Raw genomic sequence first — 52939 nt, 5'->3', positions numbered from 1 at the left:
AGGTAGGGTCGGCTCAGGGGATGGGGTAGTTGGCAATCCCCTGAACTCCATGAATACCTTGCAGTCTAAGGTTGCAAGGGGCTAGAAGGGAGAATCCCCCGGTTTCTAACCGGGGGAGTGTCAAGGCACTCCACTCCAGCCGTTTGCTGGATCAGATCATCCAGGCTGTAGAAGCCCTTGGCTTTGCTGCGAGACATCAACCGACCTGCACCATGGGAACAGGAACAGTAGCTTTCTGGATTCCCTCTTGCTTGCGGGAACCGCTTGGCCCAAGCCCTCCAAGCTGCATTCCTTGGAGGAGAGTGTCACAATCATAAGAAGTCTTGCGGTTGCTGACCCCCATGGATTTGTCCCCCTCTGCATCGGGATCCCCAATTGAACCGGAGCTGTTTTACGTGCTGGGATCCGATGGATGTCTGGGACAACTGGGCGCTGCATGGCAGTCTTGCTTGGGATATGAGCTGTCTGAATTGAGGGGCCGGCCCTGTCTTCATTTTCTGCATCCCGACGACCAACTGAACTGGCAATCTTGGCTAGAGAAAAACCGCCAGGGAGAAACGCTGCTCTCCCTAACCCTTCGCTTTCGGCACCGACAGGGATCCTATCAACCGCTCGACTGGAAGGGATCTTGGGATCCCCAAGCAGAAGTCTGGATCGGCTCTGCCCGCCCCATTTCCACCTCCCCTTCTCCTGGTGACATCGGGATCCCGCCGGAACCAGCCTCCTCCACTCAGCAGCGGTATCTGGCCACCCTAGTGGAGGTGCAACAGCGACTACTCCATCTCAAAAGCACCAGCCGCCAGCAGATCTACAACATGGTGCTCGAACCCTTGGCCACAGCCTGTGGAGCCAGCCGTGTTTACGTCTTTGAAAATCACCGGGATCCGGAGAATCCCGATAAGTTGCGGGTTAGCCAAAAAGCCGAATGGTGCCAAGCGGGGATCCCACCCCAAATCGACAATCCCCTGCTGCAAAACCTGCCCTACGATGCTTTTGCACCCCATTGGCTACCCAGGCTGGCCGCTGGCGAGCCGATCTCTGGATTGGTCAGTGAACTGGGAGAAGCAGAACGCCACCACCTCGAACCGCAAGGGATCCTCTCCATCTTGCTTTTGCCCTTGTTTGTAGAAGACCAATTTTTTGGCCTGATTGGCTTTGATCATTGTGAACAGCCCTATCGGTGGTCAGAGGCTGAGATTCATCTGTTGCGAGCCGCCGCCACCTCTTTAACCTTGACGCTAGAACGGCAGCAGGCAGAGTCTCGACTTTCCCACAGTCAGCGGCAATGGGAGGCAGAACGACAGGAAACCACCACTGCTTTGCAAGAAAGTCAGAACCTGTTTCGGGTCATGTTTCGGCAGGCGGCCATTGGTATTGGAGTTGCCGATACTCAAGGTCGTCTGATTGCTCATAACGAAGCGTATGTCTCCATGTTGGGCTATACCTCGGAGGAGCTGAATCAACTCACCTTCATGGACTTCACCCATCTGGACGATCTCGAAAAAGATATCACCCTCAATCAAGAGTTGTTGGAGGGCAAACGGGATTCCTTTCGCATTGAAAAACGCTATGTCCGCAAAGGCGGGGATCCCCTCTGGGTGGATATCACGGTGTCTTTGGTGCGAGATGCAACCGGCAAGCCTCAGTTCACCTTCTCAATGGTGCAAGACATTCATGAGCGCAAACGGGCGGAACAAGAGCTGCAACTGCTGCAAAGCCTGACCCAAGCGATCAGCGAGGCGGTTGATTTTCCCTCTGCTCTACAGGTGATGTTGCGCCAGGTGTGCGTACTGACGGGTTGGGATTTGGGGGAGGCTTGGATCCCGCAGGGAGAGTACTTGGTGCGGGGGGCCGCTTGGTACAACCGAGTCGAAACCTTGCTGTTGTTTCATCGGGGCAGTGCCGCCTATCGTTTCCGCTTGGGAGAAGGACTACCCGGCCAAATGTGGTTGGATCGTCGCTCGGTTTGGCATGAAGATGTCACCCAGCTCTCTGGTACACAATTTCGACGTGGGCAACTGGCACAGCAGGCGGGGCTGAGGGCCTGTTTTGGCGTACCGATTCTGGCGGACGAAGCAGTGGTGGCGGTGTTGGTGTTTTATTTGGTGCGGGCCCGACCCCAAGAGCAACGCCTGGTCAATTTGGTCAAGGCTGCCGCCGCTCAGCTGGGATCCATCATGCAGCGCAAACAGGCAGAAGAAGCCCTGCGGCAAGCGGAAGAAAACTATCGCAGCATCTACGAAAACGCCCTGGAAGGGATCTTTCAAACCACCCCTGCCGGCAACTACCTCAGTGCCAACCCAGCTCTGGCCCGCATCTACGGCTACGACAGCCCGGAAGAATTAATCCGGGAGCTCACCGACATTGAACATCGCTTGTATGTGGATCCCCAGCGGCGGCAAACCTTTGTGCAGCAGCTAGAAACGGTCGGCAGCATCGGTCGCTTCGAATCCCAGGTTTACCGCAAAGATGGCAGCATCATCTGGATCTCCGAGAATGCCCGCGCCGTCCGGGATCCCCAGGGGCAGATTCTTTACTATGAAGGCTTTGTCGAAGACATCACCGAGCGCAAGAAAGTCGAACAAGCCCTGCGAGAAAGTGAAATTCGCTATCGGTCGTTGTTTGAAAATACCCCCATCGGCGTCTACCGTACCACCCCGGAGGGCCAAACCATCCTGGCCAACCCTGCCATCATTCGCATGATGAACTGCAGCTCCTACGAGGAGATGATGGCCTGGAACCTAGAGGAAGAAAGTCACTATCCAGCCGACTTTTCCCGAGCCGACTTCAAGCGCCAATTGGAAAGTGCTGGGGAGATTCGCGGTTTGGAAATCGAATATTTTCGCCGCGATGGCAGCCGCATTACCGTGCGAGAAAATGCCCGTGTGGTTCGAGATGAAGCCGGGCAAGTTCTCTATTATGAAGGCACATTTGAAGACATCACCGAACGCAAAAAGGCCGAACAGGAATTGCAACGATCCCTTTCGCTGCTGCAAGCCACTCTGGATTCCACCGCCGATGGTATCCTCGCCTTCGATTTGAAAGGACAGGTGCTCAGCTACAATCAGCGCTTTTTAGATCTCTGGGGCCTGACTTATGCCGAACTGATGCGACTCTCCCCCAGTCAACGCCTGCGCCGTATGGCCCGTCGCGCCCGTCAGCCGTTGCGGTTTTTGCGCCGTATCCGCTCCCATCTGCGCCTGCAACAGGAGGGATATGACCTGGTGGAGCTTAAAGATGGGCGGGTGTTTGAGTGTTATAGCAAGCCGCGCCAGTTGGGGGAAACGGCTGCCAACCCTACCCAGATTTCCGGGTGTGTGTGGAGCCACCGCGACATCACCGAACGGAAGAAAGTCGAACGGTTGAAAAACGAATTTGTCTCGACCGTCAGCCATGAATTGCGCACCCCCCTCACCTCGATTCGCGGTGCCTTGGGGTTGATCAGCGGTGGAGTCAGTGGGCAGCTCCCCCCCCAAGTTCAGTCTTTGGTGGACATTGCTTACAAAAACAGCGAACGGCTGGTGATGCTGATCAACGACATTCTCGATATCGAGAAGATCGAGTCCGGCAAAATGCATTTCGATATTCACCCCGTCGATCTGATGGCTCTGTTGCAGCAGGCGATTGAGGCCAACCGTGCCTATGCCGCCCAATTTGCAGTGGACTTGCGGCTAGAACCGGAAGTGCTCTCTACCACCGGGATCCCGCTGACGGCGATACAGGTGAATGTGGATCCAAATCGGTTGATGCAGGTGATGAACAATTTGCTCTCCAATGCGGCCAAGTTTTCTCCGCCCGGTCAAACCGTGCGGGTTTGGGCCGAACACGTTCAGGAAGGGATCCGGGTTTATGTGCGGGATCGGGGGCCAGGGATCCCGGAGGAGTTTCGCTCTCGGATCTTCCAAAAGTTTGCCCAGGCCGATTCTTCTGATACGCGACAGAAAGGGGGCACGGGCTTGGGCTTGAGCATCAGCAAAGCAATCGTGGAGCGGTTTGGTGGCACGATTGGTTTCCAGTCCAATCCAATTCAAGAGACAGGAGAACCCGGTCAGCAGGGCACCACTTTCTACTTCACCCTGCCCCAGTGGCAACCGTTTCTTGCCCCTGTAACCGAAGAACCTGCTGATGGGGCCGCCATTTTGATTTGCGAAGATGACCCGGATATTGCCATGTTGTTGGAGTTGATTTTGCAGCAGGGGGGGTTCCAAACCGATATTGCGCCTACTGCTGCCGCGGCCAAATCTCGCTTGCAAGAGCGACACTATGCCGCCATGACCTTGGATCTTTCCCTGCCGGATCAAGATGGCCTGTCTCTGGTGGAAGATCTGCGGCAAATGCAGGGGTTGGGCAACCTACCGATTGTGGTGGTGTCGGCGACAGCAGAGCAACGGCGGCAGGCGGAGTGGCTCAGATGCTCCTCCGAGGTCAACAAGGACTCCGCCCCGCTGGCGGATTCGCCCTGTAACAAGTTGCCGCCGGCCCGAAAGGCTGCCCACAGAGCCACGTCTGAGGCTCTTTCGGTGATGGCAGAGTACCCCGCCAAGCTGATCGCCTGGTTAAACAAACCAATTGACCAAGAGCAGCTGGTGGCGGCGGTACAGCAGGCAGCAGGCCAACATGAACGACCACGTCCCCAAATTTTGCATGTGGAGGATGATCCCGATATCTTGCAAGTGGTCGCGCAAATTTTGCAGAATACTGCTGAATTGGCTCATGCCCATTCCCTAGAGGAAGCTCGCCAGCTTTTGCAGACCCGACAGTTTCAATTGGTGATTTTGGATTTGTACTTGCCGGATGGCTCAGGGTTGGAACTGTTGCCGTTGTTGCGCTCGGTCAGCACGACTCCTGTCGTGGTCTTTTCTGCTCAAGATATTGGCCCCGACAACCTGGAGGACGGGATCCAGGCTACGCTGGTGAAAGCCCGTACCTCCAATCAAGAGTTCCTCAGTACCATCCGAGCTTTAGTGGGCAGAGAGACATCACGGCGCCCTACATACCCAATCGGGCACTCCCCCAACGGTGGAGGCTGATTCCGGTGGTACCCCCTGCTTCTGAACCGACCTCTTCCCTCTCTGGGGGACTGGCGGATCCGGATCCCGAACCGACCCCGCTAGAAGCGCAAATCCAAGCGTTTCGCCAACGCTACTGGGGACAGGTGGCTCAGCTCAGTGGGGCAGAGTTGGTAGCAGCCCTAGAGGAACTTTCGTCTTTGTGGACAGCCTTTCCAGGGATCCCTGGTGATTCTGGGGTGTGGCAGGATGCACAAGGCGTCCTGGAGTGGCTGGAACAGCGCATCGCTCTGCAAAATCCACTGCTGTTTTTCCCGTTAGAATTGCAGGCTTTGCCCACCGACCGATTGGCCGCGTATCGCTCCGAGCCAGCAGGGTTGCCGTTTCGCGTGTTTCTAGCCCGGCTGCTCTGGGAACGGGGCCACCAACACCCTGAGCCTTTGGAGCGCCTACTGCACCAACAACACCTGACGGGACGTTTTGCTTGGCGGCAGTTGTGGCAAACCATCCTCCATGTGCCGGAACGCCATAGCCTCAAGGCCGATGCGGAGCATAGCTATACCCTTGCGGAATTGCAGCGCCTGCAAACCCATCCCAGTGCCGAGATCCGATTGGCGGCCTACCAACGCTTGCACCAGCATTTGGAAGCCCATGCTGAGCTCTGTGGTTTTATTCTCAGCACCCTGGTTCGAGATCACCTCTGGGAAGCCCAATGGCGAAGTTATGATTCTCCCGTTGAGCTGTATCTGGCTCGTCACTGCCTTGCCCAGACGGTCTTCGACCACTTGATAGAAGGGATCCGCGATCGGGTGGATCTGTTCCAGCGCTACTATCGCCTGAAAAGCCGGGAGATGGGTCGTTCCATCCGCATTTGCGATCTACAAGCCCCTTGGGAAGTCTCTGGAGATATGGCCGACCTAACCTTGAGGGCAACGGAAGCCTCTGCTCTGGTGTTGGCCGCTTTGCAAGAGTTTTGCCCCGAGTGTGCCACTCAATCCAAGCCTTGGCTTTCTGGAGAAGCTGCTGCGGATGAGCCTGCGATACCGGCAGAACCAGAATCTGTAGCCCCCCAAGTTCTGATCCAGCCCTTGTTAGAAAGCATTGCCAAGGTGAGTCAGGAGTTACGGGCTGCGGATCCCGTGGTTTGGCCGGAACTGGAGGATATTCAGGCTGAGGCTACGCCAGCCCTTTTGAGTCAAGTTCACCGTGAGTTTTTACAGTTGCTGGTGCTGGATTATCTGCTGCACTCGGGCCGGGGTGGGTGGGCGGGATCCCGTGAGGAGCTGCAGCGGGGGAATGGGGTAAAATCCGCTTTGGCTCGTGCGCTATTGATCCATAGCTTGGAAGCTCAGTTACAGGCGGTGTTTTGTCAGAGCCTGATCACCCAACTGGAGTTGCTCCTCTATCGACAGGGGATCCCGGAATTGGAGAATGGCGAAACCTATTCAGACTGGGTGAATGAGGAGTGGCTGAAGCTCTACCAGGAGCTGTGTGGGGATGCCGTGGAGTTGTTGCCAGAACATCAGTTTGACTGGGTCGGGATCCGGGAGTTGTTTCAACGCCCCTTTAGCACCTATCAAGCCAGCCTCTCCAGCTTGATGGCTTTGGCGTGGTACCGACGCTATCATCTTTCTCCGCGCGAGTTCTTACCTCGTTACTTGAGTTGGTTGGCCAGTCCACCAGGATCCCTGACCTTGGAAGAAACGGCCCTGATGCTGCAGGTGGATATCGCGGACCCCGACCTATTTTTGCAGGCACTGGAGGAGATGGAAAGCTGGATCGAAACCTTGGAAGAGCTGCTGGAAGATGGGCCAGCCTATGGCGCTCCGCGCCAGCACGGTCGTTGAGTGTAGGGACAGCCTAGAGGGAGCAGGATGGGGCAGAGGAATCGGCTCACAGCCCAGAACAAGGCACGTCCATTTCTCAAATGGGCTGGGGGCAAAGGACAGTTGCTGAGCCAGTACGAGCCTTTTTTCCCACAAGAATGGGGCACCTACCACGAGCCCTTTTTGGGGGGTGGAGCCGTGTTTTTTCATCTTGCCCAGCGGCAAAAAAACCAGGGATCAACAGGATCTGCAACGGATCCTGGCTCCCCACCAGCGTTTCGGGCTGCTCTGTCCGATATCAACCCCGAGCTGGTGAATGTCTATCGCTGCGTGCGGGATCAGGTGGAGGACTTGATTGCTCAACTGACCCTCCACCAGGCCCAACATAGTGCTGATTACTACTACACTCTACGGGCGGCCCATTCTCAGGATCCCTTATGGCGGGCGGCGCGCCTGTTGTATCTGAACAAAACCTGCTTCAACGGGCTTTACCGGGAAAACTCCCGTGGGCATTTCAATGTGCCCCTAGGGCGATACCGCAACCCTCGCATTTGTGATGCCGATAATTTACGCGCAGCTTCTCAGGTACTACAGGGGATTGAGCTGTCGGTGCAACCGTTTTGGCAGATTCTGGAACGGGTCAAGCCTGGGGATTTCGTCTATCTGGATCCGCCTTATCATCCCCTTTCCAGCAGCAGCCGTTTCACTGCCTACAGCCGCTTTCCCTTTGGCGAGGCGGAGCAAAGGTATCTGCGAGAAGTATTTGGAGCGTTGGTCCAACAACAGGTGCAGGTGATGCTCTCCAATTCCGATTGTCCCTTTGTGCGGGAGCTGTACCGGGGTTTTCCCATCTATACCATCTCTGCCAGCCGTGCCATCAATTCCCAAGGCCACAAACGTGGACGCATTCCAGAGGTGCTGGTCTTGGGCAGTCCAAGATGCTCCCTGTCGTCTGGTTCCCAGCAGAGGGTTGCGGGCTTAACATGCAGCAGGGGTTAGCCGGGATCCCGGTTTCGCCAAAAAGCGTTTAGGGTAAATAAGGGATCCCCAAGGGATCCTTACCCGATCACAGGACTACAGCGCATGGATCCACGCGAGATTGAAAAGTTGATCGAGGCAGCTCTCCCGGGTGCCAAGGTGCATGTGGAAGATACCGTCGGCGATGGCAACCATTTTCAGGCGGTCGTGGTGGCAGAACAGTTCCAGGGACTGACCATGATCAAGCAACACCGTTTGGTCAATGACGCTCTAAAAGCCCATCTCCAGGATGGCCGTCTGCACGCGCTGGCTCTGCGCACCTTCACTCCAGCCCAGTGGGAGCAACTTCACGAACTGGATTCTGGTCCGCAAGTGGGCTCCGCCAGTTAATTCGATACAATGGCACTGACTTCGATCTCCACCCAAAATTCTGGGCTGGCCAAGGCGCTCACCTGCACCATCGTTGAGGCGGGGCGAATTTCCCCGAACACTTCCCCATGAGCGCGTCCCACCCCTTCGAAATAAGCCATATTCGTTACATAAATGCGGGTACGCACCACATCCGTTAGCTCAGCCCCCACCTGTTTAAGGGCACGCTCGATCTTGCTCAAAATAAAGCGGGTTTGCCCATAAGGATCCCCGCATCCCACCACTTGTCCCTGTTCATCTGCGGCCACAGTGCCTGCCACTTCCACTATGGATCCCACCCGGATCGCCCGCGAATAGCCGACATATTTCTCCCAAGGGGTACCGGTAGAGACGAGGGTGCGGTCGGTCATGGGATCCCATCCAGAACAAAACACAAGGATTTACCCCTCTCAAAACCCTGCGGCCAACCCTTGTTTGCCGGGTCTTGGCCACAGTGATTCGGGTCGAAGTCCTCCAGAAGCCATTTTCGCGCCGATTCAGCCTTGGGGTGATGGAGATCTGGGGATCCCGACCAGGATTTTTGTTTATCTCCAACGCCCCAACACTCTGGTGCTGTTTGAGGAATCCGGGAAGATGCCCCAAAATGGGAGAGGTTATCCCAGTTGTTGAATTTTTATTGCGCACCCCACCATGAGCGAAACGACCCCTCAAGATTTATCCTTGCCGGAAGTGCCGGCTGAAATGGCCTCAGGGTCTGCTGCGGCTCCCAGTTTAGAAGATCCGGGTGCTGCTTCAGAAGAAACTGCCCCAGAGCCTAAACCTAACAAGTCTGACAAGGGATCCAAACGCGCCCGTCAACTGTTGGGCATGAAAGGGGCGGAGGTGGAATCGCGCTCCATCTGGCAACTGCACCTACAACTGATGAAACCCGTCACCTGGATCCCGTTGGTGTGGGGGTTGATCCCAGGGGCGGCCTCTTCCGGCCATTTCACCTGGACTTGGGAGAATGTTGGTTTGATTCTGGTGGGCATGATTCTGGCTGGCCCCCTGATGGCAGGTTATACCCAAACGGTCAATGAGTACTATGACCGCGAAATCGATGCCATTAACGAGCCCTACCGACCGATCCCCTCTGGGGCGATCTCCTTGGGACGGGTGATTGCGCAGATCTGGGTGCTGCTGATCTTGGGGGTAGGGTTGGCCTATGGGTTGGATTGGTATACGGGCCATGAATTCCCGGTGATCACCTGTATTGCCTTGGGGGGAGCCCTGGTGGCCTATATTTATTCAGCTCCGCCCCTGAAGCTGAAGCGCAATGGCTGGCTGGGGAACTATGCTTTGGGCGCCAGCTATATCGCCCTACCTTGGTGGACAGGCCATGCCTTGTTTGGCCAGTTGAACTGGACGGTGTGTATCCTCACCTTGATCTACAGCTTGGCCGGACTGGGTATTGCCGTGGTCAATGATTTCAAGAGCATCGAAGGGGATAAACAATTTGGTTTGGCCTCTTTGCCGGTGATGTTTGGGGCGATGGGAGCTGCCTGGATCTCGGTGCTGATGATTGATTTATTCCAGCTCAGCATGGCCTCTTTCTTGGTGGGGGCGGGTATGCAACTGTATGCGGCGATTTTGGTGCTGCTGATCATTCCCCAGATCACCTTTCAAGATATGTATTTCCTACGGGATCCCCTCAAAAACGACGTGAAATATCAGGCCAGTGCTCAGCCCTTTCTGGTGTTGGGGATGTTGGTGGTGGGGTTGGCTTTGGGACGCTCAGGTCTTTGGTAGTCTGGCAGGCTGAAGTGCCCATTTTGGCAACAGCAGTGACGGCTTCCGCCCTGGTTTCTGCCGCTGGCTCAGGTCAAGATCAGAATCAAATAGATAGATCAAAGAGCAAATCAGGGGATCCCTGCTGATCGCTTGATTCCTTTGATGATATGGCTGCTCTGGGCAGAAGGAGATCTCTCATGAACACCCCCTCCCTGATGAAAATGGGTTGTGCTGCCGTCGCATTGTTGATGGGCCTTGTGACTATGCCTACGGCAGAAGCGCAACGGATCATCATCGACGGGCGCGGCATTCAAGTGGAACCCAGTACGGGCGGCTCGGTCATTCTCAATCCCACCCATCCAGGCTCGGGCTTTTCTTCGGGGGCTCGCTTCCGCATTGACGAGTCGGGCAATATTGTTTCTGCGCCTGGCTACCGTTGTAGTGCCGCTACGGCTGCCACCGATGCGCCGATCATCTGCCGCTCCCAGTTCAACCGCAACGATGTGGTGGTCTATCGGCGGGATCGCCAGTCCAATACCTTTTATGTGAATACTGACAATACGGTGATTCAACCCTCTGGCAGCGGTATTCGGATTGTGCCCAACTCTGGAACAGTGACCCCCTCCGGCAGTGGCATTCGCATCATTCGAGATTGACGAGTGGATTTTAACCAGGGATCCTGATCTCTGCTCCATCTATCCCAATTGCGTGCGCAGAAGATGTTCGGCATCAGCTGGTTTCAGGGGTTTGGCGAAGAAATAACCTTGACCATACTCGCAGTTCAACAGCTTAATCAGGTGCAGTTGCTGTAGGGTTTCGATCCCCTCGGCAATCACATCCATACCAAGACTGTGGGCGAAGGTGATGATCATGCGGATCGTCTCGGCATTCTCGCCATTGGGTCCTATGCGGGAGATGAAAGAGCGGTCAATTTTTAGGGTGTCGATGGGGTAATCGTGCAGGCGGCTGAGGGAAGAGTAGCCGGTACCAAAGTCGTCGATGCTGATTAACACCCCCAGTTTGCGCAGTTGTACCAGTTGTTCGACGGCTTCTCCATCCGACTCGGTGATCAAGCTCTCAGTGATTTCTAGTTTTAGGTAGCTGGGATCCAAATCGGTGTTGGACAGGAGCCGCGCGATAAACTCTACCAAACCGGGCTGAGAAAATTGTTTGCCGGAGAGGTTGACACTCAGGGTCACGGCGGCCTTTTTGCCCATCTGCGCCAACCAGCGCACATTTTGCCAGTAGGCTTCCTGAAGAATCCAGCGATCCAGTTGCACAATCAGGCCCGTTTCCTCAGCAATGGGAATGAACTCAGCAGGAGAAACCAGTCCCCGTTCGGGGTGTTCCCAACGCAGTAGGGCTTCGAACCCGACCACACGGCCTGTGCTCAGTTGCACAATCGGCTGATAGTACACCCGGAATTGCTCCTGCCGGAGGGCCTGACGAATTTCCGTTTCCATTTGCAGCCGTTGCAGAGCCCGTTGCCGCATCACCTCATCGTAAACAGCGTACTGGGCCTTACCGCGAGACTTTGCCCAAGACAGCGCCGTGTCAGCATTGCGGATCAGTTCTTCAGGAGAGGTGGCTTGCCCACTATGGCCCCACTCATGGAACTCTTGGCTGATGGCGATGCCAATGCTGGTGCTCAGATGGACGGGTACCGGCTGCCCCTTGACGTCGAAGGGGTTGGCAAAGGCGGCCAACACCCGTTGCGCCACATGCAAGGCATCTTCAACCCCTTGCACATATTCCAGCAAAATGGTGAATTCATCGCCCCCAAAGCGGGCTAGGGTTTCACTGCTATCCAGGCAGCCAGACAGACGTTGGCTGATCTCCACCAGCAGGTGATCCCCAACACTGTGCCCAAGGCTATCGTTGATCACCTTAAACCCATCCAAATCCAGGAAGAGCACCGCCAACAGAGCCTGTTGCTCCTCCATGCGCTGTATGGCCTGCTTGAGCTTGGCAATAAAGGAGGGTTGGTTGGGCAATTGTGTGAGGGGATCCAGGGAAGCAGCCCTGCGCAACTGGGCTTCCAGGCGTTTGCGTTCGCTGATCTCCTGCACAATCAAACACAGCAAAGAGCGCTTGCTCAAGACCAAAGTGCTGGTGCTCACGGAGACATCCACCGTAGTGCCATCCTGCCGCCAATACTGCTGCTCAGTTACCCCTTCGGGCGTTTGCAGCAGATGCCCCTGAATTTCAGTATGACGGGCATCATCCAGAGATTCTAGATTGGTCACCACCAGATCCTTCAAGGTTAGGCTGGCAGCTTCTGCCAAAGAATAGCCCAGCAGGCTTTCAAAAGCTGGGTTCACTTCCAAAATGTGCTGGGTTGCCGGATCCACCAACATGACCGTGGGCAAGGCTTTGGCCAAAATACTCCGATAGCGCTCCTCTTGTTTGCTGATTCGCTGCAAATCTGCCTGACTCAGCCACCCACCCGCCACCAACAGCACCCCCACCCCTCCCCAAGCCCAGGGCAGATAAGGAAGAGGCTGTGGAGAGTTGAGTTGCACCACCCATTCATGGATTGGGGCGGGATCCACCTGATCTTCTGCAGTAGGATCCCTCTGCAACAGGACAAAGCTGGCTAGGGTTTGCGCATCCAACCGTTCAACGGCAATCGGGATCCCGGCAACACTCTCGATGTCCTGTGTAGGGCTCAGTTGGCGTAGGCGGGCTATCCTATCTGGGTGCTGGGGATCCAAATCTCTGAGGGGGTAAATCTGCACGGCGGTGGTCAGGTCTGCGGGTTCTGGCTCGGTTGACAAGGGATCCCGCAAGGCCAGGAGATGGTCAATGATTCTTGTGGGCAAATCCCGGCTGGATGGGGAGGGCTGTGCTGCCTCAGGACGGGGAGAGAGTCGGGGGGCAGGTTCCGGTAAGGAGTCCACCGCTACCTGCCAAAGGATCTGTTGCAAAGCCTGCCGAGCCTGCGCTGTTTCCAACTGGTCAAGGTAGCGCTGGCTCAAGACGGCAAGGATCCCATAGCCCAACAGCCCCAAACCCCACCCCACCCATACTCCCCTGAACCCTGCCAGGGATCCTGCTTTCATGGCTTGGGCTAACTTCACAGAACCCGTGGTGGCACGGAGCACGCTCAACCTCACTATTATCTTCTGATGTGTATCTGATGTGACGGTCAACGAACTGGCCCATGTTAAACAGACTACATGAAGTCCGTAATGCCATCGTAGTGGAACCGCCTGTGGAAACCGTAGCCTTTTTTGCTGAAAATCGGTACTTTACGGGGATTATTCGGGGTTAAGGTGAGATTCTTGCCGTTTTTCTTCCAATTGCGCCAAGATCTGCTGATGGCGCTGCCGAGTAATGGGATAGAACCACACCAGCAGGATCCCGCCGACCAAAGACACGGCTGGCAAGGGGCCAATGGCAAAGCGAATCGCCAACAGGGCTGACTCCGGTTGAATCGGGGGAGCCTCTCCAGCTACAGATGAGATAAATCCGGCTAGATCCAAGGCTTGCCCAATGAGAAATAGCCCCAAGGCCAGACCCACCTTTTGCAACAGCACCATGAAGGCATAAAAGATTCCCTCCCGCCGTTCTCCGGTTTCCAACTCATCCAGATCGATCACATCCGGGAGCATCGACCAAGGCCCCAAATAAACCGTAGCCGATACCCCTACCCCGGCAATGAGGGCTAACCCAATCATGATCCCCTGTTGTCCAGGCTGCAAGAAAAACAAACCCGCTTGTGAGATCAACCAAAACCCCGCCCCAATCAGATACATGGTGCGTTTGCCCAAATGAGCGCTCAGTTGCGTCCACATAAACAGGGTCAACACCGCGATCCCTTGTACCGCTAGGACTGTCAATGAAATCCAAACCTCCGGTAAGCCCATCCAAAACACGATGAAGTAGGGAATGATGGTGGCGATGAACTGAAAGGTAAGCCAAGAACAGAGATAAATCCCAATCACAAATAGATAGGGACGATTGCGAAAAGCCACCCGCACTTGTTGCGCCAAGGGCAAGGGATCCCGTTCCGATTGATATCGTTCCTGTACCCCCCAGAAGCAGAACAGTAATGGTAGGGAGGAGATCAGTGCAAAGCAGGCTCCTGCCAACAAGTAGCCCGCGCTGCGATCCGGTAGCAGGTTATAAAGTAAAGGAAAGAGTACCACCGCCACAATGCTGCCGCCAACGGAGAAAGCAAAACGGAATTGATTGAGCTGTGTGCGCTCGTCATAGTCTTGGGTCAGCTCCGGGGTGAGGGAGGCGTAGGGGATATTGGCGGCAGAGTAAAAGGTGTTGAACAGCAACGACACCAGCAGATAGTAGGCAAACAGGGGACCAATCTGGCCCGGAAACGGGATCCACCACTGGGCTAAGAAGGTAAGACCAAACGGGATCGCCGCAAACAGCAACCACGGTCGTCGGCGTCCCCAACGGGTGCGGGTACGGTCGCTGAGAATACCGATCACCGGGTCGTTAATGGCATCCCAAAAGCGGGTGATGGCGTAGATGCTGCCGGCTAAGCCTGCCGCCATGCCAACGGTATTGGTGAGAAAAGGCAACAGGAAAAAGATCAAAATATTGGCGGTCATGCCTGTGCCCAGATCCCCCACTCCATAGGCGAGCTTTGTCCACAGGCTGAGTCGTTGTTTGGTCATCTGTTTTCTCTCCGAGAGACCCCACACAGGACGACCTGCGGTCTACAGCACAGCGGTGTAGGGAGGGATAGAGGGCTTGGCGATGGGGTATGCGCTATGCTGACGGCAGGCTTGCACCAACAATACCCCTTGAGCCAAGCAGTCTGGATGAGCTACTTTAGCTGCATGAGCCAGACTATACCTATATATCTTTATCTTTTATCTTTATCTTTGGTAGCCCCTGTAGAGTCACAGCCAGAAATTGACCGCACTTTGCAGGCGTTTGCCGAGACTTGCAACCAGATTCTTGAAGTGGCACGCCGTGAACAAGTGTGGAATGTCACTAAATTGCATCACACCTTACCCTATCACGCTGTTCGTGCTTCTACAGGCTTGAAAGCCAATCACGTCTGCCAAGCCTTGCGGCGGGTGCTCGGGAACGCGGAAGCGGTTAAGCAGATTCACAAATTCAGACCAACCAGCTTGAGGTTGGATGCGCGTACCTTCAGCTATCGCCAGTCCAAACGTGCTCCGCACGATTGCTCAGGAGGCTTTCGGGTCGGGAAAGGCGCTATGGGGCGTCCGGAGGATGAACAAACCGGGCTGAACCACCCTCTCAGCAAGACACTGGTTTGTGATGCTGCACCAGAAGTTCTGACGGGCATCCGCCACTCCCTCAACAAAAAACGTCGCAGCAAACCTGAACGCCGCCGCACCAACCGTTGGGCTTTTTACCAGTTGAGGCGGTTTGTGCAGGTGTGGCGGCGGTGTTTGTGCCCCCTCAATTTACAAGTCAGATCTGCAACCGCTGCCTGCATATCCATCCTGAACCCGACCAGTCCTACCGAAGCGGCAAACGTTTTCGGTGTGAACATTGTCAGTGGGAAGGGGATGCAGACCATAATGCCGCTCTTGTGATTGCTGCGCTTGGGGCAACTGTAAACTTGCCCGAAATTCCGAAACTTAGCTGTTCTGTGACGGTTGGGAATTGAGATAAAGCTCTCCGCTCAGCGTAGCGGCGGAGAGGAGTTTACTGGTAGACCTTCTGCAACACCGTTTCCACCTGTACCACGTGGCGATTGAGGCCCAGTTTTTCTGCCGGGATCCCTAGGGCTAAGCCCACCAGCTGTGGCAGGTGCAGAATCGGGATCCCCAGCTTGCGCCCGATCACGGCTTCCACCTCCGGTTGGCGAGAATCCAAATTCAGGTGACACAGGGGACAGGGGGTCACCAAACAATCCGCCCCCGCTTCTAGGGCTTCCAACAAATGCCGACCGGCCATTGTAAAAGACTGTTCTGGGGCATAGCTGGAGATCGGCCAACCACAACATTGTGTTCGCCCCCGGTACCAAACGGGGGTTGCCCCCAAACCCTCAAATAGGGTTTCCATGGAACGGGGATCCCGAGCTGAATCAAAGCGGGCAATATCGTGAGTCCGCAGCAGATAACAACCGTAGAAGGCCGCACAGCGCAGCCCTCGCAGAGGGCGTTTGACCTGCTGTTGCAGCCGTTCCAGACCATAATCAGAAACCAACATCCAAAGCAGATGCCGCACATCACCACTGCCCTGATAGCGGCTTTCGCAACCTCCTTTCTGGCAGAGGGTTTCAATGTGATGGAAATACTCCGGGTTGTTGGTTTTCGCCGCTTTGAGTTTCTCATTCACCCGACCCAAAACCCCCTGACAGGTGCTGCAATGGGTCAACATCGGTAACCCCAGCGCCTCCGCTAGGGCCAAATTGCGGGCATTGACCGCATCTTCCAACTGTTCTGATTCCTCCTTAAAGGTGCCGGATCCACAGCAGGAAGCCGACTCCAGTTCCACCAGCTCAATCCCCAAATGGCGGGTGATCTGCTCGGTGGAGTCGTATAGCTCACGGCAGGCTCCCTGAGCAACGCAACCGGGATAGTAGGCATAGCGCAGCAACGGCTGAGAAGAAGCAACAGCGTTCATAGGGCGTTCGTGGCAAGAGAGCCAGGAGAAAATAAGCAGTACGGGCAATTCTAGCCAGTCTTGTCCTGTTGCCGTTGCCTGCTTTCTTGTGATCTTGCGCCCCATGGATCCGACCACCCCGCTTGCCGATACGATTGCCGCCATTGCGACTGCGGTGGTTCCCGAACAGGGCAGTGTTGGGATTGTGCGCCTTTCGGGATCCCAGGCCCTCTCCATTGCCCAGACCATTTTTACCCCCGCCCGCCCGCATCGCCTCTGGAAAAGCCACCAGATGATCTACGGCTGGATCCGCGACGAAACCGGCCAAACCCTGGACGAAGCTCTGGCGGTGTGGATGCAAGCCCCCCGTTCCTATACCCGTGAGGACGTGGTGGAATTGCACTGCCATGGGGGGATTATGGTGGTTCAGGCAACGCTGCAGCAGTGTTTGCGGCGGGGAGCCCGTCTGGCCCAGCCGGGGGAATTTAGCCTGCGGGCCTTTTTGAATGGCCGAATTGATCTCACCCAAGCAGAAAGTGTGGCGGATCTGGTGGCTGCCCGATCTCCGCAGGCCGCCCAAATGGCGCTGGCGGGCCTCCAAGGGAAATTGGCGGAATCCATTCGCACCCTGCGGCACCAGTTGCTGAGTTTATTGGCGGAGATCGAGGCCCGCATCGACTTTGAAGAGGATCTGCCCCCCTTGGATCTTCCAGCTTGGCAAGCCCAGTTGCAACAATGCCAAACCCAGATCCAAACCCTCCTGGCTACGGCGGCACGGGGAGAGTTGCTGCGCACCGGCCTAAAGGTTGCCATTGTCGGGCGCCCCAATGTGGGCAAATCCAGCCTGCTCAATGCCTGGTCGGGCCAGGATCGGGCCATTGTTACCGACCTACCAGGTACCACCCGCGATGTGGTGGAGTCCAATTTGGTGGTGCGGGGGATCCCAGTCCAACTGCTGGATACAGCTGGCATCCGCAACACCGAAGATCCGGTGGAACGCTTAGGGGTAGAACGCTCCACGCGCCTAGCCCAAACAGCCGATGTACTGGTGCTGGTGATCGATGCTCAGGCAGGCTGGACAAAAGCCGATGCCGCCATTTACGAGTCCATCCGCCACCGTCCCCTAATTCTGGTAGTCAACAAAACCGATTTGGCCCCCCTGCAAGGGATCCAGATCCCCCCGCAGATTCAATATCGGATCCCAGCAGTGGCCGCCCAAGGAGAAGGGATCCCGGCCCTAGAAGCGGCTGTGGAGCAGATCGCCTGCCAAGGCCGTCCCCAACCTAACTTGGCCGTGAGTCTGAACCAACGCCAAGCTGCGGCTCTGATCCAAGCGCAAGCTAGCCTGGAACGGGTGCAAGAATCCCTTCAAGAGCAGCTCCCTTTCGACTTTTGGACGATCGACCTGCGGGCCGCTCTCCATGCCCTTGGACAAATTACCGGTGAAGAAGTCTCAGAGTCAGTCCTGGATCAGATTTTCAGCCGCTTCTGCATCGGCAAGTAGTCACTCAAGCCCTAACTCATACCCGTTCCGAGTTTGTGTTAATATGTCTTTAGTTGACAACCGTAGGGATCCCTCCCATGGGGGCGTTCCTCAGGCCGTTGTCTAATGTTCGATAATGGAAACCGATACCCAGGAGCTTGGTTATGTTAACCACCGAGAAGACCCGTCTGTACTCCACTCGCATTGATCTGCCCCAAGACGCTCGTGTCGAGCTGGTGGGGCTGCTCAACCAGGCGCTGGCGGACACACTGGATCTGAAAACCCAGGTGAAGCAAGCCCACTGGAACGTCAAAGGGATGCATTTCATTGCTCTGCACGAGATGTTCGATACCTTTGCGGGCACCCTGGAAACCTACGTGGATATGCTAGCAGAACGGGTAACCGCCCTTGGGGGGGTTGCGCGGGGCACGGCTCGCATCGTTGCCCAAACCTCCGCCTTACCAGAATATGACCTGGCCGCTGAAGCAGGACGGGATCACCTGCAAGCCTTGGCCGACCGCTACGGTCAGTACGCGGCAGCCACCCGCAGCAACATCGAGCGCTCCACAGAGCTAGGGGATGCGGATACTGCTGATCTGTTCACGGAAATCTCCCGCCAGATTGACAAAGATCTCTGGTTCATCGAGGCTCACCTACAGGCGTAATTCTGGGTAGGCACCATGGGCATCAATGCTCCGCTCCTTTACCTTTCTGCATTGGCTGGCATTCTCGGGGTAGCAGGCTTCTTCGTCCTGCGGGAAGTGTTGCGGGTACGGGCCCAAGAAAAAGTGCTCAACCAACTGCAACCTCGCCTGACCAAAGGAAAGGGATCCCCGCAGGAGCACTACGAGCTAGGCAGTGTCTATCTGCAAAAGCGCCTTTACGATCAAGCCATTGCTCAGATGAAAAAGGCCCTTGAGGTGGCGGGAGAAGACATTCCCCTCGTCTGTAATGCCCTGGGTTTTGCCTATTTCAGCCAGGAGCAATACGATCTAGCCATCCGCTACTACAAAGATGCGGTGACTGCAGATCCCGACTATGTGACTGGCTGGAATAATTTGGCCCATGCCTACGAGAAGAAAAATCTCTATGGACCCAGCCTAGAAGCCTACGAAACTGTCCTGAAATTGGACCCGAAGAATGCCGTCGCCAAACGTCGCTCGGACTCACTGCGCAAACGCCTGCAACCCAGCACCTGAGGGATTGATCCGAGTAGCCAGATTCTAGCTTCGGTAGAAATACCCTTGACCCAGGGATCCAAGGCCGTTTCTGGTTAGAATAAGTCCTCATCAAAGTCAGCACAATGGGTGCTTTTCCCCTCAAAAGAGGGCAGAAATCTTGAGCGCAAATAGAGGATCCGGCATCGTGTTGCCTGGGCTGGTATCATATGTTGAATCAAAATGAGAGGCCATTTCATGGACACGCAATCGGTGGCGCCTGTGGTTTTGGTAATCCTGGATGGCTGGGGTTACCGGGATGCCCTCGATGGCAATGCGGTGCTGAGTGCCCATACCCCTGTCATGGATAGCCTCTGGGCTGCCTATCCCCACACCCTTCTGGAAGCCTCAGGGCGAGCGGTGGGCTTGCCGGCTGGGCAAATGGGCAACTCGGAAGTTGGACATCTCACCTTGGGCGCTGGACGGGTAGTGCCTCAAGAACTGGTGCGCATTAGCGATGCAGTGGAAACGGGATCCCTGTTTCAGGAGCCGTTACTGGTGGATCTCTGCCGCACTCTCAAGGAACGGCGTGGTCGTCTGCACCTGCTGGGGTTGTGTTCCAAGGGGGGAGTCCACTCCCATATTGACCACCTCTACGGTCTGCTCAAACTGGCGGCACAAGCTCAGGTTCCCACTTATATCCACGCAATTACCGATGGCCGCGACACCTTGCCACGGGAGGGTGCAACCGTTTTAGCTGCTCTGCAAAAGGAGTTGGATCTGTTGGGCAACGGTGTGATTGCCACCCTGAGTGGGCGCTACTATGCCATGGATCGGGATCGCCGCTGGGATCGGATCCAGAAAGCCTACGAAGTGATGACCCAAGATGGCCCCGGTCAGGGACGCAGCGCCGCTGAGGTGATGGAGGAGTTCTATAGCCAAGATCTGACAGATGAGTTCATTCCCCCCACCCGCCTCGCTCCTGGTGCTATTCAAGACGGGGATGGGGTCATCTTCTTTAATTTCCGCCCCGACCGCGCCCGCCAGCTCACCCACGCCTTTGTCAGCCCGGATTTTTCTGGTTTTGAGCGCCCGCTGCTACCCAACTTGACTTTTATCACCATGACCCAGTACGAAGCGGACTTGCCGGTGGAGGTACTGTTCAAGCCCCAGAATCTGGATCATCTGCTGGGTCAAGTGGTGAGTGAGGCCAACTTAAAGCAGCTGCGCATTGCGGAAACCGAGAAGTATGCCCACGTCACTTATTTCTTCAATGGGGGTATCGAGCAGCCTTTCCCCGGCGAGGATCGCATCTTGGTACAAAGCCCAATGGTCACGACCTACGACCAAGCACCGGAAATGTCGGCCATAGAAGTCACCGAGAAAGTCGTCGAAGCTATTGCCCGCCGTGAGTACAGCCTGGTGATCCTCAACTATGCCAACCCAGATATGGTCGGTCATACCGGCAACTACGAAGCGACCGTGCGCGCTCTAGAAACAGTAGATCAGTGTATTGGCAAGCTATTGGCAGCCGTGGTGGATGTGGGCGGCACAACCTTGATCTTGGCAGATCACGGCAATGCTGAGGTGATGTGGGATGAGGATCACAACCCCTGGACAGCCCATACCACCAACCCTGTTCCCTGCATTTTGGTGGAAGGGGAAGGCCGAAAAATCCCTGGCTACGGTGGACAGGTGAAGTTGCGCTCCGACGGCACTTTGGCGGATGTGGCTCCTACCCTCCTCCAAATTCTCGGCTTACCCCAGCCTCAGGAGATGACGGGTCGTTCTCTATTGCATTCGGCAGAGTTCTCGGTGCAGCGGCGTCCGGCTCCCGTGGTTCGTTAGTTCGTTGGGTTATCCCGCTGGATTGGGATACTCCGCTACAGGGATCCCTTCCTGTTCAAGCCACGCTTTTAGCTCTGACCATTGACTGTAGGTGGCCAAGATCTGGGATTGGCTGGGATGGTAGGGGGCAGTCAACCGCTCCAGTTGTCGAAACTGAGCCGCCGGAGCAATCACCGCCTCGTCCGCATTGGCAGGGGTAGAGCGCATTAAGGAACTGCTAAAGCCTTTGTAAATTAACACCAAGTCAGCTTCTCCAGACACATCCACCTGCACCCGCAACACTTCCTGAGGGTGCGCTTGACTGTAGCGTTCTAGAGCCAATGGCCAAGGCAAAGCCGTCATGCCTCCTCTCCTCTAGGGATGGGGTTCAGAGGACCACCGGGTCGCAACCGCCAGACAAAATAAACGCTGTAGAGCAGGTAAGCCACCAAGCCAAAGGCCCCCACACGACCCAGCAGCTCCACCGGCACCTGGGGGTGAAAAATCTCTCGAAATCCCAGCGGCGGCGCAAACCAAGCCCGACAAGCCTCCGATAGGGATCCCTGAAAAGCACAGGGCACAAACGCTCCCGAAAAGAGGATCCCAATCCCCATATACCCGGTTAAACTCCAACGCCAGAGCAGAAACACTCGCGCCGCCCAAGTTCTAGACTGTTGCAGAGCCACACTCCAATCCGACCAAAACCAAACGCAGATCAAGATCAACAGACGCGCCATTGCCCCTGTCAAAAAGCTCACCGGCAGGCTAGCAATCATCAAATACACCGTCACTGCCAGCAAGCTGGAAACCCGCCAGTAGACGATCAGCAGTTGAATCAGGGGGCGCAGCCCCACCAAGAAAGCCCAAACCAAAAGGATCAAAGGCAGCAGAACCGTCCAAGCCACCGCGAGGCCATAATCCAGCCAGATTACGTCTGCTAGCCAACTTTCTGGGCTCATGTGCCTTCCCTAGGAGTTCTGTCCCTCAGTATAAAAGTGGCGGGATCACGAAATATTACAATTTCTCCGCTTAGCACAGACAAAACTTTGCACTGGGCGACCCTCAGAAAGTTTTCCAATTTCTGCCGTTGCCGATCCGCGAAAGTGGTAGATTCTTAGAGGAACATCCGGGTGTATCAGGGGGCGAGTTGCTCTTCTGGGCAGAGAACGGACGTTTCACCCGGCCTCAGCTCAGCTTAATGTCATTAAGTATTGTTACTTAATCATGTTATGTTGAGTTACGGTCGAGTCCCGAGAGGTATGACCTCATACTCATGACACGTTCTCCCAGACTCCTCTCCCATAGTTTTAGCCGTTGGAAGGCGACTCAGTGGAAGCCTACGCCACTGCCTCCCCTGCCTGAGGTGTCTGCCCGTTCTAGGGATTCTACGGAATCCGACTCAAAGGTTGCGGTTCAGGATCTGCCAGAACCGACCCCGAGCGTGCCGAAGGCGATGGATTCCGGCAAGGGGAGCTACGCACAGCTGCAATTGTGGTTGGTGGGGGTGACGTTGGCGGTCAGCCTAGCCATTGCCATCTGTGTGGCCTTTGTCTACTCCGTTGCGGTGGCTGCCAACTACCTGCTCGGTGCGCTGGTGGGTTTGGTTTACCTGCGGATGCTGAGCCGAGGGGTGGCGGAGTTAGGCAAAAGCCGCAACCGCTTGGGAGTGACTCGTCTGGCTTTGTTTGTTGGGCTGATCGTCTTAGCCACTCAGGTGGAATCTTTGCAAGTTCTGCCCATTTTTCTCGGCTTTATGACCTACAAAGTCACCCTGCTCATCCATATTGTCCAGACCTTGACACGTTCATCCTCTTCTGCGTGATATCCATGAACCTGTCCTTCTTCTCTCACCCTTTCCTGGCAGAACTGGAGGTTGGCCATCACCTCTACTGGCATCTCGGCAAATTCACCGTACACGGGCAGGTCCTGATCGCCAGTTGGATCGCCATCGCCCTCATCTTGACGGTGGTGGTGCTCGGCACTCGCCAGTTGCAACGGGAGCCCGGTGGTTTGCAAAACTTCGTCGAGTATGCCCTGGAATTTGTCCAGGGGATTGCCCGCGCCCAGATCGGGGAGAAAAACTACCGCCCCTGGGTTCCCTACGTGGGCACCTTGTTCCTGTTCATCTTTGTCTCCAACTGGATGGGTAATCTCTTCCCCTGGAAGCTGATCCCGTTGCCGGAAGGGGAATTGGCCTCCCCCACCAATGACATCAATACCACTGCCGGCTTGGCTTTGCTCACTAGTGTTATGTACTTTGTGGCGGGCATTAGCAAGCGGGGTCTGTCCTACTTCAGGAAGTACATCGAGCCCACCCCGATTCTGTTGCCCATCAACGTCCTGGAAGACTTCACCAAGCCCCTCTCCCTCAGCTTCCGACTGTTTGGCAACATTTTGGCGGAAGAACTGGTGATTGCAGTGTTGGTTTTACTGGTGCCTTTGTTTATCCCGGTGCCAGTCATGATTTTGTTCCTGTTCACGGGGGCGATTCAAGCTTTGATCTTCTCTACCCTCTCAGCTGCCTATATCGGGGAGGCCTTAGAAGGTCATGGGGGCGGGGAACACCACGACTGATCCACAATTGGGTCATCGCTAGGGATCCCTTCTCTGGTAAGGTTTGTTGGGGCTGACAGGTTTGATCTGAAGGCCACTGACAAGGAAGTGATTTGAGGCTGATGTATCGTTTCAGGCCAGATCACCTCACCGTTCGAAAAACGCTGTCTCTCATTTTGTCAATCACTAAGGAGCGTCTGAATTATGGATCCGTTAACCTCTGCTGCTTCCGTTCTGGCTGCTGCTCTGGCCATTGGTCTGGGATCCCTGGGCCCTGGGATCGGTCAGGGGAACGCCGCTGCTGCTGCCATGGAAGGGGTAGCTCGTCAGCCGGAAGCCGAAGACAAAATTCGCGGTAACTTGTTGGTCAGCCTTGCTTTCATGGAAGCCTTGACCATTTACGGCTTGGTGGTGGCTTTGGTGCTCTTGTTTGCCAACCCTTTTGCCTAAGAAGGTTCACGGGGGTAGATTGCCTAGCTCAGGCTATTGCAGGTCTATTGAGGGATCTGCCCCCTGACCTAACCTGATATCAGATCGAAGATTGTTCCTGTTGGGGCTGCAACACCGATGCTCTCTCAAACCCTGTTGGCTGCTGAAGTTGCTGAAAAAGGTGGGCTATTCGATTTCGATGCCACTCTGCCTCTGATCGCCATTCAGTTTTTGCTGTTGGTGGCAGTACTTAACGCTCTGTTTTACGAGCCAGTCACCCGCACCATGGACGGTCGTAGCGACTACATCCGTACCACCCAGGCGGAAGCGCAAGACCGCTTGGATAAGGTGGTGGCCCTGACTCGCCAATATGAGACTGAGATCAGTCAAGCCCGCCTCAAGGCCCAGCAACTGATTGCCGAAGCTGAAGCGGCGGCAGCACGGATCCGGTCTGAAAAATTGGCTGTCGTTCAGGCAGAACTTCAGGAGAAGCTAGAAGCTGCACGGGTACGAGTGGAGGAAGAGAAACAGGCAGCCCTGAGCCAACTGCAACAACAGGTGGATGCCATTGCTGCCCAGATTACCCAGAAGCTATTGGGTAGCACCCGCTGATCTGGTTTGGAAAGTGCGTTCAATGCCTTTGGAGTCGAGCATGACACCCGTGTGGAGCCTGATGCCCAGTTGGATCCTTGCTGTCGCTGAACCAGTGGCCGAGGCCATGGAACTTCTTGAAGACTCGGAAGAGGGGGATCTGTTTGCCAAGGTTCTGGATAGTAACTTGGTCAACATCGCCATTATCCTCATCCTGCTCTTCATCCTCGGTCGCAAGGTGGTGGGTGAAGCTCTGGCCAAACGGCGGGAGGCCATCTTAGAAGAATTGCAACAGGCGGAGCACCGTAAGCAGGAAGCGATTGAGAAGCTCGCGGATCAGCAGCAAAAGCTGGCCCAAGCACAGCAGGAAGCTGAGCGAATCCTTCGCCAGGCGGAAGCCAACGCCGAAGCCCGTCGTCAAGAGTTGCTAGAGCAGGCGGATCGAGAAATTGAACGGTTGCGGGCCACCGCTGAAAAAGATGTGTCTACTGAGCAGGAGCGCGTTTTACAGGAGTTGCGCCGCCAAATCGTGCGCCAGGCCCTGAGCAAGGTCGAGCAAGAGTTGCCGCAACACCTCACCGATCAAGTGCAGCAGCGCCTGATTGACCAAGGGATCCAGATGATTGCCCGCTAGAGGAGAAAGGGGAAGCTATGACCAGCAGTGCAATTGCCGAACAGGTGGTGGATCCCTACGCTGAGGCCCTCATCTCTCTGGGATCTGGCCAGGGGATATTGGACACCTTTGCTGCCGATATTCGCTTCATCGCCGCTGTCCTTCAGTCCACCCCAGAGCTGACCCAATTTCTCTCCAACCCGGTGATTAAAGTCGAAGTCAAGAAAAGCCTGTTGCAGCAGGTATTTGCAGATCAGATTCATCCGCTATTGCTGAATGCCTTGAAGTTATTGACCGACCGTCGCCGCATCATGTTTCTGGGGGCAGTCTGTCAGCGCTTCTTGGATTTGCAACGGAAGTTGCAGAACATTGCCTTGGCCCAAGTGACGACGGCTGTGCCTCTGACGGAAGCCCAGCAACAGTCCATCTGTGAGCGGGTGCAGGACTTCACCCAAGCCAGCAGTGTGGAGTTGCAAACCACTCTGGATCCAACCCTACTGGGTGGAGTGATCATCAAGGTTGGATCCCAGGTGATCGACCTGAGCTTGCGGGGCCAGTTGCGCCGTCTTACCCTACAGCTGACCTAAGTTTGCCGTTGTTTTTTGGATCCTGATCGAATCACGTTTAGAGGACTGTTATGGCTACCATTCGCCCTGACGAAATCAGCACCATCATCAAGCAGCAGATTGAGCAATACAACCAGGAGATGCAAGTCTCCAATGTCGGTACTGTCCTGCAGGTCGGTGATGGCATCGCCCGCATCTACGGCCTGGATAAGGTAATGGCGAGTGAACTGCTGGAGTTTGAGGATGGCACCACCGGCATCGCCTTGAACCTCGAAGAAGACAACATCGGCGCGGTGTTGATCGGGTCAGGGCGCAATATCCAGGAGGGATCCACCGTCAAATCCACGGGGAAAATTGCCAGCATTCCTGTCGGCGAAGCCCTCTTGGGTCGGGTGGTGGATCCCTTGTGTAACCCCATCGATGGCAAAGGGCCGATCAACACGAGTGATTTTCGGTTAATTGAATCTCCTGCCCCTGGCATCATCGATCGCCGCTCCGTATACGAGCCCCTTCAAACCGGCATCACCGCCATCGACGCCCTTATCCCCATTGGTCGGGGGCAGCGGGAACTGATCATCGGTGACCGCCAAACCGGCAAAACCACCGTGGCTGTGGACACGATCCTGAACCAGAAAGGGCAGGATGTGATCTGCGTCTACGTCGCCATCGGCCAAAAGCAAAGCACAGTGGCCCAGGTGGTCGGCACCTTAGCGGAGCGAGGTGCTCTCGAGTACAGCATTGTGGTGGCTGCCGGTGCAGATAGCCCAGCTCCGCTGCAGTGGTTAGCTCCTTACTGTGGTGCAACCATTGCCGAACACTTCATGTACCAGGGCAAGCATACCTTGGTGGTTTACGATGACCTTTCCAAACAAGCGGTGGCCTACCGGCAAATGTCTCTGTTGTTGCGCCGTCCCCCTGGTCGGGAAGCTTATCCAGGCGATGTGTTTTACTTACACTCCCGGCTATTGGAGCGGGCCGCCAAGCTGAGCACGGAATTGGGTGAGGGATCCATGACCGCCCTACCGATTGTGGAAACCCAAGCCAACGATGTGTCCGCCTATATTCCCACCAACGTCATCTCCATTACCGATGGGCAGATCTTCCTAGAGTCCGACCTGTTCAACGCCGGGATCCGCCCCGCCATCAACGTGGGGATTTCCGTCAGCCGTGTCGGCTCTGCCGCCCAAACCAAGGCAATGAAAAAGGTGGCTGGCTCGATTAAGGTGGAATTGGCTCAATTCCGGGATTTGGAAGCCTTTGCCCAGTTTGCCTCTGACCTGGACGAAGCCACCCAAAAACAGCTGGCCCGGGGCCAACGCCTGCAGGAGGTGCTGAAGCAGCCGCAATACTCTCCCCTCTCACTGGATCAACAGGTGGCGGTGATTTACTCCGGTACCCGGGGCTACTTGGATGACATTCCGGTGGAGAAAGTGGCTGCTTTTAAGCAGGGTCTCCTCACCTATCTGGGCAGTACCCATCCCAAATTCGGTGAAATCGTCCGTTCCACTAAGCAACTGACGGAAGAGGCAGAAGAGATTCTAAAAACTGCCATCACGGAGTTCAAGCAAAGCTTCACGGCGAAAGTGAGCTAGGATTCAGCCCAGAGGGCTTGAGATTCACTTGCGTAAGGGTGGGGATCCCCTAAAGTTACTTTCTGCAGCGGATCCCCCCAAGACTCACCACAGCACAGGGGACAGGTCATGGCAAACCTAAAGGGTATCCGCGATCGGATTAAGTCAGTCAAAAACACCCGCAAGATCACCGAAGCCATGCGGTTGGTGGCGGCAGCTCGGGTACGACGTGCCCAGGATCAGGTGAATGCCACCCGTCCTTTTGCGGATCGCTTGGCCCAGGTGTTCTATCGGCTGCAAACCCGTCTGCGGCTAGAAGATGTCAATCTACCCCTGCTGCAACAGCGCCCGATCCAAACGGTAGGTCTGTTGGTGGTGTCTGGGGATCGGGGCTTATGTGGGGCCTACAACTCCAACGTTATCAAACGCACCGAGGAACGCGTCCGCGAAATCCAGGAAGCGGGTGGCCAAGTGGAGCTTTACCTGATTGGGCGTAAGGCGGTGCAATACTTTCAGCGACGCTCTGCCCCCATTGCCAAGACCTATATGAATTTGTCTCAGATCCCTTCTGCGGCTGAGGCAGCTCAAATTGGGGATCAACTGCTCTCGGCCTTCCTTTCGGAAAAGGTGGATAAAGTGGAGCTGATCTACACCCGCTTTGTTTCTCTGATTAGTTCCCGCCCTGTGGTGCAGTCCCTTCTGCCTTTGGATCCTTCCCGTTTATCCACCCAGGATGATGAGATCTTCAACCTGCTGGTTCGAGGTGGCGAGTTTACTGTGGAACGTACCAAGGTGGTGGCCCCTGTTTCTGCCCCTCCCCAAGACATGATCTTTGAGCAGGATCCGGTACAGATTTTGGATGCCCTGTTGCCCCTTTATTTGAACAACCAATTACTGCGGGCCTTGCAAGAATCAGCCGCCAGTGAGTTGGCTGCCCGGATGACTGCCATGAACAATGCCAGTGACAATGCCAGCGAGTTAATCCGTACCCTGGGGCTGTCCTACAATAAAGCCCGTCAAGCAGCCATTACTCAAGAGATTTTAGAAGTCGTGGCGGGAGCGCAAGCCCTGTAGGGTTTCGGTAGGTATCAGGGAGATATCGTCAATTCAAAACCGGAAGAACAGCCATCAGGGCTCAGCGAAAATTACAGCCCTTTCGCTAGTCACCCAGCACGGGGTTAATCCCCTTCGCGATAGCGTTGTGGAGCACTCTATCCCTCTTGAAATGGGTTAGCAACACAGCCGCTGTTGTAGTAAACCCGCGAAAGGGCTGTAATATCCCCTAGGGGCGTAAACGGGAGTCTCGCGGGAGAACCTCTACCTGGCTAACGAAGCCAAAATGGTAAAATTGTCACAGATCAATATTATTGGCTATTGGCCCAGGCTTGCCCCATGCTCCAGACTCTACAGAAGATCCTCGGCGATCCCAACGATCGGAAGGTGCGGCAGTACCGCCCTGCCCTCAAGTTGATCAACTCGCTAGAGATCGAGATCGCCTCTCTTTCGGATGCGCAGCTCAAGGCCAAAACCAGCGAATTTCGGCAGCGCCTGGACAGGGGAGAATCTCTGGACGAACTCTTGCCGGAAGCCTTTGCCGTAGTGCGGGAGGCGGCAAAACGAGTTCTAAACCTGCGTCACTACGATGTGCAATTGATCGGTGGCATGGTGCTGCATGAAGGCCAAATCGCCGAAATGAAAACGGGGGAAGGGAAAACCCTCGTTGCCACCCTGCCTGCCTACCTCAATGGTCTCACCGGCAAAGGGGTTCACATCGTTACAGTGAACGATTACCTGGCCCGTCGGGACTCGGAGTGGATGGGACAGGTTCACCGCTTTTTGGGCTTGACGGTGGGCCTCATCCAGCAGGGCATGTCTCCAGAGGAAAAACGCCGCAACTACAACTGTGACGTGACCTACTGTACCAACAGCGAGCTGGGCTTTGATTACCTGCGGGACAACATGGCCAATGACATCAAGGAAGTGATGCAGCGACCTTTTAACTACTGCATCATCGACGAAGTGGACTCCATCCTGATCGATGAAGCCCGTACCCCTCTGATTATCTCCGGTCAGGTAGCACGTCCCTCCGAGAAATATATGCGGGCCGCCCAGGTGGCGCGGGAGTTGATCAACGAAGAACACTATGAGGTGGATGAAAAAGCCCGTAACGTTATCCTCACAGACGAAGGGTTTGAAGCCGCAGAGCGGTTGTTGGGGGTCTCCGACCTGTTTGATCCTAAGGATCCCTGGGCTCACTTTGTCTTCAATGCTGTAAAGGCCAAAGAACTCTTCATTAAGGATGTCAACTACATCATCCGCGGCCAAGAAGTGGTGATTGTGGATGAGTTCACCGGACGGGTGATGCCCGGTCGGCGCTGGTCGGATGGGTTGCACCAGGCGGTTGAGGCCAAAGAGGGGCTGCCGATTCAAAACGAGAGCCAAACCCTGGCCACCATCACCTACCAAAATCTCTTTTTGCTCTATCCGAAGCTTTCGGGCATGACGGGAACAGCCCGCACGGAAGAAGCCGAATTTGGCAAAACCTACAACCTGGAAGTGACGGCCATTCCCACCAACCGCCCGATTCGCCGCAAAGATGCCCCCGATTTGGTCTATAAAACCGAAAATGCCAAGTGGCAAGCGGTGGCGGAAGAAATTGCCCAAATGCACGAGCGGGGCCGTCCAGTCCTGGTGGGAACAACCAGCGTGGAAAAATCGGAGCGACTCTCGGCCATCCTCAAGGAGATGGGGATCCCCCACAACCTCCTCAATGCCAAACCGGAAAACGTGGAGCGGGAATCGGAGATCATTGCCCAGGCCGGACGCAAAGGTGCTGTTACCATCGCCACCAACATGGCCGGCCGCGGTACCGACATCATTTTGGGGGGAAATGCCGAGTACATGGCCCGCTTGAAGATCCGGGAGCGGCTGATGCCCAAGCTGGCGCAACTGGATATGGACAACCCAATGGGATCCGTACAAGTTGGCGGACGGGGGGGTGGCCAAGGGTTTGGCGGGGCAGCCCCAAAACCGAAAAAATCCTGGGCGGTGGTCTCTGCCAGTCTCTATCCCTGTGAGCTTTCTCAGCCGGTCAGCCAGGCTCTGGAGGAAGCGGTGGCGGCAGCGGTGGCCAAGTATGGTTTGAACCGGTTGCCAGAGTTGGCAGTTGAAGATCTGATTGCAGTGGCTTCCGAGAAAGCACCCGTGCAGGATCCACTGATCTTACAACTGCGGGATGTGTACAACAGCATCAAAGCCGAGTACGAAAAGGTCACCGACGCCGAACACGAAGAGGTGGTGAAGCTGGGGGGGCTGCACGTCATCGGCACGGAGCGGCACGAATCTCGGCGCATCGACAACCAACTGCGGGGCCGGGCTGGCCGACAAGGGGATCCGGGCTCCTCCCGCTTTTTCCTCAGCCTGGAAGACAACCTGCTCAAGATCTTCGGCGGGGATCGCGTCTCCCGCATGATGGACATGTTCCGGGTGGAAGAAGATATGCCAATTGAGCATCCCCTGCTCACCAGCAGCCTGGAAAATGCCCAGAAAAAAGTGGAAGTCTATTACTTCGACATGCGCAAGCAGGTGTTTGAGTATGACGAGGTGATGAACAACCAGCGGCGGGCCATTTACTCCGAGCGGCGGCGGGTTTTGGAAGGGGAGGACATTAAAACCAAAATCCTCGATTACGTGCGCAAAACCGTTGGCGAGATCGTGCGCGCCCACGTCAATCCGGAATTGCCCCCAGAAGAATGGGAAATCGACAAGCTGACCGCCAAAATGCAGGAGTTTGTGCCGCTCCTGAAGGACAACCTCAAGGCTCAGGATCTGCGGGATCTTTCCTACGAGCAAATCTTGGACTATCTGACCAAGCAGGCGGAACTGGCTTACGAAGCCAAGGAGGCCTTCCTGGATACCTTTGAACCGGGCTTGATGCGTCGGGCGGAGCGATTTTTCCTGTTGCAACAGGTGGATACCCTTTGGCGGGAGCACCTACAACAAATGGAAGCGCTGCGAGAATCAGTGGGGCTGCGCGGCTATGGCCAGAAGGATCCCTTAATCGAGTACAAAAATGAGGGCTACGAGCTGTTCCTGGAGATGATGGACAATATCCGCCGCAACACGGTCTATAACTTGTTCGTCTTTACCCCGCAAATTGTGCAGCCCTCTCAAGTGGTTCAGGCGGCTCCAGCTCAGACGGTGGCTGCGGGTGCAGCGGGTACAACAGAGGCCAGTGGGGGCGTAGTGGAAGCGGACTTCAGCGAGGAATAGTTTTGCCAGAAACAGGAGCAGGGATCCCCGAATCGCCCATAGCCAGTCACCGGGGCTAAGTTGGCCAGATGCGAGCCATCCTCCTCTCTCACACCCATTGGGATCGAGCCTGGTACCTTCCGTTCCAGAGCTACCGGTTGCACTGGGTGCGCTTAATCGACCATGTGCTGGATATTCTGGAGAGTCAACCGGATTACCACTGCTTCACCCTGGATGGACAAACGGTGGTCCTGGAGGATTACCGGCAAATTCGCCCCCAACGCTGGCCAGAAATTGAGAACTGGATCCGGTTAGGGCGGCTACAGGTAGGACCTTTTTTTGTCTTGCCAGATGAATTTCTGGTGAGTGGCGAAGCGCTACTCCGTAATCTACAGCGGGGGATCCGGTCGGTGCGGGCCTGGGGTGGGATCCCGAGCGAAGGCTATATGCCCGATTCTTTTGGCCATATTGCCCAGATGCCGCAGATTTTGCAGGGGTTTGGCCTGCGTTCTTTTTTGTTTATGCGAGGGATGTCAGCAGCGCTGTTTGAACGCACAGGCACGGAGTTTTATTGGCAAGCCCCGGATGGCAGCCGAGTTTTGGCCGTCAATCTCCGGGGCGGCTACGACAACCTCTCGGCATGGGGGCATCCGCATCGGTTTGGTCAGTTTCGGGGCAGATTACCGGATCCCCAGTTGGCGGTACAACAGTTGCAGGAGTGTCTGGAACAACTGGCTCCCCACAGCCGTTCGGGGGTGATCCCGCTGTGCAATGGTGGCGATCACATGCCTCCTCAACCGCAAGTGCCAGACCTTCTGGAAAAGGCTCAACGGGCATTCCCAGATATTTCCCTCAGCCACGGCAGCTACCCCAACTTGGTACAGGCCATTCTGGATGCTCAACCGGATCTGGAAACCTACACGGGCGAGTTACTCGGTAACGCCCATCACCCGATTCTCAGCCAGGTGTGGTCGGCCCGGGTTTATCTAAAACAGCACAATCAACGGGTGCAATCGCTGCTGGAGCGCTATGCTGAACCGCTGGTGGCCGCTTTGGGTCCGGAAGGGATCCCGTGGGTGGCCCATCTGGAGGAAGCCTGGCGACAGTTGCTGTTGTGTCACCCGCACGATGACATCTGCGGCTGTAGCATCGACCCCGTACATCAGGATAATCTGTTCCATTTTCGTCAAGCGGAAACCCTTGCTCGCGGTGTGATTGCCGAAACCCTCACCGAGCTGGCCTTGAAGTCCGGGGTTCGGCCCGATCCCGACGTGGAATGGCTGGCTGTGTTCAATCCCCATCCTTACCCCGTCACTCAGCGGGTGTTCTGTTCGTTGCTTTGGCGCCGGGATCCCCCCGCGCAGGGGTGGGTGCTTTGGCATCAAGACTGGGGGGAGATGCCGGTACAGGTTCAACTGGAAGCCCCCGCTGAGTTTCAGGCCCGCCATTTGGATTTTCGCCAGGGATCCCGTCTGCAACTCCGCTTTGAAGTAGAAATGCCCGCCACGGGGCTGCGTTTTTTACAATTGCGCGCGGCTGGCTCTGCCTCCCCGAGAGCCAACGCTGAAACATCATCAACCGGGATCCCAGATCCGATCCAAATCGAGAACACCATTTACCGGATTACTGCCAACGCCAGCGGCCAACTGACTCTGCTGCATAAGCCCTCGGGGCAGGTGATTCCAGAGTTTCTTTGTTTTGAAGATCAACAGGATGAAGGGGATCTGTACAGTAGCAGCTTGACAGGATCCCCACAGATCTTGTCTGAAGCAGCCATCACCCAGCTGGATCCCCACCATCTACAAGTTGCCACGTTGATCCAACCGCCCTGGGATCTCTCTTCTCCTTTGCCGCTGATCACGGACATCAGTTTGCACCAGGAGTGGGTGGAGTTCACCACACGCTTGAATAATACCTTAAAGAATCATCGCCTGCGGGTGTTGTTGCCCTGCCCTACGGGGATCCCAGCCACCTATGTCACCGGGCATTTCCAAGTTCAAGCCCGTCCAAGAGTGGATCTCTCAGCCCAGGATCCCGACTGTTTTCAAGGCTATCCGGGGGAAGGGCTTTACCCAACCCAGTTCAGCCAAGACATGATTTACACCGTCCACAGGGATCCCGGTCAACGTTATGGTGTGCTCATTGCCCATCGCGGCCTACACGAATACGAGCTGGTGGACAGCGGACAAACAGCCCGTTGTGCCCTGACTTTGCTCCGGGCGGTAGGGATACTGTCGCGGGCCGGTGGCGCCATTCGGCGGGTACAGGCGGGGCCAAGTTTGCCCACCCCAGAAGGACAATGCCACGGGGAACACCGCTTTGAGTATGCCTGGCGTTGGCTGGAGGGATCCCCAGAGCCAGAACAGGCTGCCACCCTCGCCGAAGCCTGGGTGAACCCTTTGTGGGCAGAGCAGGTGTGGTTGGGAGACTACGATCAACCCCACCCCCAGAAGATGCCGGCCCAGTTGATTGAAGTGGATAACCCCATCATCGCCCTGTCGGCCCTGAAGCGAGACGAAGCTGGTCGCCTAATCCTGAGGCTGTACAACCGCAGCGGGATCCGGCAACAGGTGCAACTTCAAATTCACCGTCCAATCCGAGCGGTGCATCGTTGTGATTTGAATGAGGATCCGCTCCCGGCGGGGGAATTGCCTTGTATAGCCACTTGTCCAACCCAGGGATCCCTGACCACCCTAGAGCTCCAGTTTGAGCCAGCTCAAATCCTTTGTCTAGCCTTAACAGAGAGCACTGCCAAAAGTGCTCAAAGTTCTCAATGAGTTCGCATTCCTAAGCATTCCTCAGGGGGGTGGCAGGATGTCAGGATAGGAAAAGTGCTAATCTGGGCGCTCTTGCCGGTGAACTGATTGAGGTGAAGACAGCATGAAAAATGGAGGTTTTTGGCTGGCCGGGATCCTGGGGGTGATTTTGGATCAGGTCACCAAACGCTGGGCGGTGGAACGGCTGCTGCCGGGGCCTGAGATTCGCCTGTGGCCGGGGGTCTTTCATCTCACCTACGTGGAAAATACCGGAGCCGCCTGGAGCTTGTTTGAAGATTCGGGAGAGTTCCTCAAGTGGATCTCTTTGGGGGTTTCGCTGGCGTTGATGGTGCTGGCGATTCGAGGCGGGATCATGAGCCGCTGGGAACAGGCGGGCTATGGCTTGGTGTTGGCAGGGGCGGTGGGGAATGGCATTGACCGCTTCACAACGGGCTATGTGGTGGATTTTTTCAATTTTGTCTGGATTCGCTTCCCGGTCTTCAATGTGGCGGATGTGGCGATTAACATTGGGGTTGCTTGCCTGCTGATTGGCTTGTTACGGGGTGACTCGAAAAAAACGGAACCGCCCTCCGCTTTACCCAAGCCGGGAAAAAAATCGGAGGAAGGGATCCCGCCCCACAGCCACTGAGCTATTCCCGCAAGCAGCCCCGCGCTGCACCCGTTAGGTGTTTGCGTCGCGTACCGTAGGTATAGCGTCGGGAGTATGTCACATGTGACAAGATGAGACATGAGGGCTCCAACATCAGCTCCAGATCAATCCCTACACCCCAGCCTCAGCCAGTTGGTGGCTCAGTTTTTGCAGGAGCGAGAGCGAGATTTGGCCCAAGCCAGCCGCCGTACCTATCGTATTGCGCTGGAACAATTTGCCAAAACCTGCCCCGTCCCTCTGGCGCAGATTCAGCCTGTGCATGTCCAGACGTTTCTGAATGGGTTGAAGGGTCGCCCGTTTCAAAGCCGTTCTGGCCAATGGATCCATCCGCCTGCTTCCCCCGCTACCTACAACCTGAAGCGGCTAGCCTTGCAACAGTTTTTTGAATGGGCCCACGGACGCGGCTATTTCCAGACTCCCCTGCCTACCCAAGCGATTCGGGCTGCTCGCCTACCGACCCGCTTGCCCCGCGATTTGGATCGATTGCTGTTGCAACGGGTGTTGGAACGTGCCCAGAGCCATTCGCTGCGTTACGCAGCTTTGATCCGCCTCATGCTGGAGTGCGGGTTGCGCGCACAGGAACTGTTGGATCTGACCATCCAAGATTTTCAGATGAGCCCTGAGGGATCCCTGCTGGAGGTGCGCTGCGGGAAAGGCAGTAAACCTCGGGCAGTGGCGGTTGGAGCTCCCCTTGCTGAGCTGTTGCAAAACTACCTGAACCTGGAACGGGGTCTGTATGCGCCGACGGATCCCTTGTTTGTTTCTCAATCCCGCTGCTCGGCCTACCAGGGCAAACCCCTCACCTACGATGGCCTACGCCATATTGTCCTGAAGCTTACGGAGCCTGAACCGGGCCAGCAAACCCCCCATCAATTCCGTCACAGTTTTGCCACCTTACTTTTGGATCGCGGCGTTGCCCCAGAACACATTCAGCACCTGCTTGGCCATACCACAGCCGCCATGACCATGCGCTACACCCAGAGAGCCAACCTGCGGGCCGCCATCGCCCGTTCCCGCGAAGTGCTGGATCAAGGTTTGGTCTAGGGATCCCTCACTCCCACAACCTCATCCCAACACTAATCACACAATTGCAGACGGGATTGCGGCTGCCGCATGGCCGGGTCGATCTCGTAGGTTAGTTCAAAGTTGATCACCCGCCAACGGTTGGCGGATCCATTGGAGTTGGAACCATCCGGGGCACTGGAACTGAAGCTGACAGGCAAGCCATAGAGGCGAGGTGGGCCAGGACGACGATGGGATCCCTGTTCCAAATAGGGGGAGAGCAATTGGTGATAACGCTCCGCAACAACCACCTGGGTGGCCCGCAGCCCCTGCATGCGCAACCGATCCAATTCTTCATGAATCTCAAAGCGGATCCCATCAGCATGGGTGTGTTGACGGAACCAACGGCCTTCCCAGAAACGCCAACGCCGCCCCGATTGCAAGTGCACCAGCTCCTCCTGCTCAGGATCTGCCTCAAACGCGCCATGCCGATGACAAAGGTAGGTATCCGTCAGGGTCAGGGCAGCAATCGTTTGCCGACAGTGGGGACACTGGATGCTGGGGCCAAAAATGGGATAGGAAAAGGCAACCGTCATAGAGAACCCCACAAAAATGGGCTGTGTGTACAGGCAAATCCACAGTTGTACACATTATAGAGGTTGCCTTTCCGTGGATTTGACCGGAAAGGGATCCCCTGGCAAAATCTGGCAGGATCTCCTAAGGTGAGAAAGAGGGATTCTTCTGAACCCTGGCTTTGCCAACTTGGGTTGAATCTCTGGCAACCTCCGAAACAGCAACGGGGAGTGGGGTAGTACCCACTTTTTTTGTGTTTTTAGGAGCTGTCGTTCTCCAGATTGGCTTTACCACCACCTGGTTTTGATATCGAGTGTGTTATGGCTCACCCTCTGATCCCACAACTGGAAACCCTGGCCCGCCCCTTGGCGACGCAACTGGGGTACGAGCTGGTGCAGATGGTTTTTCATACCAACCAACATCCGCCCATCCTACGGGTGGATATTCGCCCACTCGATCCGCAGCAAGAGACCAGCCACGCCGACTGCGAAGCCATGAGCCAAGCCTTGGAAGCTGAGCTGGATCGGGTGGATATCATCCCCGGCCAGTATGTGCTGGAGATCTCCAGTCCCGGCCTCGGTAACCTCTTGAGCAGCGACCGAGACTTCACAGTGTTCAAAGGCTTTGTGGTAGAGGTCACTCTGGATCCCCCCCACAAAGGCAAAGCACTTTGGTCAGGCCACCTCTTAGGCCGGGATGAGGAGAACGTGATGTTGTCCCTCAAAGGGCGGCGAGTCCAGTTGCCCCGAGCTTCGGTGCAGCAGGTGGCTCTTTCCGAGGCCGAAACTGAGTAGAGCTCAGGGATCCCCGAGGTTGGATTAGCTCAGGTTATACGAACAAGGTTTTTAGCACTCTTCAGGAGAACAGTTGGTATGTCGATGGTGCCCCTGCCCGGTTTGACGGAAATGGTGGAGATGATCTCGCGGGAGCGTAACTTGCCTCGTCATGTGGTCACCGATGCTCTGCGGGAGGCGCTGCTCAAGGGCTACGAGCGCTACCGCAAAACCATTCAGCGGGATGCGGTCTTTGAGGAAGAGCATTTCCACAACTTCGATGTGGAGTTGGATGTGGAGGCAGGGGGCTTTCGTGTGTTGGCCACCAAAACCATCGTCGAGCAGGTGCAAAACCCGGATCACGAGATCTCCCTCTACGATGTGCAGCAGGACTACCCCGAGGCGGAGGTGGGGTGGGAGGTCACGGATGATGTCACCCCACAGCAGGCGGAGTTTGGACGGATGGCGGCCATTCAAACCAAGCAGGTGCTGGCCCAAAAGTTACGGGATCAACAGCGCCGTCTGATCCAAGAAGAATTTCGTGATCTGGAAAATACGGTCTTGCAGGCGCGGGTACTGCGCATGGAACGGCAGACAGTCATCATGTCGGTATCCAGCGGATTTGGGCAGCCGGAAGTGGAAGCCGAACTGCCGAAGCGGGAGCAACTGGCCAGCGACCGCTATACTCCCAACGCAGTGATGAAGGTCTACCTCAAGAAGGTATACGAGGGATCCCGGCGAGGGCCACAGTTGCAGGTGTCGCGGGCTGATGCGGGCTTGGTGGTGAACCTGTTTGCCAATGAGGTGCCGGAGATCGAAGACGATGTGGTGCGGATCGTGGCGGTGGCACGGGAAGCCAATCCACCCTCGCGTACCGTGGGGCCGCGCACCAAGATTGCGGTGGATACGGTAGAGCGGGATGTGGATCCGGTAGGGGCTTGTATCGGCGCTCGGGGATCCCGGATTCAAGCCGTGGTGGCCGAGTTGCGCAACGAGAAAATCGATGTGATTCGTTGGTCACCGGATCCGGCGACCTATATTGCCAATGCCCTCAGCCCTGCCAAAGTGGTGGAGGTGTTGCTGGTGGATCCCGAAATTCAGCAGGCGCATGTGCTGGTGAATAGCGACCAGCTCAGTTTGGCCATCGGCAAAGAGGGGCAGAATGTGCGTCTGGCTGCCCGTCTCACGGGATGGAAAATCGATATCAAAGAAGTGGAGAGTTACCGCACGGCGATGGAGGAGGCGCGAGCCCAAGGCTTGCCCTACCCCTTCATCAGTCCGGCGGCTTTGGAGCGCTTTCAACGGCGGGCAGAACGGGCGGCTCTAGGCCTAGAGGATGAGGAGTATGAAGAACAGTCCTATCTAGAGGCAGAGGAGCTAGAACTAGAAGAGGACGATTTGATGGCGGAAGATTGGGCTGAGGAAGAAGAAGACTTCGACTACGATGCCGAGTTCGATATCGCCGAGCCTCAAGAGTAGCGCTGCTTCCGCATCCCTGAGGATGAGAAACGGTAAACTAAAGTAAAGATTTGCCCGAGCGATTTTGATTTCGTCCAAACCCATCATCCTTGGCATATCCGGCGCATCGGGAATGCTCTACGCAGTGCGTACTTTGCACGTCTTGCTCAGCTTGGACTACCACGTCGAATTGGTGGCCTCCAAGGCTGCCTACCAGGTGTGGCAAGGGGAGCAGCGGATACCACTGCCGGTGGATCCGGAGCAACAGGCCCGCTTTTGGCGAAAACAAGCGGAAAGTGAGACGGGATCCCTGATTTGTCATCGGTGGCAGGATGTGGGGGCGACCATTGCCAGTGGCTCTTACCGCACGCAGGGAATGTTGGTAATCCCTTGCAGCATGGGCACTGTGGCCAAACTGGCCGCCGGGCTCAGTTCGGATTTGCTGGAACGGGCCGCTGATGTGCAACTGAAAGAGGGGCGGCGCTTGGTGGTGGTGCCCCGAGAAACCCCTTTTAGCTTGATTCACCTGCGCAACCTAACCACCTTGGCAGAAGCAGGCGTGCGGATTGTACCGGCGATCCCCGCTTGGTATCATCAGCCGCGCACTATTTTGGATCTGGTGGATTTTGTTGTGGTGAAGGCATTGGATCAATTCGGTATCGACAGCGACTTGATTCAGCGTTGGCAAGGGATGCAACAGCACAGTGCCCTAACCTTACCTCCAGACGCTTAGGCTGGGGACGGGATCCCAGCTTGCCTGTTATTGTCTGTCACTTGACCTAGGGTTCTACTGCAGAACGGGGGGATCCCACTCGCCCTTGCCCTGAGGTGTAACCAGAACTCACCTCCAAACTGGCAGCCCACTCTCCAATCAACACATTCACCCAATCCGGCAACTCATCATGGGCACAGTGGCCCACTCCCGGCAATTTGACCAGCGTTAGGGCCGGTTGCCACCGCTTGAACTGATCCGCCAAAAAGCTAGGCACCGCCGGATCCTCTCGGCCCCAGAGCAACAAAATCGGCATTTTCAGCGTGGGTAACAAGCGCTTGGGGCTGTCGAAGCGGCGGCTGATGATCGCCCGTAGGCTATCCAAAAACACATGGGAAGCGCCGGGATCAAAAGTGGGTTTCTGGAAAATCTGCACCAGTTCGTCGTCGACTTGTTCATCTCGTTTGTAAACATTCTTGATCCAAGCTCGCAGCACCTCCGTTTGCCGCAGCCAGTTGAATAGGTACGGATAGGTGAGGGGGCACCCCAGCACCGCCAGGATCCCATCGCACAAAGCCTGTACCAAGCCATCCCAAGGGGCGGGCAACTCCTCGGGATGGGGGCCATCCGCACAGCTAATCAAACACAATCCCTTCACCATCTGCGGATAGCGGGCCGCCGCGATCACTCCCACCAAACCCCCAATCGAGTGACCCACCAGGATCATCGGCTGCTGAATATGGGTTTGCCAAAACTCGTACACCTGCTCCACCCACAGATCGACGCTATAGGCGATCTCCGGCTTGGCGCTGCCTCCATACCCCAACAAATCCAGGGCATACACCGAGCGCTGGGATCCCAGGGGGATAATGTTGTGCCGCCAGTGACCCACAGAGGCACCGAACCCGTGGATCAAAAGGACTGGGGCCCCACTGAGATTGACTTGTCCAGTTGTTGTTTGAGCGCGGCTAGGGGTGTAGGTAAAGTGGACAGGCCAACCGCGCCAGTGCCAGGTTTGCGAGTGCCCATAGCGGGGGAGAACCGCCTCGGAATCCGAGGCCTGAGAGTTCAGTCCGTGTAAGGGAGGAGTGTGTGACAACAACAGGCCCATCTCCAGCAGAGGAGAACAGACTGATCTTAGCGGGTTCCTCAGGGTAGGCAGCCACTTGAGATCAACTTGAAATCAACTCGGCATCAACCCGGCGAACGTAGTGTCAGGGCTTGTTCTAAACCATTGAGGATTAACTCAAGGCCAAACTCAAAATGATGTAGGCCGTCATAGTCTCCTTGAATGATGAGACGGGTCAAGTGATGCATGTGGGGATACTGATCCGGCGGGATCCGGTGGATAAACTGCTTAGCCATGGAAACATACTCCGTTGCTGCAATCGGGAAGTTTAGCTCCAGCAGCGTGAAGCCATAGATGTGGCTGTCTATCGCATTCCAGGCATGATCCGCCATTTCCGCAGAAAAGCCCGCCCTCAGCAAACAGCCCAGTGTGGCATCCACATAGCGCAACATGGCTGGCCCGACATTCATCCGCGACACAATCGGCATTGTTGCCCAGGGATGACGCAGCAGCACCTCGTGTGCCGAGATAGCCCGCCGCCGCATCGCGGCTTTCCAATCCAAGGCGGGATCCGGCAATGCCATCTCGCCGATCACCCGATCCACAAGCGCATCGATAATCTCATCCTTGTTGGCCACATGGTTGTAGAGCGACATTGCCTTCACCCCCAGCACTTGGGCCAGCTTGCGCATCGACAGGGCTTCTAGTCCTTCGGCATCCACCCACTTTAGGGCAGCATCGAGGATCCGCTCTCGGGTTAGGGGCAAGGCAGACATTGGGCAAATTTCAACGTTATGTAGAGCACTTACCCATCAGCTTACACTGTACGCTAGACTTACGCTGTACGTTTAGATTGACAGGGATCCCATCATGAAGGCCGTTGTCCAGAGGGAGTATGGATCCGCCGACGTGTTGCACTTGCAGGAGGTGGATCGTCCGCCTATGTCGGCGAACAGCGTGTTGGTGCGGGTACGAGCAGCCTCGGTTCATGCCGGAGATTGGCACCTGATGCGCGGGGATCCCTTCTTGCTGCGCTTCATCTACGGAGGGATCCACAGGCCCAAGATCACCATTCTTGGTTCTGATGTGGCGGGAGAGGTGGACGCTGTTGGTCAGGCCGTGAGGCAGTTTAAGCCCGGGGATCCCGTGTTTGCGGATCTGACAGAATGTGGCTTCGGGGCCTTTGCGGAGTATGTGAGTGTGCCGGAGTCTGCCTTGGTGCTCAAGCCGGAAAATCTCACTTTTGCAGAAGCCGCCACGGTGCCAGTATCTGGATTGTCGGCGTTACAGGGACTGCGGGATGTGGGGCAGCTTCAGGCTGGTGAACGGGTGCTGATCAAGGGTGCCGCCGGAGGGGTGGGATCCTTTGCGGTACAGATTGCCAAAGCTTTGGGGGCTGAGGTGACGGGGGTGTGTAGCCCTCATAAACAAGAGGTGGTGCGCAAGCTGGGGGCCGATGAAGTGATGGACTATGACCAAGCCGTTCACCAGGCTCCCCGCTTTGACCTGATTCTGGATACAGCTGCTTATCGCTCGGTGTTTGCCTCGTTGGCTGTCCTGAAGCCGGGGGGGCGCTATGTGATGGTAGGGGGAGCCATGCCCTACTTTTTCCAGGTGCTGCTGCTGGGATCCCTGATGTCTGCCCTGAGTGGCCGCCGGGTCAAGAGTCTGGTTTGTCAGCCCAACTCAAAGGATTTAACCCTTCTGAAAGACTGGATTGAAAGGGGCACAATTTACCCCTATGTGGATCGTACCTACCCTCTGGAGCAGGTACCCGATGCCATTCACGCCCTTGAGCAGCGGCAGGTGTGTGGGAAAGTGGCCATCAGCATTGGATCTGCACCTTACAGCCCTTTGTGCCAAGGGCACGCTAGCGCGACCGCTAGTCACCTAGCACGGGATTAATCTCCTTCGCGCCAGCGGTGCGGAGCGCTCTAGCCCTTTTGAAATGGGTTATGGACACAACTGCTGTTGTAGCAAACCCGCAAAAGGGCTGTAGTTTTGCCCTGCTTCCTCGAGATCATCCTGCTTCTGCCCGAGACTTCAGGGCTTGGTTCATCGCTTCAAACCCTTGGCGAACATGGGTATCCAAGCTCCTGGACAGTAACGGCAAGAGCAACCCCGAAAAGCGCTCACTATGGGTTAGCCGCACCTGATGTTCTCCTAGGGCTTCCAGTTGGAAACAATGTTCCCCATCAAATAATCCAGGCAAAATAAAATGGCCCAGCCAGCGAAACTCACGTTCCGGTAGGGCTGTCAAAACCTTGGGTTTGAAGGCCATCCCCTGCCCTCCGGGTGGTTGGATGTGCACTTGCAACTGGGATCCCTCCATTGCCTGTCCCTCAATTGAGCGAATAAACGGATTCCATTGCTCGTAGGCAGGAAAATCCATCAAAATCTGCCACACCTTTCCCGCAGAAGCATGGATGTCGATGCTGGTGGAGATCTCTTTCATGGCATCCTGTTGAACATGAACACTGCTTTGTGCAGTCTAGAAGCTACTTATGTGCTACCGGAGGGTGCTTCTCAACCTTTCCTGAGCCGGTTGGCAGGACTAACGTCAGTGTGAAACTGAAGGTCGTGCTGGCGGGGAATTAGCCGATCTTGCAGCGAGGCAAAGATGAATTTCAAGGGATCCCCTAGCTTTTTTCCTTCTCTGCCGCCAAAAACATCTGGGCTCGCCAAAAACAGGTAATGGATTTACTATCCAGATCCATGCTAGAGCGGGCAATCTCGGTTAGCTCGGCAGGAGAAAATTCCACAACGGTAATATCTTCATCCTCATCTTTGTCGGGAGGCAAATCCAGCACTTCCAGATCTCGCGCCAAATAGGCGTACATGATCTCATCGGAGTAACCAGGACAGAGATAAAACTGCCCTAGAGAATCCCAGCGATGGGCACGCAACCCTGTTTCTTCCTCTAGCTCCCGTCGAATGGTCTGGTCAGGATGTTCGCCCGGTTCAAGAGTCCCTGCCGGAAACTCGTAAATGTAAGAGGCGACCGCAAAGCGATATTGACGAATGCACACAAACTTCCCCGCCGCCGTCATCGGTACCACCACCGCCCCACCAGGATGAATCAAATATTCTCGCTCCCCCTCTTTGCCATTGGGAAAGCGCATCCGTTGGCTGACAAAGGTGTATTTGTAGCCTTGAAAACGCAAACGCTCACGAATAACCTGTGGAGGATTTGACATGGCGAGAGTCCAGGAGAGTGGGGCCGCACCCAGCTTAATCTTTTCCGGTGTGCAGAAGAGAACAAACCCCAGCCGCTCGCTTGCTTGCCGTGGGATCCCTGGATTGGGATAGAGTCAGGAGACGGTGTTGCACAAGATGCTGAGGGTTATGATTCATCCGCCCCTGAAGGACTTTCTGGCCTTGACGGAACAAGGCAATTTCATCCCGGTATATCAGGAATGGGTAGCGGATCTGGAAACCCCTGTCTCCGCTTGGTATCGCGTCTGTGCCGGTCAGCCCTACAATTTTCTGCTGGAATCGGTGGAGGGTGGGGATCAAATTGCCCGCTACAGCTTCCTCGGGTGTGACCCCCTCTGGACATTAGAGGTGCGCGGGGATCAAGCGTTGCAAGTGTATCGGGATGGTCAGCAAGAACAACACCAAGGGGATCCCTTTGATATTTTGGCCCAGTGCTTACAGCCCTATCAGCCGGTGCATTTGCCGGAGTTACCCAGCAGCATTGGCGGGTTGTTTGGCTACTGGGGCTATGAGCTGATCCATTGGATCGAACCGAAAGTGCCGATCTATCCGGCCCAAGCAGGGGATCCGCCGGATGCCATTTTCATGCAGGTGGATAGCATTCTTCTGTTTGACCAGGTGAAGCGCAAAATTTGGGTGGTGGCCTTTGCTGATACCCGCCAACACTCTGCCGAGCAAGCCTACGAACAAGCCTGCCAACGGGTGGAACGGCTGGTGCAACAGTTAAGCGCCCCCGTATCTACCGGCAACCTCAGCCTCCATTGGAAACCGCAACCGCCCACCGGGATCCCCCCCAGCAACCTGAGCCCGCAAGCCTATCGACAGGCCGTCCAACAAGCGAAAGACTACATCCGCGCTGGGGATATCTTTCAGGTGGTGCTCTCACAGCGGTTTACCACCCCTTTCCACGGGGATCCCTTTCATCTCTACCGCTCCTTGCGCTTGATCAATCCTTCCCCCTACATGGCCTTTATGCAGTTTGGGGATCTGTATTTGATTGGATCAAGCCCGGAGGTCATGGTGAAGCTAAGTCAGCTTGGAGGAGAGCGAGTAGCCACCGTGCGACCGATTGCCGGAACCCGCCCCCGCGGAGCCACACCTTTTGAGGATCGGCAGTTGGAGCAGGATCTGCTGGCGGATCCCAAAGAACGGGCCGAACATGTGATGTTGGTGGATCTGGGCCGTAATGACCTAGGCCGGGTGTGCAAGCTGGGATCCGTGCAGGTGGACGATCTGATGCAGATCGAACGCTACAGCCACGTCATGCACATCGTCAGCAACGTCGTGGGGCAATTGGATCCCACCCATAGCGCCTGGGATCTGTTGCGGGCTACCTTCCCCGCTGGGACGGTGACGGGGGCACCCAAAATCCGGGCCATGCAGATCATTCACGAACTGGAGGGATCCCGTCGGGGCCCCTATTCCGGTGCCTATGGGTACTATGACTTTTCGGGGCAATTGAACACGGCAATCACCATCCGTACCCTGATGGTGCAAAAGGGACAGGTGACGCTCCAGGTTGGGGCAGGCATTGTTGCCGATTCGGATCCCGAGAAAGAATACCAGGAATGCCTGAATAAGGCACGGGGTATGCTCATGGCCTTGGCCAGCCTACAGGAGTAACGAGGAAAATGCTAGCGCAGTTGCAGTTTAGCCCTGAAGAAAAGGCGGCTCAAATTCCACAACTAACAACTGTGGAACAAGCTTTTCAATTGTTTTCCTCTGAGGGATATCTTCTATTACAAGAGGTCTTTGAGCCGGAGGCGATTGACACTCTGCACGGGGCATTTCTGGAAACCTACAGCCAGTACTGCAGCAGTGCCAGTCACGCCGATGCCCTTTTGGTCGGCAACAAACGGGTGATGGTGACCGTTCGCCTAGAGCCACCCTTTAACGATCCCCTCTTTTACGCCCATCCCTTGCTCTTGCCGATTCTAAAGCGGATTTTGGGGCCGGAGCTGCTTTTAAGTGGGTTTGGGGCAGTGGTTTCTCTGCCGGGATCCGCAGATCAACAGGTACACCGGGATCTCTCTCATTTGTTTGGGGATGAGATGTTGGATGCCATCCTCCCCTGCTATGCTCTCAATCTGCTCATTCCTTTGGTGGATGTCAACGAAGAAAATGGCATGACCCGTCTTTGGCCCGGCAGCCACGCCGTCTTTGATGCTCATTACAGAGAACTGGCCAAGCAAATGCCCTACGTGGATCCGCCGATTGCCAAGGGATCCTGTCTTATTTTCGATTACCGCCTCATTCATCTGGGTCGAGCCAATCGTTCTGCTGCCCCACGCCCCCTGCTCTACAACACCTACAGCCGGGCTTGGTTTCGGGATCCCGTCAATTACATCCAACAACCTCCCCTGGTCATCCCTGCCGCTGAACGAGAGCGGATCCCCGCCGAGCACCAACGCCTGTTCCTAGCTGCTGAGATTCTCTGAAGACAAGAACAGCCTAGTTAAGCAGTGCCCAGTCACCCCAAATACCCACATGATCCGTAAAAGATCACGGTAACCCCCAAGCCTGAGCACGTTCTGCCAACCAACCAGAAGCCCGCAATTCCTCCAATTCTCGGCGCACCCGTAGTCGCAATTCGGCTTGATCTAGCCCCTTTGACATGGCAATGCCCAGCCCAACGGTGGCCAAAGGGGATCCCAAAAACTGATAGTCAGGATGCTCTGCTAACCATCCCGCCAGTATCGAGCGATCCGCCGCCCACGCCTGGACTTCTCCCGCCAAGAGCAATTCGGCTCCCATGACATAGGAATCCACTGCCACCAACTCCACCCCTGGCAGGTAGCGGTTTAGGTAAGGGATGGCGCTGGATCCCTGCAAAACGGCAACACGACCACCCCGCAAATCCGACCAGCGCTCCCACCCGCTGGATCGAGCCACCACTAAGCTGGGGCCATCCTGATAGTAAGCCGAGGTAAAATCCACCTGCCGCGCCCGATCTGGAGTGATGCCAATCTGGGCAATGGCCAGATCTACCCTGTTTTCTATCAACACCTCCAGCCGTTCCAAGTTAGAAACTGGAATCAACTCGACCACCTGTTCAGAGCCCAAGAGTCGGGATCCAATCTCCTGTGCCAGCTCAATCTCAAACCCCTGTAACTCCCCTTCCAGATCCCGAAAGCCCAACGGTCTCAGGTTGTCTTTCACGGCAACGCGGACTTGCCCAGAGGCGACAATCTCTGCCCAAGGGCGAGCAATCACAGGGATCCCGTGTAAGCAACACAAAGCCGCCCCCATCATCAGAGAGCGGATTAGCCGAGACAGGGATCCCATTTTGACTAAGAAGCCCGAGACTGACGTGCCTCAGCGATCACCTGGGTGAACGCCTCTGGATCCAACATGGCTAAGCGGGCCAACATTTTACGATTCAGCTGGATATCGGATTTCTTCAGACCATCGATGAACTCGCTGTAGCGCAAACCCTGAGCGCGGGTGGCAGCATTGATGCGGGCAATCCACAGCTTACGAAAATCCCGCTTCTTACGGCGGCGATCCCGATAGGCACTGCGCAAAGCCTTCATCACCTGCTGATTGGCGGTGCGGAACAGCTTTGAACCTGCTCCCCGGAAGCCTTTGGCCAGCTTCAGGATTTTCTTGCGGCGTTTGCGGGCTACATTGCCCCGTTTTACTCTCATGGTCGGTACTCGAATGTACGAATATTTAGGTATCAGACAGCAAACAAGCCCAAGGATCCCTAGCCGCCATTCCTCTGGAACCCTAAGGGAAAAGTTCCAGCGGCTCAGGCAATCCTAATGGGTATTGGGCAGCATCAGGCGCACATTGCCTGCATCCCGCTTATCCACGAGGGCCACTCCCGCCAATTTGCGTTTGCGGTTGGTGGTTTTGTGCTCGAACAGGTGGTTGTGCCCGGCCTTGCGACGCATAAATTTGCCGCTGCCAGTGAGGCGAAAGCGCTTGGCTGCCCCCTTACGGGTTTTGATTTTGGGCATGACAATGACCGTAGAATGCCTACGGCTGGAGCTAAAGGTCACAGTCCCCCATCATAAAGCATGGAAGCCAGAGAGAGCAAATTTCCACCCCCTTGTTTATTCTGGTCTGGAGAGTGTTGTCGCTGGCGCAGAAGTTCCATCATCCATGCCTTTATGGGACGCGCCCGTGAAGCGATAGACTGTATTGCCGAGGCTATTCGGCTGAACCCCCAGAAGGATGGGCCTGCCGCCCGCACGGATCCCGACTTGGATCGCTTGCGCAAAAACAAACGATTTCAAGCCCTGTTGGCCAGTTTGAATGTGCCTTTGTCGGGCAGTTGAGGGTGGGGTTGGCGCTTCGGATGGGACAAAAAGGATCCCTGAGTGGGGTATGCCTTGGGTTGAGTTGAGAAGGGTTGTGGTGCAAAGCATGTTGTTGATGAACTCATGGGATCCCGGGCTGTTGGGCCTCACCTTCAGTTCTCCAGGGGAATTTGTCTTCCGTTTTCCTGTTGAGACTCCTGGGGTGGGGGGCTTGGGTTTGCGCTGGTACGGGCTGTTAATGGCGGCAGCAGTGTTGATTGGCTTGATCTTGACTAAGAGGCTGGCGGAAGCGCGGCACCTGGAGAAAGAACCGGGCAAAGCCAGCGAACGAGTAGAAATGTTGGCTCTGTGGCTGGTGGTCTCTGGATTTGTGGGGGCCAGGCTCTACTACGTGCTCACCCATTGGTCAGAGTTTAGCGATAACCCGCTCTCGGCCTTCGCCATTTGGCAGGGGGGCATCATTATCCATGGTGGGGTGCTGGCTGGTAGTCTTGCCCTCTACTTCTACTGCCGCGCCACCGGTATCAACGGTTGGAAATATGCCGATGTTCTCACCCCTGGGTTGATCTTGGGCCAAGCGATTGGGCGTTGGGGAAATTTTTTCAACTCAGAAGCCTATGGAGCCCCCCTCCCTCCGGGCAGTGCTTGGCCATTGCGGGTGTACATCCCTCCCCAAGCCCGCGAACCGCAGTACAGCCAGTTCGAGTTTTTCCACCCGATCTTCTTCTACGAAAGCATCCTGAATCTGCTGTTGTTTGCCCTGCTGATGGGGATGTTCTGGCGGGCGCCCAAACTTAAGGATGGCACTTGGGTTTGGACCTATGTGGTCGGTTATAGCTTGATTCGGATCCCGTATGAAATGTTGCGCGTCTCAGCGGTGGCCTATCTGCCAGGCACCTCGATCAAGGTGGCCTACATCGCCAGTGGCCTGGGGCTCGTGATCGGGATCGGTATGTTGATTTATATGTATCGGCTACGTTTCGACCCCGACCTGGAACAACTGGCGGCTTGGCTCTCGAAAGAGGCAGGTCTGGAGCCGGAAGCAGCCCAAAATCTTTTGGAACGGGCCTGGTCGATTCAACAAAAACAAAGGCGTGCGGACTTACTGGATCGGGTCACGCTTGCTATGCCCCACTTTCCCAGTACTCTTGCTCCCTCCCTTTCCATTGGCCAGCGGGAGCTGATTCTGCGGAAATTGTTCTGTCGGTTGGAAGGTCGGGATCCCTCTGGGGAAGGACTGGCCCAAGAGAGTTAGCTGTAGGAGGTTAGGTCACCCTACAAAATCGAGCGTTGCCCCTCCGGACTAATCCCGATGATGGTGAGCTGACAGTCGAGCACCTTAAAGCCATACTTTTCTGCCACCTTCTGGGTAATGCCGAGGATAGCGCTATTTTTGAACTCGATCACCTGGTTGGTTTTCACGCAAACCAAGTGGTGATGGTGGTGGGGAGCGGGTTGGTTGATCTCGTAGTGCTTGTGACCTTCTGTCAGTTCCAGCTCCCGCAAAATGCCCATACGAGCCATCAGCTTGACGGTACGATAAATAGTGGAAAGACTGATGTTGTGACCTGCTTCACGTAGCTTTTCGTGCAGTTCTTCGGCGCTCAGGTGAGTCCCTTCAGGCAAGTTTTGAAAGGTCTGGAGGATGATCTCCCGCTGCCGAGTCGATCGCCAACCTTTGGCATTCAGCTCTGCTTTGAAGGCTTCTTCGGTGTAGACCATAGTGCCGCCCCCCCCTGTTGGGCAAGGTCGCCGCAACAGTCAATAAGACAGTTAATTGATAATAACTTGATAGTAACCCTACTTGCCTCAGTTGCCCAAGGGATCCTGGGTTACGGCAACATAGACTGCAACACTAGGGCCAGCGTCGTTCCCTGGGATCCCGTCTCAAGCAAGCACAAGTCTCCCCCGTGAGCTTGTAGAATGCGCCTGGCAATATACAGCCCCAGGCCTCCTGATCCAGTCGGGTAATGGTGGCCGGCAATGTGAATCGGCTGGGTGACATAGGGCTGGGCCAATTCCTCTAGCGGAGCCGGCAAGCCAGGGCCATCATCCCGGACTTGTATTTGCTCAGGCATAACCGTGAGTACAACTTCATGGCGGGCATAGCGCAAAGCGTTATCAATCAGATTCACCAAGGCCCGTTCTAACTCTGCCTCATCGGCCTTGCCCCATCCTTGCCCCTCCACCCGCAATTGGATATCTCGATCTTGGGCCAGGGATCCCATACGCTCTGTCACTCTTCTGGCCAGGGATCCCAGATCGCAGGGTTGTGGGTTCAGCGTGATCTCCCCCCGCTCTAAGCGATGGGCTTCCACCATTTTTTGCACGAGCGAAAGATTGTGTTGATTCTCTTGCAAGAGGCGATCCAGCAGGGCACGCCGTTGTTCCGGTGCGAGATCTTCTTGTTTGAGGGCACTGAGGAGGTGCCCAAAGGCAATCAGAGGGGTTTTCAAGTCGTGAACCAGGGTGGCCATAAAGGCTTCCCGCCGCATTTGATCGGTCTGAATCTGGCGCAGCAGATGGCCAAAAGCTCTCCGCAAGATCAGCGATTCCTGGGGATCCTCTGGCCGCAGCAACAGGTTCCACCGCGCCGGCTGATTGAGCAACGTTTCCAAATGCACCAACTCACGCGCTAGCAGAGTGAGAGGTCGCAAAATGAGAGAAGACAACCCATACCCTACGGCTGCCGAAAGCCCTGCCAACAATGGGATCCACAGCAACAACAGCACAACCCCCTCGCCGCTGATCTGGGCACCGGGCAAAATCCAACGCACCGACAGGATCAAAACCAAGTTGGGCACAAAAGAGAGACTGGCAATCACCAGTGCCACTTGGGTGCGCAAGCTGTGGGGAAACCGGTTGTGCCACAACTGGAGTAGGCGTGCTCGTAAACTGGGGCGCACGTCAGGGGGTATCTCAGTGAGCAATTCGTGTGGGCAACTATGTAGGCAAACATGAAAAAACCTCTGGGAGTCTGTCCGTGTTTCGACCCCAGAGGCTTCTTCTCTTCACTCCTCACCACAACTGAATATATCTGCTCCTTCGAAGGGTGTCAAGCACCGGCCCATTGGGGTTGCCGAGTTGGGAACCGCTCGATGGTGGCACTGCCGTAAAAGATCATCTGCTGCTGCTGGAGCCGCACCCGATCCACCCGCAACTCGGTACCTTGCAGAGCCAATCGATCCAAATCTAGGAGTGCATTCAAGTGATCAACTAAGGCCCGGCTCAGGACTAATCCATCCGCATCGCCCTCAAACACAGGATCCTCAAAACGGATGCGGCGACGGTCGAGCACCTCAATCCGACTGGAGAACCCGACTTTTAGAGCATTCTCGGCCCCTTGCTGCACATCTGCCCGTAGCTGCAACCGCCGATCTGGGGTGATGCGAATCTGCACCTGCTGAAAGGATAGGGATTGCCCCTCCGGTTCCACCTGAGCCAGCTTATCCAACACAAAGGGTGTATTGAAGGATTCAGCCAGATCAGACTCTGTGAGCACCACACGCATGGTGGCCTGTACGGGCTGCCGTAGGCGGACTCGGCCCTGCCAAATCTGGCTGAAATCGATGGCAACCGAATTGGAGAATAACTCTAATACCGAAAGCCTGAGGCCGTTGTACATCTGCAGGTGCTGACCCAGCAGCTCAAAGCCATCCACACATCCCTGCAGCAGCTTGGCCACAGGTTCCACCCGCACACGGGCCTCCAGTCGCTCCGAATGCTTGAACAAAGCACGGATGGCAGCACCCACGCCCCGGCTGACCCAATCGACAGCCGCTTGATTCTGGAGGGGCAGTTCCGGCAGGAGACCTGTGGTCATAGGAGAAGTGGATATCGTCTAGCCCAATCATAGCGAATTATTAAGAAAGGTTACAACCGCCTTCAGAATGCCCTCCGTTACCTTCAACGGGATCCCCGACCTTCCTGAATGGCCGAACGAGCCACTGCCGCGATCCCCTGATCGGTGGCCCGGGGCAGATGAAAATATCGCCCTCCTGCTAGCTCGGCTAGCTCCTGGCTAAAACCGGTGGTGACAAAGCGGCTTTGGGAATCGATCAACAGCAGTTTCAACCCGAGAGCCCGAATGCGCAGGGCAATGTCACGGAGTTCCTGTTTCAGGTCGGTGGCTTCAGATTCCTTTGCATCTTTGCTTTGGCCCAAAGAGCGACTGAGGGGAATGTTGCCGCGGCCATCGGTAAGGGCCACCAGCATCACCTGGCCCACATCTCCGGCAGTACGGGCATTCACCCCCATCCGTACCGCTTGCGTTAGGGCATGGGCCAAAGGGGATCCGCCGCCACAGGGCAGAGATTCTAGGCGACGACGGGCCAGCTCAATCGAGCGGGTGGGGGGCAGCAGCACCTCGGCGGTTTCGCCACGAAACGCGATCAAGGCGACCTTATCGCGGTTTTGGTAGGCTTCCGTCAGTAACCGCAGTGCCGCGCCTTTAGCGGATTGCATCCGATTCAGGGCCATCGAACCGGAGGCATCCACCACAAAGATCACCAAGGCCCCGGCTTTGCGAGCCAGTTTCTTGGCGCGAATATCACTTTGCTCCACGATCACCGTTCGCCCCGGTTGCTTTTGGCGGCGGCTCTGTTGGTAGGGGGCGGCAGCCCGCAGGGTGGCATCGACGGCAACCCGAGGGTGGGATCCCTGGGGCAGAATGGGCTTGATATAACGGCCCCGGTCAGCACTGAACACCAAACTGCGGGATCCCGTTTTGCCCTGTTGGTTAAGAGATTGAGCAAAGGCCAACAGGCGAGGATCGAGGGCAACACTTTCCGGGTCGAACAAAAATTCTTCCGGCAGGCTGCTGTTTTCCGGTTGGGGTTCTGTATTGTCATCCTCCGGTTCGGGATCCGACGGCTCCGACTCTGGTTCGGGAGGGGGGGGC

General features: G+C 55.9%; 48 protein-coding genes and 2 pseudogenes. 31 read left to right on the top strand and 19 right to left on the bottom strand.

Annotation, left to right across the window (positions count from 1 at the left end; genetic code table 11):
- Positions 1-65: 65 nt before the first annotated feature.
- Positions 66-236 (bottom strand): annotated as a pseudogene (locus JX360_RS17590) (RtcB family protein); the annotation flags it as partial.
- Positions 237-341: 105 nt separating this feature from the next.
- Between JX360_RS17590 and JX360_RS10220 the strand changes: the two are divergent.
- The 4 genes from JX360_RS10220 to JX360_RS10205 all read left to right on the top strand — a co-directional run bounded on the left by JX360_RS10220 (position 342) and on the right by JX360_RS10205 (position 8203).
- Positions 342-5030, top strand: coding sequence for a PAS domain S-box protein (locus JX360_RS10220; RefSeq protein ID WP_244350561.1), 4689 nt, complete (start codon positions 342-344; stop codon positions 5028-5030).
- Positions 5031-5035: 5 nt separating this feature from the next.
- On the top strand, positions 5036-6856 hold the full coding sequence (locus JX360_RS10215; protein ID WP_244350560.1) for a gluzincin family metallopeptidase: 1821 nt from the start codon (positions 5036-5038) through the stop codon (positions 6854-6856).
- Positions 6857-6883: 27 nt separating this feature from the next.
- A complete protein-coding gene (locus JX360_RS10210; protein WP_244350559.1) occupies positions 6884-7834 on the top strand; it encodes a DNA adenine methylase in 951 nt (316 codons plus the stop codon).
- Between the two features lie 84 nt (positions 7835-7918).
- Positions 7919-8203 carry a BolA family protein gene (locus JX360_RS10205; RefSeq protein ID WP_244350558.1) on the top strand — a complete coding sequence of 95 codons (285 nt, stop codon included), beginning with the start codon at positions 7919-7921 and terminating at the stop codon, positions 8201-8203.
- On the opposite strand, the gene JX360_RS10200 is transcribed toward JX360_RS10205, so the two are convergent.
- A complete protein-coding gene (locus tag JX360_RS10200) occupies positions 8200-8592 on the bottom strand; it encodes a RidA family protein (RefSeq protein WP_244350557.1) in 393 nt (130 codons plus the stop codon). The two genes, JX360_RS10205 and JX360_RS10200, sit on opposite strands and share 4 nt — an antisense overlap.
- Positions 8593-8872: 280 nt before the next feature.
- On the opposite strand from JX360_RS10200, the gene chlG reads away from it, so the two are divergent.
- Together chlG and JX360_RS10190 are read left to right on the top strand one after the other, a co-directional pair.
- Positions 8873-9970 carry a chlorophyll synthase ChlG gene (gene chlG, locus JX360_RS10195; protein ID WP_244350556.1) on the top strand — a complete coding sequence of 366 codons (1098 nt, stop codon included), beginning with the start codon at positions 8873-8875 and terminating at the stop codon, positions 9968-9970.
- Positions 9971-10149: 179 nt separating this feature from the next.
- Entirely contained in the window at positions 10150-10608 is a 459-nt protein-coding gene (locus tag JX360_RS10190; RefSeq protein ID WP_244350555.1) for a hypothetical protein, read from the top strand.
- 39 nt (positions 10609-10647) lie between these two features.
- On the opposite strand, the gene JX360_RS10185 is transcribed toward JX360_RS10190, so the two are convergent.
- Complete coding sequence (locus tag JX360_RS10185; RefSeq protein ID WP_244350554.1) at positions 10648-13056, bottom strand: putative bifunctional diguanylate cyclase/phosphodiesterase; 2409 nt, start codon at positions 13054-13056, stop codon at positions 10648-10650.
- 156 nt (positions 13057-13212) lie between these two features.
- A complete protein-coding gene (locus JX360_RS10180; RefSeq protein ID WP_244350553.1) occupies positions 13213-14592 on the bottom strand; it encodes an MFS transporter in 1380 nt (459 codons plus the stop codon).
- Positions 14593-15107: 515 nt separating this feature from the next.
- Here JX360_RS10180 and JX360_RS17960 point away from each other — a divergent pair.
- A pseudogene (locus tag JX360_RS17960) lies at positions 15108-15563 on the top strand (zinc ribbon domain-containing protein); the annotation flags it as partial.
- Between the two features lie 38 nt (positions 15564-15601).
- Here JX360_RS17960 and JX360_RS10170 read toward each other — a convergent pair.
- Positions 15602-16525, bottom strand: a complete 924-nt coding sequence (locus tag JX360_RS10170; RefSeq protein ID WP_244350552.1) for a CoB--CoM heterodisulfide reductase iron-sulfur subunit B family protein — start codon at positions 16523-16525, stop codon at positions 15602-15604.
- 103 nt (positions 16526-16628) lie between these two features.
- Between JX360_RS10170 and mnmE the strand changes: the two genes are divergently transcribed.
- The 4 genes from mnmE (at position 16629) to gpmI (ending at position 20992) form a co-directional block, all read left to right on the top strand.
- Positions 16629-18008 (top strand): tRNA uridine-5-carboxymethylaminomethyl(34) synthesis GTPase MnmE, encoded by a 1380-nt coding sequence (gene mnmE, locus JX360_RS10165; protein WP_244350551.1) that lies wholly within the window; start codon positions 16629-16631, stop codon positions 18006-18008.
- Positions 18009-18151: 143 nt separating this feature from the next.
- Complete coding sequence (gene dps, locus JX360_RS10160) at positions 18152-18652, top strand: DNA starvation/stationary phase protection protein Dps (RefSeq protein WP_244350550.1); 501 nt, start codon at positions 18152-18154, stop codon at positions 18650-18652.
- Positions 18653-18667: 15 nt separating this feature from the next.
- Positions 18668-19186 (top strand): tetratricopeptide repeat protein, encoded by a 519-nt coding sequence (locus tag JX360_RS10155; protein WP_244350549.1) that lies wholly within the window; start codon positions 18668-18670, stop codon positions 19184-19186.
- Positions 19187-19402: 216 nt separating this feature from the next.
- Positions 19403-20992 carry a 2,3-bisphosphoglycerate-independent phosphoglycerate mutase gene (gene gpmI / locus JX360_RS10150; RefSeq protein WP_244350548.1) on the top strand — a complete coding sequence of 530 codons (1590 nt, stop codon included), beginning with the start codon at positions 19403-19405 and terminating at the stop codon, positions 20990-20992.
- Between the two features lie 9 nt (positions 20993-21001).
- Here gpmI and JX360_RS10145 read toward each other — a convergent pair whose 3' ends face one another.
- A complete protein-coding gene (locus JX360_RS10145) occupies positions 21002-21334 on the bottom strand; it encodes a DUF7734 family protein (RefSeq protein ID WP_244350547.1) in 333 nt (110 codons plus the stop codon).
- Complete coding sequence (locus tag JX360_RS10140) at positions 21331-21930, bottom strand: DUF3177 family protein (RefSeq protein ID WP_244350546.1); 600 nt, start codon at positions 21928-21930, stop codon at positions 21331-21333. The genes JX360_RS10145 and JX360_RS10140 overlap by 4 nt, the downstream gene beginning before the upstream one ends.
- A gap of 314 nt (positions 21931-22244) precedes the next feature.
- Between JX360_RS10140 and JX360_RS10135 the strand changes: the two genes are divergently transcribed.
- The 12 genes from JX360_RS10135 to JX360_RS10080 all read left to right on the top strand — a co-directional run bounded on the left by JX360_RS10135 (position 22245) and on the right by JX360_RS10080 (position 36015).
- The gene (locus JX360_RS10135; protein ID WP_244350545.1) at positions 22245-22793 is read left to right on the top strand and encodes an ATP synthase subunit I; all 549 of its coding nucleotides are present in this window, start codon (positions 22245-22247) and stop codon (positions 22791-22793) included.
- Between the two features lie 5 nt (positions 22794-22798).
- Positions 22799-23545: a F0F1 ATP synthase subunit A gene (gene atpB / locus JX360_RS10130; protein ID WP_244350544.1), complete on the top strand. Its 747-nt coding sequence runs from the start codon at positions 22799-22801 to the stop codon at positions 23543-23545.
- 183 nt (positions 23546-23728) lie between these two features.
- Positions 23729-23974, top strand: a complete 246-nt coding sequence (gene atpE, locus JX360_RS10125; protein ID WP_235280127.1) for an ATP synthase F0 subunit C — start codon at positions 23729-23731, stop codon at positions 23972-23974.
- Between the two features lie 117 nt (positions 23975-24091).
- Complete coding sequence (locus JX360_RS10120) at positions 24092-24565, top strand: F0F1 ATP synthase subunit B' (protein WP_244350543.1); 474 nt, start codon at positions 24092-24094, stop codon at positions 24563-24565.
- Positions 24566-24605: 40 nt separating this feature from the next.
- Positions 24606-25178 carry a F0F1 ATP synthase subunit B gene (locus tag JX360_RS10115; protein WP_244350542.1) on the top strand — a complete coding sequence of 191 codons (573 nt, stop codon included), beginning with the start codon at positions 24606-24608 and terminating at the stop codon, positions 25176-25178.
- A gap of 17 nt (positions 25179-25195) precedes the next feature.
- Positions 25196-25744, top strand: coding sequence for an ATP synthase F1 subunit delta (gene atpH / locus JX360_RS10110; RefSeq protein ID WP_244350541.1), 549 nt, complete (start codon positions 25196-25198; stop codon positions 25742-25744).
- A 50-nt stretch (positions 25745-25794) separates the two neighbouring features.
- On the top strand, positions 25795-27315 hold the full coding sequence (gene atpA, locus JX360_RS10105) for a F0F1 ATP synthase subunit alpha (protein WP_244350540.1): 1521 nt from the start codon (positions 25795-25797) through the stop codon (positions 27313-27315).
- Between the two features lie 108 nt (positions 27316-27423).
- Positions 27424-28368, top strand: coding sequence for a F0F1 ATP synthase subunit gamma (locus JX360_RS10100; protein WP_244350539.1), 945 nt, complete (start codon positions 27424-27426; stop codon positions 28366-28368).
- 318 nt (positions 28369-28686) lie between these two features.
- Positions 28687-31566 (top strand): preprotein translocase subunit SecA, encoded by a 2880-nt coding sequence (gene secA, locus JX360_RS10095; RefSeq protein ID WP_244350538.1) that lies wholly within the window; start codon positions 28687-28689, stop codon positions 31564-31566.
- A gap of 68 nt (positions 31567-31634) precedes the next feature.
- Complete coding sequence (locus JX360_RS10090) at positions 31635-34322, top strand: glycoside hydrolase family 38 N-terminal domain-containing protein (protein WP_244350537.1); 2688 nt, start codon at positions 31635-31637, stop codon at positions 34320-34322.
- 103 nt (positions 34323-34425) lie between these two features.
- Positions 34426-34950 (top strand): signal peptidase II, encoded by a 525-nt coding sequence (lspA, locus tag JX360_RS10085; RefSeq protein WP_244350536.1) that lies wholly within the window; start codon positions 34426-34428, stop codon positions 34948-34950.
- 99 nt (positions 34951-35049) lie between these two features.
- Complete coding sequence (locus JX360_RS10080; protein WP_244350535.1) at positions 35050-36015, top strand: tyrosine-type recombinase/integrase; 966 nt, start codon at positions 35050-35052, stop codon at positions 36013-36015.
- Positions 36016-36047: 32 nt separating this feature from the next.
- Here the strand turns inward: JX360_RS10080 and JX360_RS10075 are convergent, their stop codons facing one another.
- Complete coding sequence (locus JX360_RS10075; RefSeq protein WP_244350534.1) at positions 36048-36569, bottom strand: TIGR02652 family protein; 522 nt, start codon at positions 36567-36569, stop codon at positions 36048-36050.
- A gap of 297 nt (positions 36570-36866) precedes the next feature.
- Between JX360_RS10075 and rimP the strand changes: the two genes are divergently transcribed.
- From rimP to JX360_RS10060, 3 genes are all read left to right on the top strand, one after another.
- Complete coding sequence (gene rimP, locus JX360_RS10070; protein ID WP_244350533.1) at positions 36867-37340, top strand: ribosome maturation factor RimP; 474 nt, start codon at positions 36867-36869, stop codon at positions 37338-37340.
- Between the two features lie 78 nt (positions 37341-37418).
- Complete coding sequence (nusA, locus tag JX360_RS10065; protein WP_244350532.1) at positions 37419-38798, top strand: transcription termination factor NusA; 1380 nt, start codon at positions 37419-37421, stop codon at positions 38796-38798.
- A gap of 64 nt (positions 38799-38862) precedes the next feature.
- Positions 38863-39510 (top strand): flavin prenyltransferase UbiX, encoded by a 648-nt coding sequence (locus JX360_RS10060; protein ID WP_279611414.1) that lies wholly within the window; start codon positions 38863-38865, stop codon positions 39508-39510.
- Between the two features lie 46 nt (positions 39511-39556).
- Here JX360_RS10060 and JX360_RS10055 read toward each other — a convergent pair whose 3' ends face one another.
- Entirely contained in the window at positions 39557-40588 is a 1032-nt protein-coding gene (locus JX360_RS10055; protein ID WP_244350530.1) for an alpha/beta fold hydrolase, read from the bottom strand.
- A 95-nt stretch (positions 40589-40683) separates the two neighbouring features.
- The gene (locus JX360_RS10050) at positions 40684-41334 is read right to left on the bottom strand and encodes a TetR/AcrR family transcriptional regulator C-terminal domain-containing protein (RefSeq protein ID WP_244350529.1); all 651 of its coding nucleotides are present in this window, start codon (positions 41332-41334) and stop codon (positions 40684-40686) included.
- A 94-nt stretch (positions 41335-41428) separates the two neighbouring features.
- On the opposite strand from JX360_RS10050, the gene JX360_RS10045 reads away from it, so the two are divergent.
- Positions 41429-42463 (top strand): NAD(P)-dependent alcohol dehydrogenase, encoded by a 1035-nt coding sequence (locus JX360_RS10045; protein WP_244350528.1) that lies wholly within the window; start codon positions 41429-41431, stop codon positions 42461-42463.
- A 115-nt stretch (positions 42464-42578) separates the two neighbouring features.
- On the opposite strand, the gene JX360_RS10040 is transcribed toward JX360_RS10045, so the two are convergent.
- Both JX360_RS10040 and JX360_RS10035 read right to left on the bottom strand, forming a co-directional pair.
- Positions 42579-43013, bottom strand: a complete 435-nt coding sequence (locus JX360_RS10040) for an SRPBCC domain-containing protein (protein WP_244350527.1) — start codon at positions 43011-43013, stop codon at positions 42579-42581.
- A 184-nt stretch (positions 43014-43197) separates the two neighbouring features.
- Positions 43198-43755: an NUDIX hydrolase gene (locus JX360_RS10035; RefSeq protein ID WP_244350526.1), complete on the bottom strand. Its 558-nt coding sequence runs from the start codon at positions 43753-43755 to the stop codon at positions 43198-43200.
- Between the two features lie 148 nt (positions 43756-43903).
- On the opposite strand from JX360_RS10035, the gene trpE reads away from it, so the two are divergent.
- Together trpE and JX360_RS10025 are read left to right on the top strand one after the other, a co-directional pair.
- Positions 43904-45397, top strand: coding sequence for an anthranilate synthase component I (trpE, locus tag JX360_RS10030; RefSeq protein WP_244350563.1), 1494 nt, complete (start codon positions 43904-43906; stop codon positions 45395-45397).
- Positions 45398-45405: 8 nt separating this feature from the next.
- Entirely contained in the window at positions 45406-46212 is an 807-nt protein-coding gene (locus JX360_RS10025; RefSeq protein ID WP_244350525.1) for a phytanoyl-CoA dioxygenase family protein, read from the top strand.
- Between the two features lie 64 nt (positions 46213-46276).
- On the opposite strand, the gene JX360_RS10020 is transcribed toward JX360_RS10025, so the two are convergent.
- The 3 genes from JX360_RS10020 to rpmI all read right to left on the bottom strand — a co-directional run bounded on the left by JX360_RS10020 (position 46277) and on the right by rpmI (position 47736).
- Positions 46277-47059 (bottom strand): transporter substrate-binding domain-containing protein, encoded by a 783-nt coding sequence (locus JX360_RS10020; protein WP_244350524.1) that lies wholly within the window; start codon positions 47057-47059, stop codon positions 46277-46279.
- Between the two features lie 5 nt (positions 47060-47064).
- On the bottom strand, positions 47065-47421 hold the full coding sequence (rplT, locus tag JX360_RS10015) for a 50S ribosomal protein L20 (RefSeq protein WP_244350523.1): 357 nt from the start codon (positions 47419-47421) through the stop codon (positions 47065-47067).
- Between the two features lie 114 nt (positions 47422-47535).
- Positions 47536-47736 (bottom strand): 50S ribosomal protein L35, encoded by a 201-nt coding sequence (gene rpmI, locus JX360_RS10010; RefSeq protein WP_244350562.1) that lies wholly within the window; start codon positions 47734-47736, stop codon positions 47536-47538.
- A gap of 60 nt (positions 47737-47796) precedes the next feature.
- Here rpmI and JX360_RS17955 point away from each other — a divergent pair, with 60 nt between their 5' ends.
- A complete protein-coding gene (locus JX360_RS17955; protein WP_425244387.1) occupies positions 47797-48057 on the top strand; it encodes a TPR end-of-group domain-containing protein in 261 nt (86 codons plus the stop codon).
- 49 nt (positions 48058-48106) lie between these two features.
- Positions 48107-49294, top strand: coding sequence for a prolipoprotein diacylglyceryl transferase (lgt, locus tag JX360_RS10000; protein ID WP_244350521.1), 1188 nt, complete (start codon positions 48107-48109; stop codon positions 49292-49294).
- Between the two features lie 20 nt (positions 49295-49314).
- Here lgt and JX360_RS09995 read toward each other — a convergent pair whose 3' ends face one another.
- The 4 genes from JX360_RS09995 to JX360_RS09980 form a co-directional block, all read right to left on the bottom strand.
- Entirely contained in the window at positions 49315-49761 is a 447-nt protein-coding gene (locus JX360_RS09995) for a Fur family transcriptional regulator (RefSeq protein WP_244350520.1), read from the bottom strand.
- 110 nt (positions 49762-49871) lie between these two features.
- A complete protein-coding gene (locus tag JX360_RS17735; protein WP_244350519.1) occupies positions 49872-50945 on the bottom strand; it encodes a sensor histidine kinase in 1074 nt (357 codons plus the stop codon).
- 149 nt (positions 50946-51094) lie between these two features.
- A complete protein-coding gene (locus tag JX360_RS09985; protein WP_244350518.1) occupies positions 51095-51862 on the bottom strand; it encodes an LmeA family phospholipid-binding protein in 768 nt (255 codons plus the stop codon).
- 83 nt (positions 51863-51945) lie between these two features.
- Positions 51946-52939: VWA domain-containing protein (locus JX360_RS09980; protein ID WP_244350517.1), on the bottom strand; the 994-nt coding region annotated here is incomplete at its 5' end.

The organism is Thermostichus vulcanus str. 'Rupite' (assembly GCF_022848905.1).
In the GTDB taxonomy this organism is placed as follows: Bacteria; Cyanobacteriota; Cyanobacteriia; order Thermostichales; family Thermostichaceae; genus Thermostichus; species Thermostichus vulcanus_A.
This window is presented reverse-complemented; position numbering and strand designations above follow the sequence as displayed.

Bases quoted from the DNA above. Each gene is read 5' to 3' on its own strand.
- JX360_RS10220 (WP_244350561.1), top strand. From the start codon at position 342: ATGGATTTGTCCCCCTCTGCATCGGGATCCCCAATTGAACCGGAGCTG.
- JX360_RS10210 (WP_244350559.1), top strand. From the start codon at position 6,884: ATGGGGCAGAGGAATCGGCTCACAGCCCAGAACAAGGCACGTCCATTT.
- JX360_RS10205 (WP_244350558.1), top strand. From the start codon at position 7,919: ATGGATCCACGCGAGATTGAAAAGTTGATCGAGGCAGCTCTCCCGGGT.
- JX360_RS10200 (WP_244350557.1), bottom strand. From the start codon at position 8,592: ATGACCGACCGCACCCTCGTCTCTACCGGTACCCCTTGGGAGAAATAT.
- chlG (WP_244350556.1), top strand. From the start codon at position 8,873: ATGAGCGAAACGACCCCTCAAGATTTATCCTTGCCGGAAGTGCCGGCT.
- JX360_RS10190 (WP_244350555.1), top strand. From the start codon at position 10,150: ATGAACACCCCCTCCCTGATGAAAATGGGTTGTGCTGCCGTCGCATTG.
- JX360_RS10180 (WP_244350553.1), bottom strand. From the start codon at position 14,592: ATGACCAAACAACGACTCAGCCTGTGGACAAAGCTCGCCTATGGAGTG.
- JX360_RS10170 (WP_244350552.1), bottom strand. From the start codon at position 16,525: ATGAACGCTGTTGCTTCTTCTCAGCCGTTGCTGCGCTATGCCTACTAT.
- mnmE (WP_244350551.1), top strand. From the start codon at position 16,629: ATGGATCCGACCACCCCGCTTGCCGATACGATTGCCGCCATTGCGACT.
- dps (WP_244350550.1), top strand. From the start codon at position 18,152: ATGTTAACCACCGAGAAGACCCGTCTGTACTCCACTCGCATTGATCTG.
- JX360_RS10155 (WP_244350549.1), top strand. From the start codon at position 18,668: ATGGGCATCAATGCTCCGCTCCTTTACCTTTCTGCATTGGCTGGCATT.
- gpmI (WP_244350548.1), top strand. From the start codon at position 19,403: ATGGACACGCAATCGGTGGCGCCTGTGGTTTTGGTAATCCTGGATGGC.
- JX360_RS10145 (WP_244350547.1), bottom strand. From the start codon at position 21,334: ATGACGGCTTTGCCTTGGCCATTGGCTCTAGAACGCTACAGTCAAGCG.
- JX360_RS10140 (WP_244350546.1), bottom strand. From the start codon at position 21,930: ATGAGCCCAGAAAGTTGGCTAGCAGACGTAATCTGGCTGGATTATGGC.
- JX360_RS10135 (WP_244350545.1), top strand. From the start codon at position 22,245: ATGACACGTTCTCCCAGACTCCTCTCCCATAGTTTTAGCCGTTGGAAG.
- atpB (WP_244350544.1), top strand. From the start codon at position 22,799: ATGAACCTGTCCTTCTTCTCTCACCCTTTCCTGGCAGAACTGGAGGTT.
- atpE (WP_235280127.1), top strand. From the start codon at position 23,729: ATGGATCCGTTAACCTCTGCTGCTTCCGTTCTGGCTGCTGCTCTGGCC.
- JX360_RS10120 (WP_244350543.1), top strand. From the start codon at position 24,092: ATGCTCTCTCAAACCCTGTTGGCTGCTGAAGTTGCTGAAAAAGGTGGG.
- JX360_RS10115 (WP_244350542.1), top strand. From the start codon at position 24,606: ATGACACCCGTGTGGAGCCTGATGCCCAGTTGGATCCTTGCTGTCGCT.
- atpH (WP_244350541.1), top strand. From the start codon at position 25,196: ATGACCAGCAGTGCAATTGCCGAACAGGTGGTGGATCCCTACGCTGAG.
- atpA (WP_244350540.1), top strand. From the start codon at position 25,795: ATGGCTACCATTCGCCCTGACGAAATCAGCACCATCATCAAGCAGCAG.
- JX360_RS10100 (WP_244350539.1), top strand. From the start codon at position 27,424: ATGGCAAACCTAAAGGGTATCCGCGATCGGATTAAGTCAGTCAAAAAC.
- secA (WP_244350538.1), top strand. From the start codon at position 28,687: ATGCTCCAGACTCTACAGAAGATCCTCGGCGATCCCAACGATCGGAAG.
- JX360_RS10090 (WP_244350537.1), top strand. From the start codon at position 31,635: ATGCGAGCCATCCTCCTCTCTCACACCCATTGGGATCGAGCCTGGTAC.
- lspA (WP_244350536.1), top strand. From the start codon at position 34,426: ATGAAAAATGGAGGTTTTTGGCTGGCCGGGATCCTGGGGGTGATTTTG.
- JX360_RS10080 (WP_244350535.1), top strand. From the start codon at position 35,050: ATGAGGGCTCCAACATCAGCTCCAGATCAATCCCTACACCCCAGCCTC.
- JX360_RS10075 (WP_244350534.1), bottom strand. From the start codon at position 36,569: ATGACGGTTGCCTTTTCCTATCCCATTTTTGGCCCCAGCATCCAGTGT.
- rimP (WP_244350533.1), top strand. From the start codon at position 36,867: ATGGCTCACCCTCTGATCCCACAACTGGAAACCCTGGCCCGCCCCTTG.
- nusA (WP_244350532.1), top strand. From the start codon at position 37,419: ATGTCGATGGTGCCCCTGCCCGGTTTGACGGAAATGGTGGAGATGATC.
- JX360_RS10050 (WP_244350529.1), bottom strand. From the start codon at position 41,334: ATGTCTGCCTTGCCCCTAACCCGAGAGCGGATCCTCGATGCTGCCCTA.
- JX360_RS10045 (WP_244350528.1), top strand. From the start codon at position 41,429: ATGAAGGCCGTTGTCCAGAGGGAGTATGGATCCGCCGACGTGTTGCAC.
- JX360_RS10040 (WP_244350527.1), bottom strand. From the start codon at position 43,013: ATGAAAGAGATCTCCACCAGCATCGACATCCATGCTTCTGCGGGAAAG.
- JX360_RS10035 (WP_244350526.1), bottom strand. From the start codon at position 43,755: ATGTCAAATCCTCCACAGGTTATTCGTGAGCGTTTGCGTTTTCAAGGC.
- trpE (WP_244350563.1), top strand. From the start codon at position 43,904: ATGATTCATCCGCCCCTGAAGGACTTTCTGGCCTTGACGGAACAAGGC.
- JX360_RS10025 (WP_244350525.1), top strand. From the start codon at position 45,406: ATGCTAGCGCAGTTGCAGTTTAGCCCTGAAGAAAAGGCGGCTCAAATT.
- JX360_RS10020 (WP_244350524.1), bottom strand. From the start codon at position 47,059: ATGGGATCCCTGTCTCGGCTAATCCGCTCTCTGATGATGGGGGCGGCT.
- rplT (WP_244350523.1), bottom strand. From the start codon at position 47,421: ATGAGAGTAAAACGGGGCAATGTAGCCCGCAAACGCCGCAAGAAAATC.
- rpmI (WP_244350562.1), bottom strand. From the start codon at position 47,736: ATGCCCAAAATCAAAACCCGTAAGGGGGCAGCCAAGCGCTTTCGCCTC.
- JX360_RS17955 (WP_425244387.1), top strand. From the start codon at position 47,797: ATGGAAGCCAGAGAGAGCAAATTTCCACCCCCTTGTTTATTCTGGTCT.
- lgt (WP_244350521.1), top strand. From the start codon at position 48,107: ATGCCTTGGGTTGAGTTGAGAAGGGTTGTGGTGCAAAGCATGTTGTTG.
- JX360_RS09995 (WP_244350520.1), bottom strand. From the start codon at position 49,761: ATGGTCTACACCGAAGAAGCCTTCAAAGCAGAGCTGAATGCCAAAGGT.
- JX360_RS09985 (WP_244350518.1), bottom strand. From the start codon at position 51,862: ATGACCACAGGTCTCCTGCCGGAACTGCCCCTCCAGAATCAAGCGGCT.